Annotated in this window: 52 protein-coding genes and 1 other RNA gene (1 of these 53 running past the window's edge); 20 read left to right on the top strand and 33 right to left on the bottom strand. The window is 59.0% G+C overall.

Annotated elements, in window-relative coordinates:
- On the top strand, positions 1–187 hold the end of the coding sequence (locus ICA15_RS25395) for a YkgJ family cysteine cluster protein (protein ID WP_150604340.1). Its footprint begins 563 nt before the window's first position; the window shows 187 of its 750 coding nt (coding positions 564–750); the start codon falls outside the window, past its left edge; the stop codon is at positions 185–187.
- Positions 188–393: 206 nt separating this feature from the next.
- On the opposite strand, the gene ICA15_RS25390 is transcribed toward ICA15_RS25395, so the two are convergent.
- Together ICA15_RS25390 and ICA15_RS25385 are read right to left on the bottom strand one after the other, a co-directional pair.
- On the bottom strand, positions 394–633 hold the full coding sequence (locus ICA15_RS25390; RefSeq protein WP_047303058.1) for a hypothetical protein: 240 nt from the start codon (positions 631–633) through the stop codon (positions 394–396).
- A 111-nt stretch (positions 634–744) separates the two neighbouring features.
- Positions 745–1050 carry a type 1 fimbrial protein gene (locus tag ICA15_RS25385; protein WP_210554950.1) on the bottom strand — a complete coding sequence of 102 codons (306 nt, stop codon included), beginning with the start codon at positions 1048–1050 and terminating at the stop codon, positions 745–747.
- 1135 nt (positions 1051–2185) lie between these two features.
- Between ICA15_RS25385 and ICA15_RS25380 the strand changes: the two genes are divergently transcribed.
- The 7 genes from ICA15_RS25380 (at position 2186) to ICA15_RS25350 (ending at position 12231) form a co-directional block, all read left to right on the top strand.
- Positions 2186–3346: an efflux RND transporter periplasmic adaptor subunit gene (locus ICA15_RS25380; protein ID WP_210554949.1), complete on the top strand. Its 1161-nt coding sequence runs from the start codon at positions 2186–2188 to the stop codon at positions 3344–3346.
- Entirely contained in the window at positions 3343–6444 is a 3102-nt protein-coding gene (locus ICA15_RS25375; protein ID WP_210554948.1) for a multidrug efflux RND transporter permease subunit, read from the top strand. Before ICA15_RS25380 ends, ICA15_RS25375 begins: the two co-directional genes overlap by 4 nt.
- Before the next feature lie 8 nt (positions 6445–6452).
- Complete coding sequence (locus ICA15_RS25370; RefSeq protein ID WP_090180292.1) at positions 6453–7130, top strand: heavy metal response regulator transcription factor; 678 nt, start codon at positions 6453–6455, stop codon at positions 7128–7130.
- Positions 7120–8484, top strand: coding sequence for a heavy metal sensor histidine kinase (locus ICA15_RS25365; RefSeq protein ID WP_210554947.1), 1365 nt, complete (start codon positions 7120–7122; stop codon positions 8482–8484). The genes ICA15_RS25370 and ICA15_RS25365 overlap by 11 nt, the downstream gene beginning before the upstream one ends.
- A gap of 325 nt (positions 8485–8809) precedes the next feature.
- Entirely contained in the window at positions 8810–9031 is a 222-nt protein-coding gene (locus tag ICA15_RS25360; protein ID WP_115148185.1) for a hypothetical protein, read from the top strand.
- 193 nt (positions 9032–9224) lie between these two features.
- Positions 9225–10541, top strand: coding sequence for an OprD family porin (locus ICA15_RS25355; RefSeq protein ID WP_150604345.1), 1317 nt, complete (start codon positions 9225–9227; stop codon positions 10539–10541).
- Positions 10542–10725: 184 nt separating this feature from the next.
- A complete protein-coding gene (locus tag ICA15_RS25350; RefSeq protein WP_210554946.1) occupies positions 10726–12231 on the top strand; it encodes a sensor domain-containing diguanylate cyclase in 1506 nt (501 codons plus the stop codon).
- 163 nt (positions 12232–12394) lie between these two features.
- Here ICA15_RS25350 and lpxC read toward each other — a convergent pair whose 3' ends face one another.
- The 18 genes from lpxC to rsmI all read right to left on the bottom strand — a co-directional run bounded on the left by lpxC (position 12395) and on the right by rsmI (position 31932).
- Entirely contained in the window at positions 12395–13306 is a 912-nt protein-coding gene (gene lpxC / locus ICA15_RS25345) for a UDP-3-O-acyl-N-acetylglucosamine deacetylase (RefSeq protein ID WP_007939852.1), read from the bottom strand.
- Positions 13307–13418: 112 nt separating this feature from the next.
- Positions 13419–14615, bottom strand: a complete 1197-nt coding sequence (gene ftsZ / locus ICA15_RS25340; protein ID WP_042560977.1) for a cell division protein FtsZ — start codon at positions 14613–14615, stop codon at positions 13419–13421.
- 67 nt (positions 14616–14682) lie between these two features.
- Entirely contained in the window at positions 14683–15942 is a 1260-nt protein-coding gene (gene ftsA, locus ICA15_RS25335) for a cell division protein FtsA (protein WP_047303071.1), read from the bottom strand.
- A 15-nt stretch (positions 15943–15957) separates the two neighbouring features.
- Positions 15958–16824: a cell division protein FtsQ/DivIB gene (locus tag ICA15_RS25330; RefSeq protein ID WP_150604348.1), complete on the bottom strand. Its 867-nt coding sequence runs from the start codon at positions 16822–16824 to the stop codon at positions 15958–15960.
- Positions 16825–16828: 4 nt separating this feature from the next.
- On the bottom strand, positions 16829–17788 hold the full coding sequence (locus ICA15_RS25325; RefSeq protein ID WP_150604349.1) for a D-alanine--D-alanine ligase: 960 nt from the start codon (positions 17786–17788) through the stop codon (positions 16829–16831).
- A complete protein-coding gene (murC, locus tag ICA15_RS25320) occupies positions 17785–19245 on the bottom strand; it encodes a UDP-N-acetylmuramate--L-alanine ligase (RefSeq protein WP_150592674.1) in 1461 nt (486 codons plus the stop codon). Before murC ends, ICA15_RS25325 begins: the two co-directional genes overlap by 4 nt.
- Positions 19238–20308, bottom strand: coding sequence for an undecaprenyldiphospho-muramoylpentapeptide beta-N-acetylglucosaminyltransferase (gene murG / locus ICA15_RS25315; protein ID WP_210554945.1), 1071 nt, complete (start codon positions 20306–20308; stop codon positions 19238–19240). The genes murC and murG overlap by 8 nt, the downstream gene beginning before the upstream one ends.
- Positions 20298–21515, bottom strand: coding sequence for a putative lipid II flippase FtsW (gene ftsW / locus ICA15_RS25310; RefSeq protein WP_047303079.1), 1218 nt, complete (start codon positions 21513–21515; stop codon positions 20298–20300). Before ftsW ends, murG begins: the two co-directional genes overlap by 11 nt.
- Positions 21512–22858 (bottom strand): UDP-N-acetylmuramoyl-L-alanine--D-glutamate ligase, encoded by a 1347-nt coding sequence (murD, locus tag ICA15_RS25305; RefSeq protein WP_210554944.1) that lies wholly within the window; start codon positions 22856–22858, stop codon positions 21512–21514. The genes ftsW and murD overlap by 4 nt, the downstream gene beginning before the upstream one ends.
- Before the next feature lie 5 nt (positions 22859–22863).
- Complete coding sequence (gene mraY, locus ICA15_RS25300) at positions 22864–23946, bottom strand: phospho-N-acetylmuramoyl-pentapeptide-transferase (protein ID WP_047303084.1); 1083 nt, start codon at positions 23944–23946, stop codon at positions 22864–22866.
- On the bottom strand, positions 23946–25313 hold the full coding sequence (locus tag ICA15_RS25295) for a UDP-N-acetylmuramoyl-tripeptide--D-alanyl-D-alanine ligase (protein WP_210554943.1): 1368 nt from the start codon (positions 25311–25313) through the stop codon (positions 23946–23948). The genes mraY and ICA15_RS25295 overlap by 1 nt, the downstream gene beginning before the upstream one ends.
- Positions 25306–26769, bottom strand: a complete 1464-nt coding sequence (locus ICA15_RS25290; protein WP_210554942.1) for a UDP-N-acetylmuramoyl-L-alanyl-D-glutamate--2,6-diaminopimelate ligase — start codon at positions 26767–26769, stop codon at positions 25306–25308. Before ICA15_RS25290 ends, ICA15_RS25295 begins: the two co-directional genes overlap by 8 nt.
- Complete coding sequence (locus ICA15_RS25285) at positions 26769–28508, bottom strand: peptidoglycan D,D-transpeptidase FtsI family protein (protein ID WP_210555058.1); 1740 nt, start codon at positions 28506–28508, stop codon at positions 26769–26771. Before ICA15_RS25285 ends, ICA15_RS25290 begins: the two co-directional genes overlap by 1 nt.
- Entirely contained in the window at positions 28508–28801 is a 294-nt protein-coding gene (ftsL, locus tag ICA15_RS25280) for a cell division protein FtsL (RefSeq protein ID WP_150604354.1), read from the bottom strand. Before ftsL ends, ICA15_RS25285 begins: the two co-directional genes overlap by 1 nt.
- The gene (gene rsmH / locus ICA15_RS25275) at positions 28798–29745 is read right to left on the bottom strand and encodes a 16S rRNA (cytosine(1402)-N(4))-methyltransferase RsmH (RefSeq protein WP_390896372.1); all 948 of its coding nucleotides are present in this window, start codon (positions 29743–29745) and stop codon (positions 28798–28800) included. Before rsmH ends, ftsL begins: the two co-directional genes overlap by 4 nt.
- Positions 29742–30197, bottom strand: coding sequence for a division/cell wall cluster transcriptional repressor MraZ (gene mraZ, locus ICA15_RS25270; RefSeq protein WP_042560992.1), 456 nt, complete (start codon positions 30195–30197; stop codon positions 29742–29744). The genes rsmH and mraZ overlap by 4 nt, the downstream gene beginning before the upstream one ends.
- Positions 30198–30599: 402 nt before the next feature.
- Positions 30600–30953, bottom strand: an RNA gene (rnpB, locus tag ICA15_RS25265) — RNase P RNA component class A.
- A gap of 73 nt (positions 30954–31026) precedes the next feature.
- Positions 31027–31932, bottom strand: coding sequence for a 16S rRNA (cytidine(1402)-2'-O)-methyltransferase (rsmI, locus tag ICA15_RS25260; protein WP_150592668.1), 906 nt, complete (start codon positions 31930–31932; stop codon positions 31027–31029).
- A gap of 178 nt (positions 31933–32110) precedes the next feature.
- Here rsmI and ICA15_RS25255 point away from each other — a divergent pair, with 178 nt between their 5' ends.
- The 4 genes from ICA15_RS25255 (at position 32111) to ICA15_RS25240 (ending at position 35554) form a co-directional block, all read left to right on the top strand.
- On the top strand, positions 32111–33922 hold the full coding sequence (locus ICA15_RS25255) for a penicillin-binding protein activator (RefSeq protein WP_210554941.1): 1812 nt from the start codon (positions 32111–32113) through the stop codon (positions 33920–33922).
- A complete protein-coding gene (locus ICA15_RS25250) occupies positions 33922–34284 on the top strand; it encodes a YraN family protein (protein ID WP_150592666.1) in 363 nt (120 codons plus the stop codon). The genes ICA15_RS25255 and ICA15_RS25250 overlap by 1 nt, the downstream gene beginning before the upstream one ends.
- A gap of 101 nt (positions 34285–34385) precedes the next feature.
- Complete coding sequence (locus tag ICA15_RS25245; protein WP_008082788.1) at positions 34386–34979, top strand: phosphoheptose isomerase; 594 nt, start codon at positions 34386–34388, stop codon at positions 34977–34979.
- The gene (locus tag ICA15_RS25240; protein WP_150604356.1) at positions 34976–35554 is read left to right on the top strand and encodes a BON domain-containing protein; all 579 of its coding nucleotides are present in this window, start codon (positions 34976–34978) and stop codon (positions 35552–35554) included. The genes ICA15_RS25245 and ICA15_RS25240 overlap by 4 nt, the downstream gene beginning before the upstream one ends.
- A gap of 141 nt (positions 35555–35695) precedes the next feature.
- Here ICA15_RS25240 and ICA15_RS25235 read toward each other — a convergent pair whose 3' ends face one another.
- From ICA15_RS25235 to rplM, 7 genes are all read right to left on the bottom strand, one after another.
- A complete protein-coding gene (locus ICA15_RS25235; RefSeq protein ID WP_150592664.1) occupies positions 35696–36109 on the bottom strand; it encodes a ClpXP protease specificity-enhancing factor in 414 nt (137 codons plus the stop codon).
- 16 nt (positions 36110–36125) lie between these two features.
- Entirely contained in the window at positions 36126–36743 is a 618-nt protein-coding gene (locus ICA15_RS25230; protein ID WP_047303097.1) for a glutathione S-transferase N-terminal domain-containing protein, read from the bottom strand.
- 146 nt (positions 36744–36889) lie between these two features.
- Positions 36890–37672 carry a cytochrome c1 gene (locus ICA15_RS25225; RefSeq protein ID WP_150604357.1) on the bottom strand — a complete coding sequence of 261 codons (783 nt, stop codon included), beginning with the start codon at positions 37670–37672 and terminating at the stop codon, positions 36890–36892.
- Positions 37672–38883 carry a cytochrome b gene (locus tag ICA15_RS25220; protein ID WP_150604358.1) on the bottom strand — a complete coding sequence of 404 codons (1212 nt, stop codon included), beginning with the start codon at positions 38881–38883 and terminating at the stop codon, positions 37672–37674. Before ICA15_RS25220 ends, ICA15_RS25225 begins: the two co-directional genes overlap by 1 nt.
- On the bottom strand, positions 38883–39476 hold the full coding sequence (gene petA, locus ICA15_RS25215) for a ubiquinol-cytochrome c reductase iron-sulfur subunit (RefSeq protein ID WP_007917031.1): 594 nt from the start codon (positions 39474–39476) through the stop codon (positions 38883–38885). Before petA ends, ICA15_RS25220 begins: the two co-directional genes overlap by 1 nt.
- 270 nt (positions 39477–39746) lie before the next feature.
- Positions 39747–40139 carry a 30S ribosomal protein S9 gene (gene rpsI, locus ICA15_RS25210; RefSeq protein ID WP_008080273.1) on the bottom strand — a complete coding sequence of 131 codons (393 nt, stop codon included), beginning with the start codon at positions 40137–40139 and terminating at the stop codon, positions 39747–39749.
- 14 nt (positions 40140–40153) lie between these two features.
- Entirely contained in the window at positions 40154–40582 is a 429-nt protein-coding gene (gene rplM, locus ICA15_RS25205) for a 50S ribosomal protein L13 (protein WP_007917032.1), read from the bottom strand.
- A gap of 245 nt (positions 40583–40827) precedes the next feature.
- On the opposite strand from rplM, the gene ICA15_RS25200 reads away from it, so the two are divergent.
- Positions 40828–41868 carry an NADP(H)-dependent aldo-keto reductase gene (locus tag ICA15_RS25200; protein ID WP_150604359.1) on the top strand — a complete coding sequence of 347 codons (1041 nt, stop codon included), beginning with the start codon at positions 40828–40830 and terminating at the stop codon, positions 41866–41868.
- Positions 41869–41954: 86 nt separating this feature from the next.
- Here ICA15_RS25200 and ICA15_RS25195 read toward each other — a convergent pair whose 3' ends face one another.
- Positions 41955–43091, bottom strand: coding sequence for an acyl-CoA dehydrogenase family protein (locus ICA15_RS25195; protein ID WP_042561001.1), 1137 nt, complete (start codon positions 43089–43091; stop codon positions 41955–41957).
- A 250-nt stretch (positions 43092–43341) separates the two neighbouring features.
- Here ICA15_RS25195 and ICA15_RS25190 point away from each other — a divergent pair, with 250 nt between their 5' ends.
- The 5 genes from ICA15_RS25190 to ICA15_RS25170 all read left to right on the top strand — a co-directional run bounded on the left by ICA15_RS25190 (position 43342) and on the right by ICA15_RS25170 (position 49669).
- Positions 43342–44238, top strand: coding sequence for a GlxA family transcriptional regulator (locus ICA15_RS25190; RefSeq protein WP_191627683.1), 897 nt, complete (start codon positions 43342–43344; stop codon positions 44236–44238).
- A gap of 181 nt (positions 44239–44419) precedes the next feature.
- The gene (locus ICA15_RS25185) at positions 44420–46369 is read left to right on the top strand and encodes a flavin monoamine oxidase family protein (RefSeq protein ID WP_210554940.1); all 1950 of its coding nucleotides are present in this window, start codon (positions 44420–44422) and stop codon (positions 46367–46369) included.
- 138 nt (positions 46370–46507) lie between these two features.
- Positions 46508–47395, top strand: coding sequence for a nitrilase family protein (locus ICA15_RS25180; RefSeq protein WP_210554939.1), 888 nt, complete (start codon positions 46508–46510; stop codon positions 47393–47395).
- Between the two features lie 15 nt (positions 47396–47410).
- A complete protein-coding gene (locus ICA15_RS25175) occupies positions 47411–48619 on the top strand; it encodes a hypothetical protein (protein ID WP_210554938.1) in 1209 nt (402 codons plus the stop codon).
- Positions 48620–48685: 66 nt separating this feature from the next.
- Positions 48686–49669: an asparaginase gene (locus ICA15_RS25170; protein ID WP_210554937.1), complete on the top strand. Its 984-nt coding sequence runs from the start codon at positions 48686–48688 to the stop codon at positions 49667–49669.
- A gap of 62 nt (positions 49670–49731) precedes the next feature.
- On the opposite strand, the gene zapE is transcribed toward ICA15_RS25170, so the two are convergent.
- The 3 genes from zapE to ICA15_RS25155 all read right to left on the bottom strand — a co-directional run bounded on the left by zapE (position 49732) and on the right by ICA15_RS25155 (position 52926).
- On the bottom strand, positions 49732–50826 hold the full coding sequence (gene zapE / locus ICA15_RS25165) for a cell division protein ZapE (protein WP_042561007.1): 1095 nt from the start codon (positions 50824–50826) through the stop codon (positions 49732–49734).
- A 90-nt stretch (positions 50827–50916) separates the two neighbouring features.
- Positions 50917–52272 carry a tryptophan--tRNA ligase gene (locus tag ICA15_RS25160; RefSeq protein WP_210554936.1) on the bottom strand — a complete coding sequence of 452 codons (1356 nt, stop codon included), beginning with the start codon at positions 52270–52272 and terminating at the stop codon, positions 50917–50919.
- Positions 52273–52296: 24 nt separating this feature from the next.
- Complete coding sequence (locus ICA15_RS25155; RefSeq protein WP_210555057.1) at positions 52297–52926, bottom strand: alpha/beta hydrolase; 630 nt, start codon at positions 52924–52926, stop codon at positions 52297–52299.
- Positions 52927–53070: 144 nt separating this feature from the next.
- On the opposite strand from ICA15_RS25155, the gene ICA15_RS25150 reads away from it, so the two are divergent.
- A complete protein-coding gene (locus ICA15_RS25150) occupies positions 53071–53505 on the top strand; it encodes a YhcB family protein (protein ID WP_150616352.1) in 435 nt (144 codons plus the stop codon).
- Positions 53506–53759: 254 nt separating this feature from the next.
- Here ICA15_RS25150 and ICA15_RS25145 read toward each other — a convergent pair whose 3' ends face one another.
- Positions 53760–54491 carry an OmpA family protein gene (locus ICA15_RS25145; RefSeq protein WP_150616353.1) on the bottom strand — a complete coding sequence of 244 codons (732 nt, stop codon included), beginning with the start codon at positions 54489–54491 and terminating at the stop codon, positions 53760–53762.
- 116 nt (positions 54492–54607) lie between these two features.
- Complete coding sequence (locus ICA15_RS25140) at positions 54608–55252, bottom strand: MBL fold metallo-hydrolase (RefSeq protein ID WP_210554935.1); 645 nt, start codon at positions 55250–55252, stop codon at positions 54608–54610.
- A gap of 198 nt (positions 55253–55450) precedes the next feature.
- Between ICA15_RS25140 and ICA15_RS25135 the strand changes: the two genes are divergently transcribed.
- On the top strand, positions 55451–57671 hold a 2221-nt coding region (locus ICA15_RS25135; RefSeq protein WP_224450918.1), incomplete at its 3' end, for a M10 family metallopeptidase.

The following is a 57671-nucleotide window of genomic DNA, read 5'->3' as shown; positions in this document are numbered from 1 at the left end:
GCCGAATATGGACGCTTTTGCGAAGGTAATTGATCAGGTCAATGCGCAGCCACTGGATGAAGTGGCCAGTGAATGGCTGTTTCATTTGTCCGGGGATGATGTGGCCGGGCAAGTGCGGGCGGCGGGCGCGCAGGTGGTGACGGAGCCGGCGCTGACGTATGCGTTTATATCGCTGCGGGCGGCTTGATCAAATACTCGAGTGGCTGTTCGGGCCTCATCGCTGGCAAGCCAGCTCCCACAAGGTCTTGTGTCGTACATCAAAATAAGTGAACAACCGGAAAACCTGTGGGAGCTGGCTTGCCAGCGATGGGGCCAGTGAAGGCGATCTCAATCCCAAATCTGTCGCCGCCCTCAAAAACCCGCGCAACCCAACGCAATTCCCCGAAGGAAAACTCAGCGCTTGCCCATCGAACGACGGGTGCCCGGCGGTGCCATGCCTGGGCTCTTGGTATGGCCGTTCTTGGCGCCGTTCTTGTACCAAGGCTGGTTAGAGCCTTTGGCACCCGCCAGTTCGCCCGGTTTGAACGGGAACTTGAATGCCGGGATCTCGGCTTTGGAATCGCTGGCGTCGGCCATATCGGCCGGGACATCGCTCACGGCGTCGTCAACCGGCGGTTGGATCGGGGAAGTCATGAAAGCTCCGCAAAACAAAAAGTCGCGCCCGGTAAGTGGGCCGCGAAGGCGCGCAGTATACCTGCGCGCCGTGGCTCGGCACCTGAAGATTTGCACCGCACGCCGAACGGTTTACAGGTAAGTGATGGTCACGATGCCTGCGTCCGTCGAGGTTTTCAGCGGCTCATAGGTCATGGAAAACGGCAACGCCCCACGGCTGCAAGCGTTGCGGTAAGTGTCGACATCAACCTTAACGCCTGGCGCGGGTTCGATCTGCCGGGATTCGCTGGTCGCCAACGCCCCCACTCGCCCGACTTCACACCCGGAATCGACGATTTGCCCGGTGAAGCGGATCTCGCCGGAAAGGATCTGAGGCGCGGCGCAGACCGTTAGCGGAAGTAAAACAAGCACACTGGAAATGACAGTTTTGAGCTTCATTGCAGGACACTCCCGAAGAGACCCGCAGCGATAATGGCTGGGGTATACAACGTGTATCCGCTGGCGGGAGCGGATCTTTAGAAGCGTAGATGGCGCGAGTAGGCTCGCTCCTGCAATGGGTTCGCATGCAGTCTGCGAGACATTGGTCGGCTGGCAGGCCGCCATCGCTGGCAAGCCAGCTCCCACAGTTTCAACCGAGTACACCTGCCAGAAATTGGGCGACTGTCAGGCCGCCATCGCGAGCAGGCTCACTCCTACAATGGGTTCGCATGCAGTCTGCGAGACATTGGTCGGCTGTCAGGCCGCCATCGCTGGCAAGCCAGCTCCCACAGTTTCAACCGAGTACACCTGCCAGAAATTGGGCAGTTGTCAGGCCGCCATCGCGAGCAGGCTCGCTCCTGCAATGGGTTCGCATGCAGTCTGCGAGACATTGGTCGGCTGGCAGGCCGCCATCGCTGGTAAGCCAGCTCCCACAGTTTCAACCGAGTACACCTGCCAGAAATTGGGCAGTTGTCAGGCCGCCATCGCGAGCAGCCTCGCTCCTACAATGGGTTCGCATGCAGTCTGCAAAACATTGGTCGGCTGTCAGGCCGCCATCGCTGGCAAGCTAGCTCTCACAAAAAGCAAAAGCCAGATCAAAAGATCGCAGCCTGCGGCAGCTCCTACAGAGGAGACAAGTACACCCCGCATGCGGCGAATGCCGCCCCACTCAACAATGAGCGTTAGCTCGAGTAAAGCTCTTGATTTTGATCTCAGAGCCCGTCGGCAGGCTTCGTTCCGGGATTGATCCGGGGGTGGGAGCGCAGCGACCGTTTGGCGAAGCCAAACACATCGAGAGGAGGTGCAGCGAAGCAAACCGGAGACGATGCGCCCGGATCAATCCCGGAACGAAGGGACCCCGAGCCTCAGCGAGGGGCCGAACGCCAGGGCACAGACCTTTTGGTTACTTTTGGGGCGTTTGCCAAAAGTGACCCGCCGTAAGGGCGGAACCCCAAGTGGCCGTTACCACAGCAACGGATATACACCCGAATCCGAAACTGACAGCCAGGACAGCTAGCCGTCACCCTCCTGACCCCCAAACACGTTTATAAATATCCAATCTGCCCAAACTCCACACCCTCGGCGCCCAAAAAGCATGCAAATCCAAAAGCACAAAGCCCTGCTAGCCACCCTGCTCATCGCCCTGGCAGCCATGGGCCTATGGTTTGCAATCAAACCCGCCCCGACCAAACTCGCCACCCCTACCGCCATCCCGGTGCGAGTGATCGCCGTCAGCGAAAAAGACGTCCCCCGCTATACCAGCGGCATCGGCTCGGTGCTGTCCCTGCACAGCGTGGTCATACGCCCCCAGATCGACGGCACCCTGACCAAAATCCTCGTCAAGGAAGGTCAGTTAGTAAAAGCAGGCGACCTGCTCGCCACCATCGACGACCGCTCGATCCGCGCCAGCCTCGACCAGGCCCGTGCCCAACTCGGCGAAAGCCAGGCCCAACTGCAAGTCGCCCAGGTCAATCTCAAACGCTACAAACTGCTCAGCGTTGACGACGGGGTTTCCAAGCAGACCTACGACCAGCAACAAGCCTTGGTCAACCAACTGAAGGCCAGCGCCCAAGGCAATCAAGCGTCGATTGATGCAGCGCAGGTACAACTTTCCTACACACAGATTCGCTCCCCGGTCACTGGCCGCGTCGGTATTCGCACAGTCGATGAGGGCAACTTCCTGCGCATGACCGACACCCAGGGCCTGTTCACTGTTACCCAGATCGACCCGATTGCCGTCGAATTCTCTCTGCCACAACAAATGCTGCCGACCCTGCAAGGCCTGATCAGCGATCCGCAACATGCGCAGGTCAAGGCTTACATCGGTGCCGAAACCGACGGCGAAACCGGCAACCTGCTTGGCGAAGGTCACCTGACCCTCATCGACAACCAGATCAACGCCAACACCGGCACCATCCGCGCCAAAGCCGAATTCGCCAACGCCAGCCAGAAGCTCTGGCCGGGCCTGCTGGTGACGGTAAAAATTCAGACGGCCCTCGACAAAGATGCGCTGGTCGTCCCGCCAACCGTCGTACAACGCGGCCTCGACCAGCACTTTGTTTACCGAGTGAACGGCGACAAGGTTGAAGCCGTGCAAGTGCAGATGGTTTATCAGGGCAGCGGTCAGGACATCATCAAAGGCGTGAAGGCCGGTGACGTGCTGGTGACCGATGGCCAGTCGCGGCTCAAACCGGGTTCGACCGTGCAAGTCCTGAGCGAGCCGCCGCAGGTGGTGCAGGCGGAGCCGAAACCATGAAGGCGCACAAAGGGGTTTCGACGTGGTGCATCGATCACCCGGTGGCGACCATTCTGCTGACCATCGCGCTGGTGCTGGTCGGCATCATTGCCTTCCCGCGTTTGCCGATTGCCCCACTGCCGGAAGCGGAATTTCCTACGATTCAGGTGTCCGCGAAATTGCCCGGCGCCAATCCCGACACCATGGCCTCGTCCGTGGCCACGCCGCTGGAGGTGCAATTCAGCGCCATCCCCGGCATGACCCAGATGACCTCCAGCAGTGCCTTGGGCTCGACCCTGCTGACCCTGCAATTCACCCTCGACAAAAGCATCGACACCGCCGCCCAGGAAGTACAAGCGGCGATCAACACCGCCGCCGGCAAACTGCCCAAAGACATGCCGACGCTGCCGACCTGGAGGAAGGTCAACCCGGCCGACAGTCCTGTGCTGATCCTGAGTGTCAGCTCGACGCAGATGCCCGGTACCGAACTCAGCGATCTGGTGGAAACCCTGCTGGCCCGTCAGATAAGCCAGATCGACGGTGTAGGCCAAATCAACATTACCGGTCAGCAACGTCCGGCGATTCGCGTTCAGGCTTCGGCGGATAAACTCGCGGCCATCGGTCTGACCCTCGCCGACATTCGTCTGGCGATTCAGCAAACCAGCCTCAACCTGGCCAAAGGTGCGCTGTACGGCGAATCAAGTATTTCCACGCTGTCGACCAACGACCAGTTATTCCATCCCGAGGACTACAGCCAACTCATCGTTTCCTACAAGGATGGCGCCCCGGTTCACCTAAGAGATGTCGCCAAAGTCGTCAACGGTTCGGAAGATGATTATGTGCAAGCGTGGGCGGGTGATCGACCGGGGGTAAACCTGGTGATCTCGCGCCAGCCGGGTGCCAACATCGTCGAGACCGTGGACCGAATTCAAGCCGCCCTGCCGGGCCTCGAAGCCATGCTTCCGGCCTCTGTGCAGGTCGACGTACTGATCGACCGCACCCAGACCATCCGCGCCTCGCTGCATGAAGTCGAGATCACCTTGTTGATCGCGATCCTGCTGGTGGTGGCGGTGATGGCGTTGTTCCTGCGTCAGTTGTCGGCGACGCTGATTGTCTCGGCGGTACTGGGTGTGTCGCTGATCGCCAGTTTCGCGCTGATGTACATCCTCGGGTTCAGCCTGAACAACCTGACGCTGGTGGCGATCGTGGTGGCCGTGGGATTTGTGGTCGACGATGCGATTGTGGTGGTGGAGAACATTCACCGGCACCTGGAGGCCGGCGAAAATATGCGCGAGGCCGCGATCAAAGGCGCAGGCGAGATCGGCTTCACCGTGGTTTCGATCAGTTTCTCGCTGGTGGCGGCGTTTATTCCGCTGTTGTTCATGGGCGGCGTGGTCGGGCGACTGTTCAAAGAGTTTGCCTTGACCGCGACCTCGACCATCATGATTTCCGTGGTGGTTTCGCTGACGTTGGCGCCGACCCTCGCGGCGCTGTTCATGCGCAAACCGGTGCATCACGCCCACGCCAAACCGGGCTTCAGCGAACGCTTGCTCGGCGGGTACGAGAAAGGCCTGCGCCGCGCCCTCGCCCACCAGAAATTGATGATCGGCGTGTTCGGTTTGTCCCTCGCGTTGGCCATCGCCGGCTATATCTTTATCCCCAAGGGTTTCTTCCCGGTGCAGGACACTGGCTTCGTGCTCGGTACGACTGAAGCCGCTGCGGACATTTCCTACGGCGATATGGTGAAAAAACACTTGGCCATGGCCGAAATCGTCGGCGCCGATCCGGCCGTTCAAGCGTTTTCCCACTCGGTGGGTGTTTCCGGCAGTAACCAGACCATCGCCAACGGACGCTTCTGGATCGCCCTGAAAAAACGCGGCGACCGCGACGTCAGCGCCAGCCAGTTCATCGACCGGATTCGTCCGCAACTGATGAAAGTCCCCGGCATCGTGCTCTACCTGCGTGCCGGCCAGGACATCAACCTCAGCTCCGGCCCAAGTCGCGCGCAGTACCAATACGTACTCAAGAGCAACGACGGCGCGACCCTCGCCACCTGGACCCAGCGCCTGACCGAAAAACTACGCAGCAACCCGGCGTTTCGCGACATTTCCAACGACCTGCAACTGGGCGGCAGCATCACCCACATCAGCATCGACCGCAGTGCGGCGGCGCGTTTTGGCCTGACTGCCAGCGACGTCGACGAGGCACTCTACGATGCGTTCGGCCAGCGGCAGATCAATGAATTCCAGACTCAGGTCAACCAGTACAACGTGATTCTGGAGCTGGACACCAAACAGCGCGGCAAGGCCGAAAGTCTCAACTATTTCTACCTGCGCTCGCCGCTGAGCGGGGAAATGGTGCCGTTGTCGGCGCTGGCCAGATTCGACGCGCCAACCATTGGCCCCCTGTCGATTGCCCATGACGGTATGTTCCCGGCCGCCAACATGTCGTTCAACCTGGCGCCCGGCGTGGCGTTGGGCGATGCGGTGATTCTGCTCAATCAGGCCAAGGCCGAGATCGGCATGCCGACCGCGATCAGCGGCAACTTCCAGGGTGCGGCGCAGGCGTTCCAGAGTTCGCTGGCCAGTCAGCCATGGCTGATTCTTGCGGCGCTGGTGGCGGTGTACATCATTCTCGGCGTGCTTTATGAAAGCTTCGTGCATCCACTGACGATCATTTCGACCTTGCCGGCGGCGGGTTTGGGCGCGGTGATCATGTTGTGGATCTGCGGCCAGGATTTTTCGATCATGGCGCTGATCGGGCTGGTCTTGCTGATCGGCATTGTGAAGAAGAACGGCATCCTGATGATCGACTTCGCCCTCGAAGCCCAACGCCAGCGCGGCATGTCAGCAGAGGATGCGATTTTCGAAGCGTGCATCACGCGGTTCCGGCCGATCATCATGACCACCCTCGCCGCGCTGCTCGGTGCCTTGCCGCTGATGCTCGGCTACGGCACCGGCGCCGAACTGCGCCAGCCGCTGGGTATCGCGGTAGTGGGCGGCTTGCTGGTCAGCCAGATGCTGACGCTGTTTACCACGCCAGTCATATACTTGTGGCTTGAGCGACTTTTCCATAGACCCAAACCTGCGCCCGTACCGGCGTTGGCGACCACAGACTGAGGCGGGTCATGCGCGTTCTGATTATCGAAGACGAGGAAAAAACCGCGGACTATCTGCACCGCGGTCTGACGGAACAGGGTTACACCGTGGACCTGGCCCGCGACGGCATCGAAGGCTTGCACCTGGCGCTGGAAAGCGACTACGCGGTGATCGTCCTCGATGTCATGTTGCCGGGCCTCGACGGCTTCGGCGTGCTGCGCGCATTGCGTGCGCGCAAGCAAACCCCGGTGATCATGCTCACCGCCCGTGAACGCGTCGAAGACCGAATCAAAGGCTTGCGCGACGGTGCTGATGATTACCTCGGCAAACCATTTTCCTTCCTCGAACTGGTCGCGCGTCTGCAAGCACTGACCCGGCGCAGTGGCGGGCATGAGCCGGTACAGGTGAGCATCGCCGACCTGTGGATAGATCTGATCAGCCGCAAGGCGACTCGCGCCGGCACGCGGCTGGACCTGACCGCCAAGGAGTTCTCGTTGCTCAGCGTCCTCGCCCGCCGCCAGGGTGAAATCCTCTCGAAAACCGCCATCGCCGAAATGGTCTGGGACATCAATTTCGACAGCGATGCCAACGTCGTCGAGGTGGCGATCAAACGCCTGCGCGCCAAGCTCGACGGGCCGTTCGACGAGAAACTGCTGCACACCATTCGTGGCATGGGTTATGTGCTGGAGAGTCGTGGTGTCCAGTAATTCCATTGCCCTGCGCCTGAGCGGAATGTTCACCTTGGTGGCGCTGCTGGTGTTTCTGTTGATCGGCGGTGCGCTGTATCAGCAGGTCGATAAAGGTTTGGGCTTGTTACCGGAAGCCGAACTGGAAGCGCGCTACAGCGTGCTCGAATCGGCACTCAATCGCTTCGGCACCCCGGAGCATTGGGTGAAGATCAACGCCAAGTTGAAACTGCTCGGCGAAGAGGACAAGCGCATTCTTTTCTGGGTGGTGAGTGGTGATCCGGGTTACGAATACGGTGCGCCGGATTCACGGATACGCGCCTTCGCCCAAGGGCCGCTGGGGATGCATGACTTGCAGCTGCCGGAGCGTGCTTATCCACTGAAAGTGCTGTTGACTGAACTGCCGGCCAAGGATCAGCGCCCGCCGCTGCGCTTCATGATCGGTATCGACACCGAGACGTTTCACGAGACCCAGCACAACCTGCTGATCGCCTTGATCAGCCTGGCGATTGTCGGCGTGCTGCTGGCCTCGGCGCTGGGGTATTGGGTGGCACGGATCGGCCTCAAACCGCTGATCAAACTGTCCCACGAAGCGCAGCGTCTGGCCCCGCCGTTACGGGCCGGTCGCTTGCGGCTGTCACCGTTGCCGCCGGAGCTGGAGCAGTTTGTCGACTCGTTCAACTCGACGCTGGAACGGGTCGAAATGGCCTATTCGCGACTGGAGTCGTTCAACGCCGACGTGGCGCACGAACTGCGTTCGCCGCTGACCAATCTCATCGGCCAGACCCAGGTGGCACTGACGCGCGGACGTTCGGCGGAACACTACTTCGAAGTGCTGCAATCCAACCTCGAAGAGCTGGAGCGGCTGCGTTCGATCATCAACGACATGCTGTTTCTGGCCAGTGCCGATCAGGGCAACAAGGCGACCAAACTGACGTCGACGTCGCTGGCCGATGAAGTGGCGACGACGCTGGAGTATCTGGATTTCATCCTGGAAGACGCGCAGGTTCAGGTGCAGGTCAGTGGCGATGCGCAGGTGCAGATCGAGGTCGCGCATTTGCGTCGGGCATTGATCAATTTGCTGAGCAATGCGGTGCAACACACCGGGCCGGGCCAGGTGATCGAGGTGCGGATCGAGGTTGAAGAACAGCTAGTCAGCATCGGCGTGGCCAACCCCGGGTTGCCGATTGCCAGCGAGCATTTGCCGCGGTTGTTCGAGCGCTTTTATCGGGTGGATGCTTCGCGCAGCAACAGTGGCAATAACCATGGGTTGGGGCTGGCGATCGTGAAAGCGATTGCGCTGATGCATGGCGGGGATGTTTTTGTGCGCAGTGATCGGGGGATGAATACCTTTGGGATTCACCTCCCTGTCTGACGCTTAGCCCCCAGTGCAGGCAAATCCCTGCGGCAGTGGTTTGGAGTGAGGAAGCTTTTGTGGTGAGGGGATTTATCCCCGATGGGCTGCGAAGCGGCCCCAAAGCCAGCGATCGCGGTATTCCTGACACAACCTGCACAAAGAATTCAGGGCTGCTTCGCAGCCCATCGGGGATAAATCCCCTCGCCACAAGTTCGCGCCCAGTCTGAAAGATTTTTGCCTCTGCTGTAACAGTCATTTATGAAAATCACGCTGTTTCCAAACCCCCGGCAACCTTATCTTTGCCCGCACCAAACAGCACTTGCCAAGCAAGAAGGTTTTCAAGATGTCCAACAGTATGGGTATTGCCAGCGCTTTCGTTTTGTCCTCATTGATCCTGTCGCCGATGGCGATGGCTGAAGAGTCCCAGGCCTTCGTTGCGCACAACAGCGCTCGGGCCCAGGCGTACGACCAGCATCAGACAGAAATGATGGCCAAGGCCAAAGACGCGACGCAGACACCTCAGGCTGCAGCAGCCCAGACTCAGGCCTCCGAGAAAGACAGCTGAGTCGCACACCGCTCCGTTTCCCTCGACGCGGTTGTTTGGCTCTTCCCGTTCAACCGTCGTCATTCCAGGCCGCTGCCTTTCAGCGGCCTTTTTTCGTTGTGGTCTGAAAGCTGTTTGGTGCGTCTTTTACAACAAGAAACATTTCGCGCCTCGGAATATTGAGGTGCCGTTGACCCAAGGAGCTCTACCGCACGTGCGTTACCCAGTCCGTTTCACTCCACTGTTCATTGCAATTGCCGCAACGATTGCCCCCGCCGTTCACGCTGATGAGCCCGCGCCAGAAGGGTTTATCGAAGGCTCAAGCCTCAACCTCAACGCCCGCAACTACTACATGAATCGCAACCGTCTGCAGAAAGCGGACGACAACATCGAGTGGGGCCAGGGCTTTCTCGGGGTATTTCAGTCGGGTTACACCCAAGGCACAGTCGGTTTCGGCATTGATGCCCACGCCATGCTCGGGCTGAAACTCGACGGCGGTGGCGGTACGGACGGCTCCAGCATCCTGCCGATCAGCGATGGCAACGGCAAGGCACCGGGGTCGTTTTCAACAGCCGGCGGCACTTTGAAAATGCGTGCGTTCGACACCGAATTGAAGGCTGGTGATCTGTTTCTCACCAACCCGGTGATTGCCGGCGGAGACACGCGCATGCTGCCGCAGACGTTCCGTGGCGTCAGCCTGACCAACCATAGCTTCGACGGCTGGTTGATCGAAGGTGGCCAGGCCAGTTTCACCAAACCTTACAATCAGAGCGGCCACACGCGCATCGGCACCTCGTACGGCACCCTGGCAGATGGCGACGATAGTCATCACCTGAACTGGGCCGGCGCGTCCTGGAGCGGTGTCGAAGGCTTGACCAGCAGCCTCTACGCGTCCGAGCTCAAGGACATCTGGAACCAGTATTACTACGACCTGGATTACACCTGGCAGTTGAACGACCTGGTCAGCCTTAACCCGGGCCTGCACTTCTATCACACCCAAGACACCGGCGATGCGCTGCTCGGCGACATCGACAACAACACCTACAGCCTGCATTTCACCGTCGGCATCGGCAGCCATAGCGTCACGGCCGCTTACCAGCGGGTCAACGGCAACACGCCGTTCGACTACATCAGCCAGGGCGACAGCGTTTACCTCGACAACTCCCAGCAGTACTCGGACTTCAACGGCCCGAACGAGCGTTCGTGGAAACTCAAGTACGCCTACGACTTTGCCGGTGTCGGCGTGCCGGGACTGACCTCGGCAGTGTCCTACTCGCGGGGGACGGTTGATTTGACCAAGGCTGACCCGAGCAGCGTGGGGTATTCCAATTGGTACAGCGCCGACGGTAGCAACGCCAAGCACTGGGAACGCGATCTCGACTTGAAGTACGTCGTACAAAGCGGTCAGGCGAAAGACCTGGCGGTGCGCCTGCAATGGGCGACACATCGCGTTGGCAACGGTTATGGCGTGATTGATTCGGACACAGATGAATATCGCGTGATCGTCGACTACCCGTTCAACGTCTTCTAAGATCAGTCAGTTAACACTGGACATGTAGGAGCTGCCGAAGGCTGCGATCTGTTGATCTTTCTCTTGAAAATCAAAAGATCGCAGCCTTCGGCAGCTCCTACAGTGGCAAAACAGCAAGCTCTCCACAGTTAATCCTTTGTTTGTGCAACTACTCTCATAAGATCCCCCAACCGATAACCCCACCATGATCGCGAGCCGTACCCCACCTGTTGCGGGCAAGACCGGACGCCCCGAGCTGCTTTTGATTTTCGGCAGCCTGCTGAGCGTGATCGCTATTGTGTGCATCGTCACTTTCCTGTTGATTCGTGAGCACGCCAGCGCTCAGGAGTCAGCCACCCGCAGCGCTACCACCATCGCCCAACTGATCGACGCCGACGTTCTGCGCACCGTCGAGTTGTACGACCTGACGCTGCAAGGCCTGATTGCTACTTCGCAGCGCGATGACCTGCGTGACCTGACCCCGCAGATCCGCCATCTGGCGCTGTTCGACCGCTCGACCACTGCACGCTTCAAGGGCGATATTCTGTTGCTCGACAAGCTCGGCAATGTGGTTGCCGACTCATCTCAGCTCGTGCCGAAGCCGGGCAACTTTGCTGACCGCGATTACTTCCTCGTCCATGCTTTCAACCGCGATGTCGGCATGTTTATCAGCCGACCTTTCAAGACCCGCTGCGACTGCGACGAGGCCAATCAATGGCGCCTCAGCTTCAGTCGACGTATTTCCTCAGACACCGGCGAGTTCATTGGCGTGGCCGTGGCATCGTTGAAGCTCGATTACTTCGACCAGTTGTTCAACAGCCTCGACATCGGCAATGACAGCACACTGAACATCATCGACAACGATGGCGTGTTGCTTGCGCAGAAGCCGTACCTGCAAAGCGACTCCGTCGGCAAAAGCTTTGGCAACCGTCCCAACGTGGTGCGGATTCTGAACGACAGAAGTGGTAACGGCAGTTTTACCAGCACGTCGAGCATCGATTATCAGCAGCGGCTCTACACCTATTCGCGGGTCGGTAACCTGCCACTGACGGTGATCGTCGCGCTGTCCAGCAACGAGGTATTCGCCGCTTGGCGCCGCACCGCAATACTGATCAGTGGCGCCACCGGTGTGCTGTGCCTTGGCCTGCTTTGGCTGACCTGGCTGCTCGTCCGTGAACTGCGCCTGCGTCAACGGGCCGAACACGAACTGGCGCAATTGGCCGCCACCGATGCGCTGACCGGGGTGGCCAACCGGCGGATGCTCGATCAGTCGCTGCGCCATGAATGGTTCCGCGCCCAGCGCTCGGGCCAACCGCTGACGGTGATGATGATCGATGCCGATCACTTCAAGGCCTTCAACGACCGGCATGGGCATCAGGCCGGGGATCAGGCGTTGCGCGAATTGGCCAAAGTGATCACGGCGAATGTGCGACGACCGGCGGATCTGGTGGCGCGTTACGGCGGCGAGGAGTTTTCGGTGATTCTGGCCGAGACCGACAGCGCGGGCGCGCAGCAGATTGCCGAGCATATTCGTCAAGCAGTGGAGCAGTTGCCGTTGGTCGATGGGGCTGAGTTGCCGATGACGGTGAGTATCGGCATCGCCTCTTGGACGACGGCGAGCGAGATGACGCGGGAGCAGTTGCTGTTCGCGGCGGACAAGGCGTTGTATCAGGCCAAGGAAGGTGGGCGCAATCGGGTGGTTGTCTCGTAAGGTCAAAAGATCGCAGCCTGCGGCAGCTCCTACATTTGGAATGCGCTCCCTGTAGGAGCTGCCGCAGGCTCGGGCCGCGATCGGACGATCTTTTGATCTTTTAAAAAGGCATAAAAAAAGGCCATCCGAGGATGGCCTTCAAAAAACTAGAGAGGTTTTTTACTTACACCGCCGCAACAGGGCGCATGTAAGAGATAGGTGCGGTACTGGCGTCTTCGAACGTCACCACTTCCCACGCATCTGTCTGCTCAATCAATTTGCGCAGCAGCTGGTTGTTCAGTGCATGACCGGACTTGAAGCCTTTGAACTCACCAATCAGGCTATTGCCCAGCAGGTACAGATCGCCAATGGCATCGAGGATTTTGTGCTTCACGAATTCGTCTTCATAGCGAAGACCGTCTTCGTTCAGTACGCCATCGGCATCGACCACGATTGCGTTTTCAACGCTGCCGCCGAGTGCGAGGTTGTGCTTGCGCAGATACTCGATATCACTCATGAAACCGAAAGTACGGGCGCGGCTGACTTCTTTTACAAACGAAGTACTGGAAAAATCCACGCTTGCACTTTGGGTGCGGTCCCGGAAAACCGGGTGATCGAAATCGATCTCGAAGCTCACCTTGAACCCTTCGAAAGGGACGAAAGTGGCGCGCTTGTCGCCGTCTTCCACTGTCACTTCACGCAGGATGCGGATGAATTTCTTGGCGGCGTCCTGTTCTTCCAGGCCAGCCGATTGAATCAGGAATACGAAGGGTCCAGCGCTGCCATCCATGATCGGGACTTCGGACGCGGAGAGCTCGACGTAGGCGTTATCGATGCCCAGGCCAGCCATGGCCGAGAGCAAGTGCTCTACCGTGTCCACTTTGACGTCGCCGTTTACCAGCGTCGTCGACATAGTGGTTTCACCGACGTTTTCCGCGCGGGCAGGAATCTGCACCACAGGGTCGAGGTCAGCGCGACAAAACACAATGCCAGTGTCGACAGGCGCAGGCTTGAGGGTCAGATAGACCTTCTCACCGGAGTGCAGGCCTACACCTGTGGCACGGATAATATTTTTCAGTGTGCGTTGTTTAATCATGGCTTGGGCCGCTTCAGCGCAAATTGCGAACTGGTATCAACAAAGGCTGGCGATAATAGCAGACCGAGCCTTTGCTGAACACCAATCACCTTCATAGCCCTGATACATTCCATCAATCGGCCTGACGACGCAGGAAAGCCGGGATGTCCAGGTAGTCCAGGTCATCTTGCGGATTCATCTTCGCGGCAGCCGCAGCACCGGCCTGAGCCTGGTTGCGCATGACGGTCGGACGATCCAGATCTCGGTAGTTCACCGCTGGCGCTTCCTGACGGGACGGAGCCGGTTGCTGAACCTGAGAAGCAGCCATGGACGTGTGAACGGTGTTGTCGATGACCTTCACAGGCTTCTCGATTTTCGCGCCCAGACCGGTGGCAACTACGGTGACGTGCAGCTCGTCACGCATGTCCGGATCGATAACGGTACCGACCTTGACCATGGCGTGTTCGGATGCGAAGGCTTCGATGATGCTACCCACGTCGGAGTACTCACCCAGGGACAGGTCAGGACCGGCGGTGATGTTCACCAGAATGCCGCGTGCGCCTTGCAGGTTCACGTCTTCCAGCAGCGGGTTGCGAATTGCTGCTTCGGTGGCTTCACGTGCACGGTTCGGACCGCTGGCGCAGCCAGTGCCCATCATCGCCATGCCCATTTCGCTCATCACGGTACGTACGTCGGCGAAGTCGACGTTGATCATGCCCGGACGCTTGATGATGTCGGAGATACCGCGAACGGCACCGGCCAGTACATCGTCAGCCTTGGCGAAAGCCGACAGCAGGCTCGCGTCTTTACCGAGGATGGTCAGCAGCTTCTCGTTGGGAATGGTGATCAACGAGTCAACGCTTTCAGACAGCAGACGGATACCTTCGTCGGCGATCTGCATGCGCTTGCGGCCTTCGAACGGGAACGGACGAGTCACGACCGCGACGGTCAGAATGCCCATTTCCTTGGCCACTTCGGCGATGATCGGCGCAGCACCGGTACCGGTACCGCCGCCCATGCCCGTGGTGATGAACACCATGTTGGTGCCCTGCAGGACTTCGGCAATGCGCTCACGGTCTTCGAGAGCGGCCTGACGACCTACTTCAGGGTTGGCGCCAGCGCCGAGACCTTTGGTCACGCCGGTGCCCAGTTGCAGGATGGTCCGCGCGCCGATGGATTTCAGCGCTTGAGCATCAGTGTTGGCGCAGATGAATTCAACGCCTTCGATGTTGCTCTTGACCATGTGATTGACAGCGTTGCCGCCGCCACCGCCAACACCGATAACTTTGATTACCGGGCTTGCGGGGATGTTGTCTACGAGTTCGAACATTTTCCCTCTCCTTACATTCTCTAGTTTTTTCGCCTACTGCTTTTTGTTGCGGTGTTGCGGTAAATCTTTAGAAATTGCCCTGGACCCACTTTTTCAGTCGGTCGAGCAGCGGCGCCTGAGGCTCTTCGCTGCTGTAGCTGTCGCGGCTGCCGATGCCGGAGAACGAAACTCCGTCGGACTGCTTTTGCAGGCCGTACATCAACAAGCCAACGCCAGTGGAATAAATCGGGTTACGCACCACGTCATCCAGACCTTTCACACCGTGCGGGACACCGAGGCGTACCGGCATGTGGAAGATTTCTTCGGCAAGCTCAGTGGCGCCTTCCATCTTCGACGTACCGCCGGTCAGGACGATGCCGGCCGGGATCAGGTCTTCGTAGCCGCTGCGACGCAGTTCGGCCTGAATCAGGGTGAACAGTTCGTCGTAACGCGGCTCGACCACTTCGGCCAGGGCCTGACGCGACAGTTCACGCGGTGGACGGTCGCCAACGCTTGGCACCTTGATGGTTTCGCCGGCGCCAGCCAGTTTGGCCAGGGCGCAGGCGTAACGGATCTTGATTTCTTCGGCGTACTGGGTCGGGGTGCGCAACGCCATGGCGATGTCGTTGGTCACCTGATCACCGGCAATCGGGATCACGGCCGTGTGGCGGATCGCGCCTTCGGTGAATATTGCGATGTCGGTGGTACCGCCGCCGATGTCGACCAGGCACACGCCCAGCTCTTTCTCGTCATCGGTCAGCACCGAATACGCGGACGCCAGTTGCTCAAGAATGATGTCGTCGATTTCCAGACCGCAGCGGCGCACGCATTTTTCAATGTTCTGTGCGGCGTTGACGGCGCAGGTGACCACGTGAACCTTGGCTTCCAGACGTACGCCAGACATGCCCAGAGGTTCGCGAACGCCTTCCTGGTTATCGATCACGTAATCCTGCGGCAGGGTGTGCAGCACGCGCTGATCAGCCGGGATCGCGACAGCCTGAGCGGCGTCGAGCACGCGCTCAAGGTCGGCCGAGCTGACTTCGCGATCACGAATCGCAACGATGCCGTGGGAGTTCAGGCTGCGGATGTGATTACCCGCCACGCCGACGAACGCCGAGTGAATGCGGCAGCCCGCCATCAATTGGGCTTCTTCGATCGCGCGCTGGATCGATTGCACGGTGGACTCGATATTCACCACCACGCCTTTTTTCAGGCCGCGGGACGGATGTGTACCGATACCGACGATTTCCAGCGTGCCGTCGTCCGAGACCTCGCCTACCAGCGCCACCACCTTGGAGGTGCCGATATCCAGACCGACGATCATTTTGCCGCTTTGCACGTTTGCCATGGGTCCTGCCTCTTCTTAATTCTTTGCGACAGCGGGTTGGGCTGCCGTCGGCGCTACTGGTTCCCGCCAGCCAACAGCAAGGCCGTTGGCGTAGCGCAGATCGATGCGCGCAATGTTCGTAATCTGTTCTTTGAGCGTCTTGTCATAGATGGCGATAAAGCGGCGCATCTTTTCCACGAGGTTGCCGCGTCCCAGCAGCAACTCGATGCCGGGGCCGGAACTGCCGGCACCGGTGGTCAGGAACCAGCTACCTCGCTCACGCAATTCCAGGCGTGCAATCGAGAAGCCCATAGGCCGGAGCATCTGGCTCAGCACCTGGTATTGCTGCATCACTTGCTGCTGAGCCCGTTGTGGGCCGAACAGCTGTGGCAGGTGTTCGTAGTTCGCCAGCTCCCTGGGCGTAAACGCCTGGCCTTGGTTGTTGAGCAATGACTCGTCGCCCCAACGCGCTACCGGCAGTTGCTCTTCGAGGCGGATCACCACTTGATCCGGCCACACCCGACGCACTTCGGCGTGGGCAATCCAGGGCATTTGCTCAAGCTCTTTGCGCATGCTGGCCAGGTCGATGGTGAAGAAGCTCGACGCGACGAACGGGGCGATTCGCTGCTGCACCGCTTGCTGGCTGATGTAGCTCAGGTCGCCCTGCACGGCGATCTTGGTGATCGGCCGGTCGGCGTACGGCAGCAACCGCTGCGCACCTTCATAAGTACCGAACCCGAGCACCACCAGCAGCACTGGCCAGAACAGGCTTTTCACAAAACCGAAGTTGGCTTTTGGCAGGCGCGCGGACATCGGCTCTTTGGCCACCATTCGGCTGGCACCCCGCGGCACCGGCTTGCGGCCGGGTGCGGGTGGCTGATGTCTGAGCTGAGCGCCTTGCATGCTCTTAACCTCTCGACTCTTGAACGCTGGCAGCCAGAATGGCCAGTACCAGTTGCTGGAAATCCAGACCGGCAGCACGGGCCGCCATCGGCACCAGACTGTGATCGGTCATGCCCGGTGCGGTGTTCACTTCCAGGAACCAGAACTGCCCGTCGGCGTCCTGCATCACGTCTGCCCTGCCCCAACCGGCGATACCCAACGCCTCACTGGCCTTGGCCGTGAGTTCCATGAGTTCCTGCTCTTTGGCGGCATCCAGCCCGCACGGAATGCGGTACTGGGTATCGTTGGCGATGTACTTGGCGTCGTAGTCGTAGAACGTGTGCGGTGTACCCAGGGCGATTGGAGGCAACACCTGGTCACGCAGGGTGGCGATGGTGAACTCCGGACCTTGAATCCATTGCTCGACCAACACTTGCGAATCGTAGGTACTGGCCGCTTTCCATGCGTCGATCAACTCGGACGCAGAACTCACTTTGGCCATCCCGATACTTGAACCTTCATGCGCCGGTTTGACGATCAAAGGGAAGCCCAGTTCCGTCGCTGCCGAAATACAATCGGCTTCGCTGCACAGCACGGCGTGACGCGGCGTCGGAATCCCGAGGCTGTGCCAGACCTGCTTGGTGCGCAGTTTGTCCATCGCCAGTGCCGAAGCCAGAATGCCGCTGCCGGTATACGGAATGCCCGCCACTTCGAGCAGGCCCTGCATGGAGCCGTCTTCACCGCCACGACCGTGGAGAATGATGAACGCGCGGTCGATTTTTTCGCTGAGCAGACGCTGCAGAATATCGTCGCCGACATCGATGCCGAACGCGTCCACACCAGCGCTTTGCAGCGCCGCGAGCACGGCGTTACCGGATTTCAACGAAACCTCACGCTCGGCACTCAGGCCACCGAACAGCACGGCGACACGGCCGAAGTCTTTCGGCGCAATGGTGGAGAACAGATTGGCGTAGGCAGCAGTCATTTCAACTTCCCCTCGACCGGCGCAGCCACGGCGCCAGCGAACAATTCACTTTTCAACAGCTTCGGCGCGAGACCGCCGATATCACCAGCGCCCTGGCACAGCAGAATGTCGCCGGCGCGCAGCAGCGGCTTGACCAGCGGCGCCAGATCGACGCCACGCTCGATGTAGATCGGGTCGAGTGCACCGCGCTGCCGAATGCTGTTGCACAGCTTGCGGCTGTCGGCGCCCGGGATCGGTTCTTCACCGGCCGGATAGACTTCCATCAGCAGCAGCACGTTGGCGTCAGCCAGTACATTGACGAAGTCGTCGTACAGATCGCGGGTGCGGCTGTAACGGTGCGGCTGGTAAACCATCACCAGACGGCGCTCCGGCCAGCCACCACGTACGGCTTTGATCACGGCTGCGACTTCGGTCGGATGGTGGCCGTAGTCATCGACCAGCATCACGCTGCCACCGTCCACCGGCAGTTCGCCGTAGACCTGGAAGCGACGACCCACGCCCTGGAAGCCCGACAGGCCCTGAACGATGGCTTCATCGCTGACGCCCTCGTCGGTGGCGATGCAGATGGTTGCCAACGAATTGAGCACGTTGTGGTTGCCCGGCATGTTCACCGACACATCAAGCGGCTCGCGGTCAGGGCGAAGCACGGTGAAGAACGTCTGCATGCCTTGCTGGCGCACGTTGATCGCACGGATGTCAGCGTCTTCACTGAAGCCGTAAGTCACGGTCGGACGTTTGACCAGTGGCAGGATTTCGCGCACCACCGGATCGTCCAGGCACATCACCGCCAAACCGTAGAACGGCAGGTTGTGCAGGAATTCGACGAAGGTTTTCTTCAGTATGTTGAAGTCACCGCCGTAGGTCGCCATATGATCGGCGTCGATGTTGGTGACCACGGCCACCAGCGGCTGCAAGTGCAGGAAGCTCGCATCGCTTTCATCGGCTTCGGCAATCAGGTAACGGCTGGTGCCGAGTTGCGCGTTGGTGCCGGCAGCGTTCAGACGCCCACCGATAACGAACGTCGGATCGAGGCCACCGGCAGCGAACACAGACGCGATCAGGCTGGTCGTGGTGGTTTTGCCGTGGGTACCGGCAACGGCGATGCCGTGGCGATAGCGCATCAGCTCAGCGAGCATTTCGGCGCGCGGTACCACCGGGATGCGGCGTTCCAGTGCGGTCGCGACTTCCGGGTTGGAGGTGTTGACGGCGCTCGACACCACCAGCACATCGGCGGCAGCGGCGTTCTCGGCACGGTGGCCGATGAAGATCTTCGCGCCGAACGATTCCAGACGCTCGGTGACCGGCGAGGCTTTCAGGTCGGAACCGGACACTTCATAGCCCAGGTTCAACAACACTTCAGCGATGCCGCACATGCCCACGCCGCCGATACCGACGAAGTGGATGCGACGGATGCGGCGCATTTCCGGTTGCGGCATGGCTTTCTGATTCTCAACCATGGACCACCTCCAGACAGGTATCGACCACGCTACGGGTGGCATCGGGTTTCGCCAGACGGCGGGCCGCTTGGGCCATTTCTTCGAGTCGTTGCGGTTGCATCAAGACCTCTGTCAGGCGCGCGGCAAGGTCCGCGGCACCAGTCGTTCTTTGCGGCATCAGGAAGGCAGCGCCTTCACGGGCCAAATAATCGGCGTTGCGGGTCTGGTGATCGTCGATTGCGTGGGGCAAAGGCACCAGCATCGAGGGCAGACCGGCGGCAGCCAGCTCACTGATGGTCAACGCGCCTGCACGGCACACCACCAGGTCAGCCCAGCCATAGGCCTGGGCCATGTCTTTGATGAACGGCTGCACCTGCGCTTCCACGCCGGCGGCGCGGTAGCGCTCTGCAGTCACTTCATCGTGGTTTTTGCCGGCCTGATGGAACACTTCCGGACGCAAATCGGCAGCGACTTGCGCCAGCGCTTCAGGCAGCAACTTGTTCAACGGTTCTGCGCCAAGGCTTCCGCCCAGGATCAGCAAACGCGCTTTGCGACCGGCCAGGGCAGGTCGCGGTGTTTCGAGGAACAGCTCGCTGCGCACCGGGTTGCCGGTGGTACGGCGGCTGTCCGACAGAGTAAAGGTGTCGGGGAACGCTTCACACACTCGGGCGGCGAACGGCACCAGCAACCGATTGGCGGTGCCGGCGACGGCGTTCTGCTCGTGAACGATCACCGGCACACCGGCCAGTTTCGCCGCGAGACCGCTGGGGCCGGTCACGTAGCCACCGAAGCCGACCACACACACCGGACGCAGCCGACGAATGATCGCCCGCGCCTGCCAGACCGATTTGAGCAGCATGAACGGTGCCTTGAGCAGCGACAGCTTGCCCTTGCCGCGCAGACCACTGGCGTTGATGCGGTGCAGTTCCAGCCCAGCGGCCGGCACCAGTTCGTTCTCGATCCCGCGTGGCGTGCCGAGCCAGTGCACGGTGTAGCCGCGCGCCTGAAACTCGCGGGCACAGGCCAGCGCCGGGAATACGTGGCCGCCGGTTCCGCCGGCCATGATCAATACGTTAGCGCCCATGATTCGGCTCCTCGGCGAAGTCGCTCTCATGGAATTCCATCTCTTCACTGCCCAAATGAGTTCGACTCTCCCACTCGATCCTCAGCAACAAGCCGAGACAGGCACAGCAGATCACCAACGAGCTGCCGCCGTAACTGAGGAACGGCAGGGTCAGACCCTTGGTTGGCAGCAGGCCGACGTTCACACCGATGTTGATCAGGAACTGACCAATCCACAGGAACGACAAGCCGTATGCCACATAAGCGGCGAAGAACTGCTTGGCTTTCTCGGCCCACAGACCGATGTACATGCCGCGGATACACACGAACACGAACAGCGCCACGGTGCACAGCGAACCCACCGCGCCGAGCTCTTCGGCGAGTACCGAGAACACGAAGTCGGTGTGGGCTTCCGGCAGGTAGAACTGCTTTTGCACGCTGTTGCCCAGGCCCACGCCCAGCCATTCACCACGACCGAACGCGATCAGCGCTTGCGACAACTGATAACCGGCGCCGAACTGGTCGGCCCACGGGTCGGCGAAGTTGGTCAGACGCGCCATCCGGTACGGCTGCATCTGAATCAACAGGACCACGGCCCCGACCGCCAACACCACCATCAGCGAGAAGCGGAACAGGCCGACCCCGCCAAGGAACAGCATCGCCGCCGCAGCGCCCATCATCACTACGGTGGCGCCGAAGTCCGGCTCCATCAGCAACAGGCCGGCCATTGGCAGCAGCACGATGAACGGCTTGAAGAAACCCATCCAGCTCTCGCGCACTTCTTTCTGGCGACGCACCAGATAGCCGGCGAGGTAAATCACCACGAATACCTTGGCGATCTCCGACGGCTGCACGTTGAAGAAGCTGAAACCGATCCAGCGCATCGAACCGTTAACCTCACGGCCGATCCCCGGGATGATCACCATGATCAGCAGGCCAAATGCGCCGAGCAGCATCAACCAGCCGAGACGTTGCCAGGTGGCGATCGGAATCATCATGGTGATGATGCACGCGCCCAATCCCAGCACCACATAGATAAGGTGGCGGATCATGTAATACAGCGGACTGCCCGACTGCGCGGCCGCCACTTCGGTGGAGGCCGAAGCGATCATGATCAGACCCAGGCCGAGCAGCGCCAGGCAACCGGCGAGCATCGGGAAATCGAGATCGATGCCGCGTCCGGTAATCAGCGGCGACGGGTACGGCTTGATGATATTTCTCAGGTTCATGCCAATTCCTCCACGGCGCGGACGAACTGGTGACCACGGTCTTCGTAATTCTTGAACATGTCGAAACTGGCACAGGCCGGCGACAGCAGCACCACATCACCCGGTTGGGCGGCAGCGCGGCATTGCGCGACAGCATCGACCAGGGAAGTTGCGCGAATCAGCGGCACGCCATCGCCGATGGCCGCGCCGATCTTGTCGGAGTCACGGCCCATCAGGATCACGGCGCGGCAGTTGGCTGCCACCGGATCACGCAGGTCGTTGAACTCGGCACCTTTGCCATCACCACCGGCGATCAGAATGACCTTGCCGTCGATGTCCGCACCCAGGCCTTCGATGGCCGCCAGTGCGGCGCCAACGTTGGTGGCTTTGGAATCGTTGTAGTAAGCGACGCCGTCCAGATCACGCACCCACTGGCAGCGATGTTCGAGGCCGGCGAAGGTGCGCAGGGCCGCCAGCATCGCGTCGAATGGCAGGCCGACCGCATGGCCGAGCGCCAGCGCCGCCAGTGCGTTGGACTGGTTGTGCGCACCACGAATTTTCAGCTCGCGTACCGGCATCAGGTTCTGGAATTCGAAGGCCAGATACTTCTCGCCATCTTCTTCGCGGATACCGAATGCCTTGAAATCAGGTTTGGTCAGGCCGAACGTCCAGCATGGCTGGCCCTCGCCTATCAGCGGACGGGTCAGTGCATCCTGACGATTGACCACGAACTGCTTGGCACCACGGAAAATCCGGTGCTTTGCCAGGTGGTACGCCGGCAGACCGCTGTAGCGATCCATGTGGTCTTCGCTGATGTTCAGCACGGTCGCCACTTCAGCGTTGAGCTGATCGGTGGTTTCCAGCTGAAAGCTCGACAACTCCATCACGTACAACTCGACGTCGTCGCTGAGCAGATCCAGCGCCGGGGTACCGAGATTGCCGCCCACCGCCACACGCTTGCCGGCCGCAGCCGCCATCTCGCCGACCAGGGTGGTGACCGTGCTTTTCGCGTTGGAACCACTGATGGCCACAATCGGCGCCTTCGCGTTACGCGCGAACAGCTCGATGTCACCGGACAGTTTCACGCCACGGGCCGCAGCGGCTTGCAGGGCCGGGGTCGCCAGCGCCAGGCCGGGGCTCACGTAGAGCTCGTCGGCACGGCAGAGGAATTCGACGTCCAGCTCGCCACAACGCACTTCCACGTGCGGATAGTCACGCTTGAGCGTGGCCAGTTCCGGTGGATTCTCCCGCGTATCGGCCACGGCAAACGACGTGCCCCGGTTCGCCAGGAAGCGAACCAGGGACATGCCGCTCTTGCCGAGGCCGACAACGATGCGGAAGTGGTCAGAAGCGATCAGAGACACTCGTTCTACCTCAGCTTCAGGGTGGCAAGGCCAACCAGCACGAGAATCACGGTGATGATCCAGAAACGGACGATCACGCGCGGCTCGGGCCAGCCCTTGAGTTCAAAGTGGTGGTGGATCGGTGCCATGCGGAATACGCGGCGACCGGTCAGCTTGAAGGACGCCACCTGGATGACCACCGACAGGGTTTCCATCACGAACACGCCGCCCATGATGAACAGGACGATTTCCTGACGGACGATCACCGCGATAGTGCCCAGTGCAGCACCCAGCGCCAGTGCGCCGACGTCGCCCATGAAGACCTGGGCCGGATAGGTGTTGAACCAGAGGAAACCCAGACCGGCACCGATCAGCGCACCGCAGAACACGATCAGTTCGCCTGCGCCCGGCACATACGGGATCAACAGGTATTCAGCGAATTTAACGTTACCCGACAGGTAGCAGAAGATGCCGAGACCGCCGCCAACCATCACGGTCGGCATGATCGCGAGACCGTCGAGGCCGTCGGTGAGGTTGACCGCGTTGCTCGAACCGACAATCACGAAGTAGGTCAGCACGATGAAACCGAAGCCCAGCGGAATGCTGTAGTCCTTGAGCATCGGCAGGATCAGCGTGGTTTCCACCGGCGTCGAAGCGGTCATATAAAGGAAGATCGCCGCGCCCAGACCAAACACCGACTGCCAGAAATACTTCCAGCGGCTCGGCAAGCCTCGCGAGTTCTTCTCGATGACTTTGCGGTAATCGTCGACCCAGCCGATGGCACCGAACAGCAGGGTAACCAGCAACACAGTCCAGACATAGCGGTTGCTCAGGTCAGCCCAGAGCAAAGTACTGACGCCGATGGACGACAGGATCAGCGCGCCACCCATGGTCGGTGTACCCGACTTCGACAGGTGCGATTGCGGACCGTCGTTACGAACGGACTGGCCGATCTGACGGTTCTGCAGAGTGCGGATCATCCACGGGCCATAGCACAGCGACAAAACCAGCGCGGTCAGCACACCGAGGATCCCGCGCAGGGTCAGGTACTGAAAGACCGCGAAGCCTTTGTGGAACTGTTGCAGATACTCCGCTAGCAGCAGCAGCATTAATGTTTCTCCAGACTGGACCCGCACAGAGCCGCAACGATGTTTTCCATCGCTGCACTGCGCGAACCCTTGATCAAAATAGTGGTGTTTGTGTCCTGCTCGGCGTCCAGGGCCTGGATCAGTTCGGCTTGTGTGCCGAAGTGATGCGCCTGCTCACCGAATGCGTTGACGGCGTGAACCATGTTCGGTCCAACTGCGTAAAGCGCGGATACCTTGCCCCGGGCGTACTCGCCCACGTCGCGGTGCCCCTGCTCCGCCCAATCGCCCAACTCGCCGATATCTCCGAGCACCAGGACGGTGCGGCCGGAAAAGCCGGCGAGTATATCAACGGCCACGCACATCGAGGTGGGGTTTGCGTTGTAAGTGTCATCAATCACGCGCATGCCGTTTTTCGCCAATTGCGCGACGGTGCGGCCCTTGACCGGTTGCACCGCGCCAAGGCCAGTGGCGATGCCGAACAGCGACACACCCAAGGCGTGGGCAGCAGCGGCGGCAGCCATGGAGTTGGCAACGTTATGGGTGCCGAGCAGGTTCAGTTGAACCCGCTCCATACCTTCTGGCGTGTGCAGATTGAAGGCCGGGCAACCGCGTGCATCAGTGCTCAGGTCGCTGGCGTAGAAGTCCGCTTGAGCGTTGCTCAGGGCGAAGGTCAGCACCTTGCGACCGGCAGCGCGGGTCTTCCAGATACCAAAGGCCTTATCGTCGAGGTTGAGCACGGCGATGCCATCGGCCGCCAGCCCTTCGATGATTTCGCCTTTGGCTTCGACGATTTTTTCCGGGCCACCGAACTCACCAACGTGAGCGGTACCGGCGTTGTTGAGGATCGCTACGTGCGGCTTGGTCAGCCCGACGGTGTAGGCGATTTCGCCCAGACGCGAGGCACCCAGTTCGATCACGGCGGAGGTGTGTTCCGGCGCGAGCTCGATCAGGGTCAGCGGAACGCCGAGGTCGTTGTTCAGGTTGCCGCGTGTTGCCAGCACCGGACCGCGCGTGCGCAGGATGCTGGCGAGCATTTCCTTGACCGTGGTCTTGCCGCTGGAACCGGTCACGGCAGCCACTGGCTGAGTGAACGCCGCACGGTTCAAGGCACCCAACTGGCCCAGGGCCTGACGGGTGTCCTTGACCAACAATTGCGGCAGGGTGCTGTCGGCGACTTCGCGCTCGACCAGTGCAGCCACGGCGCCTTTGCCGGCGACGTCGTTCAGATAGTCGTGACCGTCGAAACGCGGGCCAGTCAGGGCAATAAACAATTGGCCGGGTTTGATCCCACGGCTGTCGATGCTCACGCCGTCGAAACTGGCATCGGCGCTGATCAGGCGTGCGTCGAGCGCGTTGCTCAGCTCGCTGAGTGTCAGGGCCTTAAGCATGGGCCACCTCCCAAGCGGTCAGCGCGTGATCTGCTTCGACCAGGTCAGAGAAGGCATGACGCTCGCCGTTGATTTCCTGATAGTCCTCGTGACCTTTACCGGCCAGAACGATCACGTCATCGGCCGAAGCGTCGGCAATCAATTGCGCAATCGCCTGACCACGGCCGGCGACGAAGGTGACTTTATCCACAGCCGTGAAACCGGCGCGGATGTCTTCGAAAATCACTGCCGGGTCTTCGGTGCGCGGATTGTCATCGGTGACAACCACTTGATCGGCCAGACGCTCGACCACTTCGGCCATCAACGGACGCTTGCCGCGATCGCGGTCACCGCCACAGCCGAACAGGCACAGCAACTGGCCTTTGACGTGTGGGCGCAAAGCCGTCAGGACTTTTTCCAGCGCATCCGGGGTGTGGGCGTAATCGACCACCACCAACGGCTGAGTGCCGCCGCCCAGACGCTGCATGCGTCCGGCCGGGCCTTCGAGTTTCGGCAGTACCTTGAGAATTTCGTCGAGCGCGTAATCCAGGCCGAGCAAGGCACCGACGGCTGCCAGTACGTTGCTCAGGTTGAAACGGCCGAGCAGCGTGCTGCGCAGATGATGCTCGCCCTGCGGCGTGACCAATGTGGCGCGCACGCCGTGATCGTCAAACTGCGCTTCGCGGCAGTACAGATAAGCACTGCTGTCGAGCAGGCTATAGGTGATCAAACGCGACTCACGTTTTTCGGCGGCCAGTTGCCGGCCGAAATCGTCGTCGAGGTTGACCACTCGGCATTTCAGATCATTCCAGGCGAACAGCTTGGCCTTGGCCTGCGCGTAAGCCTCCATCGTGCCGTGATAATCCAGATGATCGCGGGACAGGTTGGTCATCACGGCGACGTCGAACGCCAGCGCGGTGACGCGGCCCTGATCCAGACCGTGGGACGACACTTCCATGGCCACAGCTTTGGCGCCGGCCTTTTTCAAGTCGCCCAAAGTCGCTTGCACGGCGATCGGATTCGGCGTGGTGTGCAGACCGCTTTGCAATGCGCCATAGAAGCCGGAACCAAGGGTGCCCACAATGCCGCAATGCTGGCCGAGCAGATCCAGCGCCTGGGCGACCAGTTGGGTCACGCTGGTTTTACCGTTGGTGCCCGTTACGCCCACCAGATTCAGGTGATGGCTTGGCTCACCGTAAAAACGCCCGGCAATGTCCGACAACTGCACTGCCAGACCCTTGACCGGAATCAGCGGCACGTCCGTGATCGGCAGCACGGTGGCGCCTTCGACTTCATAAGCAACAGCCGCGGCGCCACGGGCAAGCGCGTCAGCAATGTGCGCACGGCCATCGAATTTGCCGCCCGGCACCGCGAGAAACAGGTCGCCCGCGCGTACGTTACGGCTATCCAGTGCCAATTCACGGATCAACAGATCGTGGCCGGCGTGGGGGAATATCTTGTTCAGACTTAATGACATCAGCCGCGCCCTCCATTGGCTTTCAGCGGAACGACCGGGGTGGCGTTGGCCTGTTGAGTGGTCGGCAGGTTATCCGGGGTCACGTTCATCAAGCGCAGGGTGCCGGACATCACGCGGCTGAACACCGGCGCGGAAACCAGACCACCGAAGTAACCGGCCTTGCTTGGCTCATCGATCACCACAACGATGGCGTAACGCGGATCGCTCATCGGGCCGAAGCCGGCGAACAGCGAACGGTAGGAGTTTTCGGCGTAGCCCTTGGTGCCCACCGAAGTCTTGCGCGCAGTACCCGACTTGCCCGCCACGTGATACGCCGGCACCTGCGCACGGAACACACCGCGCGGGGCTTCGATCACCTGGGTCAACATGCCCTGCATGGTTTTCGCGACAGCTTCCGGCAGCACTTGCGTGGTCTGCGGCATCTTGTCGGTTTTGATCAGCGTCAACGGTGCGAGGCGACCGTTGTTGGCCAGCGCCGAGAAGGCGTGAACCAGTTGAATCGCGGTTACGGAAATACCGTAGCCGTAGGACAGTGTCGCGGTTTCGGCCTTGCGCCAATCGCGGTAGTTCGGCAGGTTGCCGACACGTTCGCCCGGGAAGCCGAGGCCGGTGTCCTGGCCGAGACCGACTTTTTGCGCAAGGCGGAAAATCGTTTCGCCGCCGATATCGAACGCGACCTTACTCATGCCGACGTTACTGGAATTGATCAGGATGCCGGTCAGGTCGAGCACCGGACCTTCGGACCTGGAAACGTCCTTGATGGTGTATTTGCCGATCTGCAGCGTGCCTGGATAAACCTCGACGGTATCGCTCGGTTTCCAGCGACCGGTTTCGATCGCGGCGGCCATCGAGATGGCTTTCATGGTCGAACCCGGTTCGAACACGTCGATCATCGCGCGGTTACGCATCATCGCCGGTTGCAGGTTGCGACGGTTGTTCGGGTTATAGGTCGGCTGGTTGACCATGGCGAGGATCTCGCCAGTCTTCACGTCCATGATCACCAGGCTGCCAGCCTTGGCGCCGTTCTCGATGATCGCGTTACGCAGCTCGCGGTTGGCCAGATATTGCAGGCGCAGGTCAATGGACAACGCCAAGGGCTTGCCGGCCTTGGCGTTTTTGGTGACCTGGACATCCTTGATCAGCCGACCGCGCCGATCCTTGATGACTTGTCGTTTGCCCGGCACTCCGGCCAGCCATTCGTCGTAGGCCAGTTCGACGCCTTCGCGACCGTGATCATCGATGTCGGTAAAGCCGACCATGTGCGCGGTGACTTCACCGGCCGGGTAAAACCGGCGGAATTCTTCGATGCCGTAGACGCCCGGCACTTTCAGGTCGAGCACAGACTGGCCTTGCTCGGGGGTCAGCCCACGCACCAGATAAATGAATTCTTTGTTGGCCTGCGCCTCAAGGCGTTCGGTCAGGGCTTTCGGGTCCTGACCCAACGCGGCGGCCAGTGCTGGCCACTTTTCCTTGGCTGTCTGCATTTCCTTGGCGTTGGCCCACAGGGTGGTCACCGGGGTACTGACGGCCAAAGGCTCGCCGTTACGGTCGGTGATCAGACCACGGTGAGCAGGAATCGGGATGTGACGAAGACTGCGCGCATCGCCCTGACCTTTGAGGAAGTCACGGTCAACCACTTGCAGGTCAATGATGCGCCAGCAGATCGCAGCCACCATCAAACCGAGCAGGGCCACCATCAGGCGGAAGCGCCACGGGAACAGTGCGCCTTCAAGTTTCATCATGGCGCCACCATCTTCACGTCAGCCGCGCCAGGGATATGCATTTTCAGTTGTTCGGTGGCCAGCACTTCGATGCGGCTGTGCGCGGTCCAGGTGCTTTGCTCGAGAATCAAGCGGCCCCACTCGGCCTGCGCCTTGTCGCGCACGCTGAGTTCGTTATAAAGATTGTTCAGCAACTGGCGGTTCCAGTGCGCGCTGTACGACACAGCGATGGCCGAGACGAGCACGCCTACAAACAGCAGCAGCATGAAAAAGCTGCCGCCGGGCAGTGGCTTGGCGAAAAGCTTGCTCAACGCAATTTCTCCGCGACGCGCATGACGGCGCTACGGGAACGTGGGTTGGCTTTGAGTTCGGCGTCGGAGGCCGTCTGCGCTTTGCCATGGACTTTGATTTTCGGCTCGAACGCCACATGGCGAACCGGCAGGTTGCGCGGCAGGTTATCGGCTTCGCCCTTCACCAGCTTGCGCATGAACAGCTTGACGATGCGGTCTTCCAGCGAATGGAAGCTGATCACGACCAGACGACCGCCCACTTCCAGAGCTTCCAGCGCGGCTTCGAGGCCGGCTTCCAGATCGCCCAATTCGTTATTGACGTGAATGCGCAGCCCCTGGAACGCACGGGTGGCCGGGTTCTTGCCCTTTTCCCATGCCGGGTTGGCGACCTTGAGCACTTCGGCCAGATCGGCGGTGCGCTCGAAAGGTTTGATATCGCGACGTTCGGCGACGGCACGCGCCATGCGACCGGAGAAACGTTCTTCACCGTATTCCTTGAACACCCGGGCGATTTCTTCAGCCGGCGCGGTGTTGACGAATTCAGCGGCGCTGATGCCACGGGACGGATCCATGCGCATGTCCAGCGGGCCGTCGTTGAGGAAACTGAAACCGCGCTCAGCGTCATCGAGCTGCGGCGAGGACACGCCCAGATCGAGCAGAATGCCGCTGACCTTGCCGGCCAGACCGCGTTCGGCGATTTCCGAACCGAGCTCGGCAAAGCTGCGCTGCACAACGACAAAGCGGCCGTCTTCGGCCGCTAGCGTTTGCCCGGTGGCAATCGCTTGTGGATCTTTGTCGAACCCGATGAGTCGACCATCCGGCCCGAGCTGGCTGAGGATCAATCGACTGTGTCCGCCGCGCCCGAACGTACCGTCCAGATAGCAGCCATCAGGACGTACGGCGAGAGCCTCGACGGCTTCGTCAAGCAGTACGGTGATGTGGTTAAAGCCGCTATCAATAGTCACAGGATCAAATCACGCAGTTCATCAGGCATCGCGCCCGGTTGTTGAATGGCAGCAAGGTCAGCGGCAGATACCGCATTCCATGCATCCTCGTCCCACAATTGGAACTTGTTCAGTTGGCCCACCAGCATCGCTTTCTTATCAAGCTTTGCGTATTCGCGCAGACGCGGTGGAACCAGAAAACGACCACTGCCATCGAGCTCGAGGTCGACGGCATTACCAATCAATAAACGCTGCAAGCGGCGGTTCTCTTCACGAAGCGAAGGGAGCGCGCGCAACTTGGTTTCAATAATTTCCCACTCGTCGAGCGGGTAGACACAAAGACACGGATCAACGGCATCAATGGTGACGATCAATTGGCCGGAACTACGCGAATCGAGCTCGTCACGGTACCGGCTCGGCATAGCGAGACGGCCCTTTGCATCGAGACTGATAGCGTTAGCTCCGCGAAACACGTCTGCGTTTCTCCAATTTTTATCGTTTTGAGCTCAAAAAACCCACTTCATGCCACTTTCCGCCACTTGTGCACACTATAGGAATGCGGCCACCACACCGTCAAGGCGCGGATTAAAGGAAAAGCCTTACAGAACGGAGATTTAGGAGCATAAAAGGAGGAGTAACGAGAATCTGGCGGAGACTTTTGACCCATAACTTGATGCAGCACTGAAAGCTGCGCTCGAAAGTTAAAGTAATTTGTTAAGAGTAAGATTTTTTCGGTATTACAAAAGCGCTTCTGCTGTTGATTGAAGCAAGGTGGGAAAAGGCTATTACTGCAATTGCCGCTGCCGAACTTTCAGAGCAGGCCTGCTGATATTACACAGCCCCGATGCCATTGATTCAAGCAGGGAAAGAAAAAGGTGGAGAGTCGATCTGTAAGCCGGGTTCTGTCTTGAACAGTCATTCGTCTACGATGACCATCACTGGACATCTTTAGCAACCTACCCGGTCCCAGCGCGGGCCACGCCTTGGGACCCTATTTGGTCTTGCTCCAAGTGGGGTTTACCTAGCCACGAACTGTTGCCAGACGTGCGGTGCGCTCTTACCGCACCTTTTCACCCTTACCGGCGCCGAAGCGCTTAGGCGGTTATTTTCTGTGGCACTTTCCGTAGGCTCACGCCTCCCAGGCATTACCTGGCACTTCGCCCTATGGAGCCCGGACTTTCCTCCCCCCCCTAATTTTCATAGAGGGCAGCGACTGTCCGATCGACTCTCCGCCGCGAAGGTTAACGGCAGAGCGGCCGAAGAACAAGCGCTAAAAGCCTCAAGACCGCTATGGGCGACGGCTTACACGTCTTTCTGCTTATCCAGCGCGACCTGATACAGGACGTTCTTGCGCTCACCGGTAATCTGCGCTGCCAGCGCGGCGGCACGCTTGAGCGGCATCTCTTCGAGCAACAGATTGAGGATGCGCATGGCTTCGCTGCTGACCGCGTCCTCGCTCTCAGGGGCAGTCCAGCCGGCGACCAACACCACGCATTCGCCGCGCTGCTGGTTGCTGTCGGACTCGACGAATGCGCGCAACTCAGCCAGCGGCAGCCCCTTGAGCGTTTCAAAGGTCTTGGTGATTTCTCGGGCCAGCAGTGCCTGCCGTTCGCCACCGAACACTGCTTCCATATCCTGTAGACATTCCAGAATGCGGTGCGGGGCTTCGTAGAAAATCAGCGTACGTGGTTCTTCCTTGACCGCTTCGAGTCGCGCCTTGCGCCCTACCGACTTGGCCGGCAGAAAACCTTCGAAGATGAATCGATCAGACGGCAAGCCCGCTGCCGACAATGCTGCGATCAAAGCGCAGGCACCCGGCACCGGCACCACATTGATCCCGGCAGCACGGGCCTGACGCACCAGGTGATAACCCGGATCGGAAATCAGCGGCGTGCCCGCGTCGGAAATCAGCGCGACACTATCACCAGCCAGCAGACGGGTGATAAAGCGGCTACCTTCATCTCGTTCGTTATGTTCGTGGCAGGCAGCCAACGGCGTCGAAATGCCGAAGTGCTGCATCAGTCGCTGCGAGTGACGCGTATCTTCGGCAGCAATCAATGCCACTTCACGGAGGATTTTCAGTGCCCGGGCGCTGATGTCGTCCAGGTTGCCGATGGGCGTCGCCACCACATAAAGCGAGCCGGCAGCGGAATTCAGGGAACCTGGAGCAGTCAAAGCGCACACCTCATGATCGGTAAAAACCGGCATTGTAGCGCGTCACGAGGCTTGCGACGTCCTCTGCTAACGTGCGGTTTTTGCGCGCAGTTGTGCGACGCCGCAACATTTACTTCAGCTAAATTGACCGATTAACGCCAGCAACATCGCGCCCCGGCCAGTGCTTGGGTACAATTCCACGCTAATTTGATCGAGTATCAGGAACACTTACATGATCGCTTGCCTGCGGCTGTTCACTGCCCTCTGCCTCGCTGCCCTTTTGGCGGCTTGCGCCAGCTCCCCTTCCTCCAGCCTTGGCGAACTTCCACGGACTCCGGATGCCAGCATCGAGCAACTGCTCGAACAGGCTTCCCAGGCTAAAACCCCGGAAAAAGCTGCCCTGTTGCGCCTGAGCGCAGCAGACCTGGCTTATCGCCAAGGCAATGCCGGGCAGTCTGCGCAAATCCTGCAACAAGTGCCGGTGGAGCAACTCAAGCCGGGCCAGCAGATTTTTGCCAACACGCTCTCCGCTGAACTGGCGATGACGCGCAATCAGCCGAAAGCGGCACTGACCGCCCTGAGCCATCCAAGCCTGCAAAAGCTGGGCGAAATGCCGGAAGAGCAACAGGTCCGCACTGGCACCGTTCACGCCCGCGCCCTTGAAGCCGATGGCCAGACGCTGCCTGCCGCCCGCGAGCGCATCTTCATTGCGCCGATGCTCAAAGACGAAGCGGCGAGCAAGAACCATGAAGCGATCTGGACACTGATCGCCTCGCTGCCCACCGATCAACTGCAACCCAACACCACCGACGACCTTGGCGGCTGGATGAGTCTGGCGCTGGCCGTGAAAACCGCCGGCACGCTCGAACAGCAACAAGCCGCAATCGACACCTGGCGCACCCAGAATCCAAAGCACCCGGCTGCAATCAACCTGCCGCTGCCGTTGACCAAGCTCAAGGAACTGGCCAGCCAGCCGCTGAGCAAAATCGCCCTGCTGCTGCCACAGGATGGCCAACTGGCGTCGGTCGGCAAAGCACTGCGCGAAGGTTTCATGGCGGCGCACTATCAGGCTCAACAGGCCGGGCAGAATCCGCCAGCGATCGAGTTCTATGACAGCTCGAAACTGACCTCCATGGACGAGTTCTACCGCAAGGCTCAGGCTGACGGCGTGCAACTGGTCGTCGGCCCTCTGGAAAAGCCCCTGGTCAAACAACTGAGCACCCGCCCGCAACTGCCGATCGCCACCCTCGCGCTGAACTACAGCGAAGGCGATCAAGGTCCGGCGCAGCTGTTCCAGTTTGGTCTGGCCGCTGAAGACGAAGCCCGTGAAGTATCCCGCCGCGCCCGCGCCGACGGTCTGCACCGCGCCGCGATCATGGTGCCGAAAGGCGAATGGGGTGACCGCGTCCTGCGTGCGTTCAGCCAGGATTGGCAAGCCAATGGCGGCAGCATCGTTGCCACCGAGCGTGTCGACCAGCCAGTGCAACTGGCCCAGCAAATTGCCGACATGTTCCAGCTGCGCCAGAGCGAAGCCCGCGCCAAGAGCCTGCAAAACGCTGCAGGCACCAACGTCGCCGCTCAGCCATCGCGCCGTCAGGACATCGAATTCATCTTCCTCGCCGCGACCCCGCAACAGGCGCAGCAGATCAAGCCGACCCTGAACTTCCAGTACGCCGGCGACGTTCCTGTCTACGCGACCTCGCACGTCTATAGCGCCAGTGGCGATGTGAACCAGTACAACGACATGAACGGCATTCGCTTCTGCGAAACGCCATGGTTGCTGGAAACCAGCGATCCGCTGCGCCAGCAAGTCACCGCGCAGTGGCCACAAGCCGCCGGCAGCCTTGGCCGCCTGTACGCCATGGGCGTCGATGCTTATCGTCTGGCACCGCGCCTGGGCCAACTCAAAGCCCTGCCGGACAGCCGCATCGAAGGTCAGTCGGGCAGCCTCAGCATGACCCAGACCCAGCGTATTGTGCGCCAGTTGCCTTGGGCTCAGTTCGTCAGCGGCCAGGTTCAGCGCCTGCCGGACACCCAGCGCTAATGCCTGACAGGTCACGCTCGCAAAGCGGTAAGGATGCCGAGCGCCAAGCGCTCGAGCATCTACAAAATCAGGGCCTGCGCCTCTTGGCGCAGAACTGGTTGTGTAAACGCGGCGAGCTTGATCTGGTCATGCTTGATGGCGATACAGTAGTATTCGTTGAAGTTCGCTACAGAAAAAACACTCAATGGGGTGGCGCGCTCGCTAGCATCGATGGGCGCAAGCAGCAGAAACTGATTTTCGCTGCGCAGTATTTTCTTCAGCGCGAGTCGCGTTGGGCCAATTCCCCCTGCCGCTTCGACGTGGTGGCCATCGACAGCCATCCGAGTCAGCTGAACTGGTTGCAGAATGCTTTCGACAGTTGACCTGCACCCAACCCGGACTTTTTCATCCGACAACTTTTGCTCTTTGCTTTGCGGGCTGCACATTCATGTGCCGAACAGCCGCGCTACTTAAGGTCACACAGATGGACATGCAATCGCGAATTCGCCAGCTTTTTCAGGCCAGTATCGACACCAAGCAACAGGCGATGGACGTACTTGCACCGCACATCGAGCAAGCCAGCCAGATCATGGTCAACGCCCTGCTCAACGAGGGCAAGATGCTTTCGTGCGGCAATGGCGGCTCTGCCGGCGACGCCCAGCACTTCTCCTCGGAGCTGCTCAACCGCTTCGAGCGCGAGCGCCCGAGCCTGCCGGCCATCGCCCTGACCACCGATACCTCGACGATCACCTCGATCGCCAACGACTACAGCTACAACGAAGTGTTCTCCAAGCAGATCCGTGCACTCGGTCAGCCAGGCGATGTTTTGCTGGCGATTTCGACCAGCGGTAACTCGGCGAACATTATTCAAGCGATCCAGGCCGCACATGATCGCGAAATGATTGTCGTAGCTTTGACCGGACGCGACGGCGGCGGCATGGCGTCATTGCTGTTGCCCGAGGACGTCGAGATTCGCGTACCGGCCAACGTCACTGCACGTATTCAAGAAGTCCACTTGCTGGCGATCCATTGCCTCTGCGATCTGATCGACAGCCAACTGTTCGGGAGTGAAGAATGACCCCTAATCGCCTTGGCCTTCTGGCCTTGACTCTGTGCCTCGGCATCAGCGGCTGCACCTCGGTGGTGAATGCCAGCCGTGAAGCGCCGATTGATGACGACCGCGGCACTCGCACCTTCGGCAGCAAGATCGATGACTCGCTGATCGAAACCAAAGTGGGCGTTAACGTAGCCAAGGCCGACCCGGCGCTGGACAACGATTCGCATGTTGTCGTTACCAGCTTCAACGGCGTCGTGCTGCTGGCTGGCCAGACACCGCGTGAAGACCTCAAGGCCAAGGCCGAACAGGCCGCTGCCAACGTTCAGCGCGTGAAGAAGGTGCACAACGAACTGCAAGTGCTGCCACCCTCCTCCCTGCTGGCGCGTCAGAACGACACGTGGCTGACCACCAAGATCAAGACCCAGATGCTCACCGACGCCAGCATTCCCGGCTCGCGCATCAAGGTCGTGACCGAGAATGGCATCGTCTATCTGCTGGGCCTGCTGACCAAGCAGGAAGCCGCTCAGGCGACCAATCTGGTGCAGGGCGTATCGGGCGTGCAGAAGATTGTGAAGCTGTTCGAGTACATCGACTGACTTACCCTCCCTCTGTAGGAGCTGCCGAAGGCTGCGATCTTTTGATTCTCAAAACAAGATCAAAAGATCGCAGCCTTCGGCAGCTCCTACAGGGGAAAAACAGGTCATAAAAAAGGCGATCCATCTGGATCGCCTTTTTTATTACTTCACAACCTTCAGACTTGGCCGGCCGCTTGGACGCGGTGGCTCGCTGTCCGGGGGCGGCAGGTCATCGTCCTGCTCGATATCGTCTTCGTCACCCATCGGCGACTCGATATCGAACACCATGCCCTGACCGTTCTCCCGGGCATAAATACCCAGGATGGCGCTGATCGGCACGTAGAGACTGTGCGGAACACCACCGAAGCGACCCTCAAAGGTCACCACGTCGTTGTCCATGTGCAGATGACGCACAGCGCTCGGCGAAATGTTCAGGACAATCTGCCCGTCACTGGCAAAACCCTGCGGCACCTGCACGGCTGGGTACTCGGAATTAACCAGCATGTGCGGGGTGCAATCGTTATCCACAATCCACTCGTAGAGCGCGCGGACCAGATAAGGTCGACTGGAGTTCATAGCGGCTCCTTAAGCCTTAGCGCATGTCGCGTTCGACACCAGACAGACTCGCCTGGAAAGCCTCACGCGCAAAAGAGCGCTCCATGTAATCAAGCAACGGCTTGGCAGGCCGCGGCAGTTCAATACCCAGAATCGGCAAACGCCAGAGTATTGGCAATAGGCAGCAATCCACCAGACTTTGTTCCTCACTGAGGAAAAACGGCTTGTCGGCAAACAGCGGCGACACGCCAGTCAGGCTTTCGCGCAATTCCTTGCGCGCCACGACGCGCGCGGCCTCCTTGCTTTTAGGATCCAGAATCAGATCCACCAGACCACACCAGTCGCGCTGAATACGATGAATCAGCAGTCGGCTGTTGGCACGTGCCACCGGGTAAACCGGCAGCAACGGCGGGTGCGGGTAACGCTCATCCAGATACTCCATCACCACGGTCGACTCCCACAACGCCAGGTCACGATCGACCAGCGTCGGCAGACTTCCGTAAGGGTTCACCTCAATCAGTTTAGGCGGCTGGCGACCAGCTTCCACATAAATGATCTCGGCGCTGACACCCTTCTCTGCAAGCACAATGCGCACTCGGTGGGAATAGTGGTCGGCGGGGTCGGAGTAACAGGCCAACCGATTGGTCACGCCCATGGCGATCCTCCTCGCTTGTTGAAATTATCGGAACCGGAAAAACGCGCGCGCCCAGAGGGCGCCTCCCGTAACACCTGGCTTACCAGGCGCTACGCTGTCGGAGGCGCCCTTGGGCGCGCGCGATTAACAGCAATGCTTGAAGCGTATCAGTGCACGTCTTTCCAGTATTCACGCTTGAGCAAATAGGCGAACACAAAGAAGAACGCCAGGTACAGCAAAACGTAAGTACCGATGCGCTGATGTTGCAGCTTAACCGGGTTAGCCGAGTAAGCCAGGAAGGTTACCAGATTCTTGACCTTCTCATCGAACTGCTCTTCATTCAGAGCACCGGACTTCGGCACGATGGTCAGTTGATCGCACGCTTCATGAGTCAGAGGCGTACCGGTCAGCGGATCATATTGCTTCTTGCCGTCCTCGACGATCTGCACCTGTTTGCAGCCTACGACCTGACGACCTTGCAGGCCGACCAGCACGTTAGGCATGCCGACGTTCGGGAAGACCTTGTTGTTCACGCCCCATGGACGCGCAGGGTCTTCGTAGAACGACTTCAGGTAACCGTAGAGCCAGTCAGTGCCACGAACGCGAGCCACCAGCGTCAGATCCGGCGGCGCTGCGCCGAACCAGGTCTTGGCGTCGGCCGGCTGCATGCCGATGTTCATGTGGTCGCCGATCTTGGCGCCAGTGAACACCAGCTTCTCCAGCATCAGTTCGTGGGGTACGCCAAGATCATCGGCAACCCGCTCGTAACGCTGGAACTTGGCACTGTGGCAACCCATGCAATAGTTGGCAAAGGTACGCGCACCATCTTGCAGGGCGGCCTTGTCGCCGACGTCAATGTCGACTTTTTCCAGCTCCGGACCACCGTGTTCAGCGGCGAAAGACAGGACAGGCAACGCAGCAAAAATCAGAGCAAAAAATAACTTTTTCATCAGCCAGTCACCCTATCCGGAACCGGTTTGGTCTTCTCGAGCCTGGTGTAGAACGGCATCAGAATGAAGTAGGCGAAGTACAGGAAGGTGCAGACCTGCGACAGCAGCGTGCGACCCGGGGTTGGCGCCAGAACGCCTAAAACGCCGAGGATCACGAACGAAATGCAGAACACCACCAGCCAGATTTTGCTCAGCCAGCCTTTATAACGCATCGACTTGACCGGACTGCGATCAAGCCACGGCAGGACGAACAGCACTGCAATGGCCGCGCCCATGGCGATAACGCCCATGAGTTTGTCCGGGATTGCCCGCAGGATCGCGTAGAACGGCGTGAAGTACCAAACCGGTGCAATGTGCTCTGGCGTCTTGAATGGGTTGGCCGGTTCAAAGTTCGGCTTTTCGAGGAAATAGCCGCCCATTTCCGGGAAGAAGAACACGATAAAGCAGAAGATGAACAGGAACACCACTACGCCGACAATGTCTTTCACGGTGTAGTACGGATGGAAAGGAATGCCATCCAGCGGGATGCCGTTTTCGTCTTTGTGCTTCTTGATATCAACGCCGTCAGGGTTGTTCGAACCCACTTCATGCAGCGCCAGAATGTGCAGCACCACCAGACCGAGGATCACGATCGGCAAGGCCACAACGTGCAAGGCGAAGAAGCGGTTCAGGGTGATCCCGGAGATCAGGTAGTCACCACGAATCCACTGGGTCAGGTCGTCGCCGATCAGCGGAATCGCACCGAACAGCGAGATGATCACCTGCGCCCCCCAGTAGGACATCTGCCCCCACGGCAGCAGATAACCCATGAAGGCTTCGGCCATCAGCGCCAGGTAGATCAGCATGCCGAACACCCAGACCAGCTCACGCGGTTTCTGATACGAACCGTAGAGCAAGCCACGGAACATGTGCAGATAGACCACGATGAAGAACGCCGAAGCGCCAGTCGAGTGCAGCAGACGCAGGATCGAGCCGTACTCGACGTCGCGCATGATGTATTCGACGGAAGCAAACGCCTCTTCTGCCGACGGGGTATAGCTCATCGTCAGCCAGACACCGGTGACGATCTGGTTGACCAGAACCAGCAGCGCCAGCGAGCCGAAAAAGTAGAAGAAGTTGAAGTTCTTTGGAGCGTAATACTTGCTGAGATGGTCTTCCCACATTTTTGTGGCGGGGAAGCGCGCATCAACCCAATCCATGAACTTGCTCATCACGCTTTCTCCGTATCGACGCCAATGACAATCAGGTCATCGGTCTCATAGGAATGCGGGGGAACTGGCAGGTTCAAAGGCGCAGGTTGCGACTTGTAGACGCGGCCAGCCAGATCGTAGTGGGAACCGTGGCAAGGGCAGAAATAACCGCCTACCCAGTCTTTACCCAGATCCGCAGGTGCCACTTCGGGACGGAAGGTCGGTGAGCAACCCAAGTGTGTGCAGATCCCGATCAGCAGGAGAATTTCCGGCTTGATCGAACGCACTTCAGGATCGACATAGGTGGGTTGCGTGGAGTTTTTGGAGGTCGGATCGGAGAGCTGGCCCTCGATCTTCTTAAGATTCCCCAGGATTTCCTCGGTACGGCGGACAATGAACACCGGCTGGCCGCGCCATTCAGCAATCATCTGCTGTCCTGGCTCGATTTTGCTGACATTCACTTTCACCGGTGCACCAGCGGCTTTCGCCTTGGCACTGGGAAACCATGACCCCACGAACGGGACCGCAGCCCCCACCGCTCCTGCAGCACCCACCACGGATGTGGCTGCTACCAAGAAGCGACGCCGGCCTGCATTCACGCCGTCATTGCTCATTCAGTCCTCTCCCATCAGCTTTTGTGGCCTGTTAAATCAGGCGTCTACTAAATAAATCAATGTTACTTATAAAAATTTTGCCGAGATGGTAATGAAAAGCCCCAGTTCTGACAAGGGAATTACCCGGAGCTCTCCCCCTCAAGCCTTGCAGTATAGGGGTTCTACGAATGAGGCAAGTTGTCACAGCGCAATTCTTTTGATAAATCGCAGGCATAAAAAAACGCCCGCTTCCGTGAGGAGGCGGGCGTTCTTTTGAACGCGGAAGCGGAATTAACGCTTCGAGTACTGCGGACGCTTACGCGCTTTACGCAGACCAACTTTCTTACGTTCAACTTCACGGGCGTCGCGAGTAACGAAGCCGGCTTTGCGCAGAGCGCCACGCAGGGTTTCGTCGTAGTCCATCAGAGCGCGAGTGATGCCGTGGCGGATTGCGCCAGCCTGACCACTTACACCACCACCGATCACGGTGACGTAGATGTCGAACTTCTCGACAGTCTCAGTCAGCTCCAGCGGCTGGCGAACTACCATGCGGGCAGTTTCGCGGCCGAAGAAGTTTTCCAGCGAACGATTGTTGATGGAGATATTACCAGTACCCGGACGCAGGAAAACGCGTGCGGTTGCGGTCTTGCGACGGCCAGTGCCGTAATTTTGAGTCGCCGACATAATGTACTATTCCGTTAAAACTTCAGTTCTTGGGGCTGCTGAGCAGTATGTGGGTGTGCAGCGCCCGCATAGACTTTCAGCTTACGGTACATGTCGCGACCCAGTGGGTTTTTAGGCAGCATGCCTTTAACCGCGGTCTCGATCACGCGCTCAGGGGCTTTAGCGATCAGCTTTTCAAAGTTGATCGACTTGATGCCGCCCGGGAAACCGGAGTGGGAGTAGTACATTTTGTCAGTGGTTTTAGCACCGGTAACACGAATCTGCTCAGCATTGATTACGACGATGTAGTCGCCGGTGTCAACGTGAGGAGTGTACTCAGGCTTGTGCTTGCCACGCAGACGGCTCGCGATTTCGGTGGCCAGACGACCCAGGGTCTGACCAGCAGCGTCGACGACAAACCAGTCGCGCTTTACTGTTTCTGGTTTAGCAGTAAAAGTTTTCATTCTTTATAGCCTCAGGGGCCGCCCTGTAAATTAGACGGCGGATCTTACTGAATAGTGCGTACTTTGACAAGTCAAAGGCAGCCGGATACAGACGCTTTCGGGGGCTCGGGTCGGCGCGTCCGTTCAACGGCAAGATTCTTCGGCGGCGGCGCATCACTTCCACTGCAGAAAGAGGTCGGCAATTATGCAGATTGCGAAAAATATTTCAACCTGCTTTTATGATTGTTTTGCCCAAGGAGCACCCGATGGACTATCGCCAGCTAGGCCGTACCGACCTGAACGTGAGTGCAATCTGCCTCGGCACCATGACCTGGGGCGAGCAAAACACTGAAGCTGAAGCCTTCGCCCAGATCGAACGGGCCAAAGAGGCCGGGATCAATTTCATCGACACCGCCGAGATGTATCCGGTACCGCCGAAAGCCGAAACCTATGCCACCACCGAGCGTTATATCGGCAATTACTTCAAAAGCCGTGGCGATCGTGCCGACTGGATACTGGCCAGCAAGATCGCCGGTCCCGGCAACACCATCGACTATATCCGCGACAAAAACCTGCGCCACAACCGCCAGCACATCACCGCAGCGGTGGATGCCAGCCTCAAGCGCCTGCAGACCGATTACATCGATCTTTACCAACTGCACTGGCCGGAGCGCAGCACCAACTTTTTCGGACAACTGGGCTACAAACACAAGATCGAAGCCAACCTGACGCCACTTGAAGACACCCTCGAAGCACTCGACGAGCAAGTAAAGGCCGGCAAAATCCGCCACATCGGCCTGTCCAACGAAACGCCGTGGGGCACCATGCGCTTCCTCGCCCTGGCCGAAGCAAGGGGCTGGCCGCGTGCCGTGTCGATCCAGAACCCGTACAACCTGCTCAACCGCAGCTTTGAAGTGGGCCTGGCAGAAATCGCCATCCGCGAACAATGCGGCTTGCTCGCCTATTCGCCGCTGGCGTTCGGCTTCCTGTCCGGCAAGTACGAAGGTGGCGCGCGCCCACCAAAAGGTCGTCTGAGCCTCTACAGCCGCTTCAGCCGCTATTTCAATGCGCAATCGGAAGCAGCGTGCAGCCGTTATGTTGCGCTGGCCCGTGAACACGGACTGGATCCGGCGCAAATGGCTTTGGCGTTCGTGACTCAGCAGCCGTTCGTCACCAGCAACATCATTGGCGCGACGACGCTCGAGCAACTGGACAGCAACATTGCCAGTTTTGATCTGAAGCTTTCCGACGAAGTGCTGGAAGGGATCGAGGCGATTCACAAGGATCATCCGAATCCTGCGCCGTAAATAAAAGATCGCAGCCTTCGGCAACTCCTACACAGGGTAGGTGAACACCCGTATGAGCTGCCGCAGGCTGCGATCTTTTCAGCCCTTCAAAGCGACCGCGCAATGATCTCCTTCATGATTTCATTGGTGCCGGCATAAATCCGCTGCACGCGCGCATCCGCCCACGCCCGGGCTACCGGGTATTCCCACATGAACCCGTAACCGCCGTGCAACTGCACGCATTCGTCGAGCACCTTGCATTGCAGGTCGGTGCCCCAGTACTTGGCCATCGCCGCCGTCGGCACGTCGAGCTTGCCTTGCAGATGCAGCTCAAGACAGCGGTCAACGAAGACCCGGCCAATCTGAATCTCCGTGGCCATTTCCGCCAGTTTGAAGCGGGTGTTCTGGAAGTCCGCGATCGCCTTGCCGAATGCCTTGCGATCACGGGTGTAATCGATTGTCCATTGCAACGCTGCTTCTGCCGAAGCCAGGCCACCAATCGCCACGGTCAGACGCTCTTGCGGCAATTCCTGCATCAGGTAAGCGAACCCCGCCCCGGCCTGCCCCAGTAAATTTTCCTTCGGCACGCGTACGTCCTGGAAGAACAATTCCGACGTATCCTGGGCCTTCATTCCGACCTTCTCCAGGCGTTTGCCCTTCTCGAAGCCCGGCGTATTCGCCTCTACCAGAAACAGGCTGGTGCCCTTGGCGCCGGCCTTTGGATCGGTCTTGGCGACGACAATCACCAGATCAGCGAGAAAGCCGTTGGTAATGAAGGTTTTCGAACCATTGATCACGTACTCGTCACCGTCCAGCACGGCGGTGGTCTTGACGCCCTGCAGATCGGAACCCGCGCCGGGCTCAGTCATGGCAATGGCCGTGACCATCTCGCCGGACACCAGTTTCGGCAAGTATTTGTGCTTCAGCGCTTCGCTGCCGTAATGCAGGATGTACGGTGCAACAATGTCCGAATGTAACGAGAAACCGATGCCGGTCAGGCCCAATCGCCCAACCTCTTCGATCACCACCGCGCTGTAAAGAAAGTCCGCCCCCAAGCCACCGTACTCTTCCGGCAGATGCGAGCAGAGCATCCCCGCCTCCCCTGCCTTGTTCCAGAGTTTGCGGTCAATATGGCCTTGTTTCTCCCATTGCCCGTGAAACGGCACGGCCTCTTTTTCGAGGAAGGTTCGTACGCTGTCGCGGAACAATTCGTGCTCGGAGCTGAACAAGGTTCTGGGGATCATGCGGCACCTTTCTTTCTTGTTGGAGGGCTGTGTCCTTCAGAGACTAAGCCTCCCCTCCGATAGAGGACACTGGACACATCCGACAAAAAATAAGACGATCCAGCCGTCTGGTGACCACTTTCCCTTATAAAAACAAAACAAAAGTTGAATTATGTCCAAGCACGTCTCCACGCCCTTGCGGCGCGTCAGCATCCTGGCGATCGACCAGGTTTTCGCCTACACACTTATGCAAGCCAAGGACTTCTTCCATGTGGCGAGCCTGCGTTACGGCAAGCAACTGGGCCAAGGCCTGACTCCGGCGTTCGAAACCCGTCTGGTCAGCCCCGATGGCAAGCCGGTCAAAAGCTTCAGTAATGTGGTCATGCCAGTGGACGGCGGCCTGGAAAATACCGATATCATCATCCTCCCGGCGTTCTGGGACGATTTCGACACGTTGTGCAGCCGCTACCCGCAAGTCCTGCCGTGGCTGCGTGAGCAACATGCTCGCGGCGCCGTCCTGTGCGGCGAAGCCACCGGGGTGTTCTGGCTGGCCGAGGCCGGCCTGCTCGATGGCAAGGAAGCAACGACCTATTGGCGCTTTTTCAACGCTTTCACCGAGCGTTTCCCGAAGGTCTACCTCAATCAGGACAAACACCTGACCGATGCAGACAATCTCTACTGTGCCGGCGGCACCACCTCGGCCTGCGACCTCTACATCTACTTGATCGAGCGCTTCTGCGGCGCCAACGTCGCGCAGGCTGTAGCCCGCGACATCCTCTACGAAGTGCAGCGCAGCTACTCGCCGGGCCGCATCGGTTTTGGCGGGCAGAAGCTGCATCAGGACGTGATCATCCTGCAGATCCAGCACTGGCTCGAAGAGCACTTCGCTGACAAGTTCCGCTTCGAGGACGTCGCGCGCGAGCACGGCATGAGCATCCGCAACTTCATGCGCCGCTTCCAGACCGCCACCGGCGACAAACCCCTGCACTATTTGCAACGGCTGCGCATCGAAACCGCCAAGGGCTTGTTGTCCGCCAGCCGCAAGAGCATCAAGACCATCAGTTATGAAGTCGGCTATGACGACGCGAGCTTCTTCGCGCGGCTGTTCCGTCAGCACACTGAACTGTCACCGAACCAGTATCGGCAGCAGTTTCAGCAGGCTGCATAGACACATCAGACAGACGTCCATGTGCGAGTAGTCCTCTCACATGGACTGCTCTGACTGGCATGTTTTTTCCCACAAAAATCAGCGAAAACAGATCAGCTTCTCGACCTGTTTTACGACTGTCCATGCATTGATTCGCCGTACAGACTCCTTCACATGCACATCGCATCAAGGAAGATGAACAGTGACCATCGGATCCAGCTACAACTATCCATCACAGGCCACCGGCGCTGAGGCAAGAACAAAACGCTCTACGCCATCGAGATGGAAGGCCCGCTTTCCCAATCCTCCTGACTTGTGCTTTGACTATCGCGCACTGGTCGAGCAAAAAGGCGGCATCGCTTGCGCCACTGACCCACACCACCGAATCTGCATCATTGGCGCTGGCATCACCGGTCTCACAGCCGCCAGAGAGTTACTGCGCTGCGGCTTCAGGCATATCACGCTCATCGAGCAATCCTCCCGAATAGGCGGCAGACACCTGACCGTTCCGGGAAGCCCGCAATCCAGCGCGAGCCATACCCCTTTTGAAATGGGCGCGATGCGCATGCCTCTGTTCAACCTCGAAGGCGAGTTGCCGACTGAAGGCCGGTCGCTCATGGCCTATTACGCAAAGACCTTTGACTTGGCGCTTTCGGACTTCGCCAACCCTGGCAGCCAATGGGTCAAATCAACCGGCATTTACCTGCGCGAGGGTAGCCTGTCGGGCGAGTCCACACCGCAAATGCTGATCTGGAAAAATGTCGACGGTCAGACGCCTCCACCCAGTGGCGAACTGCAAGCGGTGTATACCAAGTGGCGAGCTTTCGCCGACCGCATGACCCGGCATATTGCCGAAATGTACGCGGGTGAGGACTGGGAGGACGCGTGGGCCGCAATCGTCGAAAAATACCACGCCGTTTCCTTCCGCGAACTGGTTGGCATGCCTGCCTTGCAGAGCTGGAATCGCGACAGTCCCGGCGACTTTGGCGGGATGGGCATGTCAGCAAAGGAGTCGGCCATTTTCTATGCCATCGGGATTGGTGACGGTAGTTGGGGCGCCTTCTACGACGTATGCGCTTTATACCCACTGCGCACTGCAATATTTGGCTTCAGCAGCCAGCTGCAATTGGTGCATGGCCGAGTCGATGAAAAAGGTGACCCGTTAGCTGACTCGCCCCTTTTGAACAGCAATGCTGTTTTCGATTCGACTGGTCTGCAGTTTGATAAACCACGCTATCTGGGGCTCGCGGCACTGAGTGAATGCCTGATGTTCATGAAGCCCGAGGAGTCCACTCAATCTTTTTATGAGCACTGCCAGCAAAGCAGCGAAGGCCTGCTGACCGACTGCTCCGTCAACAGATTGAAAAAACTCGGCAGCGGAAGAACCCGCGTCTACTTCAATTGGAAACAGAGCAAGCCCGAGTTAACCCAGGAACACTTCAACGACTTTGATTCAGTGATCATGACGCTGCCCTCATGGTTGATCGAGACAAGAATCAAGCTGGAAAACTTCACGCCACAGATGCTGCCGTTTGAAACGATTAACGCCTACAAAACTGCGCACTGGGAAACCAGCTGTAAAGTCTTCGCGCCGCTGAAGAAATCCTTTTTATCCGGCAATACCACCATCCCCCAGGCGATCGTCACGGACAGCTTTATCCACGACGTTTATACCTACCGCTACAACGAGAACTACAGCTACGACTGCATTCTTTTGAGTTACACCTGGGAGGACGACGCAACCAAACTTTCCTGCTTCAGCGACAAAGAACTGGTCGCAAAGTGCGCAGAGGAACTAGATCGAATCCTCATGAACTCCAGCAATATCCAACAACGGATATCCCCGTACATTGGCCTCGAACAAGCCATCGTGCAGCGCTGGATGACTGATAAGAATTCATTGGGCTGCGCCAAGCTCTATCGTCCCGGTGCTTACCACGATGCCGTCCGCTTGTTGAAATACAACCGAGACTACTCAAGGGGTTCTGGACTGTATTTGTCTGGAGAGTCTTTTTCGGTTGATGCAGGCTGGACAGAACCCTGCTTTCGCGGTGCCGTGGATGCAATCATTCATATTTGCGACAAGACCGGTGCCAGTTTCAACGGCGGCTTCACCATGAATGACTACCCGCATTATCAACACGATGCCTGATTGTCCGGGCGCAGCATCCTCGTCCTAGGAGACGGACTACAACTTAACCGGAAAGCGCCGACTTACGCTTTGCTCTCGACTCGACTCTTATGACCCCGCCATTCAACGGCGTGAAAACAATAATAAGAGGTCATGAAAATGAGTGAGTCCACAAGCCCCGTTCGTGTCGCGGTTGTGCAATGTGATCCACAGGTCGGTACACAGAACCGCGCGGCAAATTTGGGTACCAGCCTGGAGTTGGCGCTGGAAGCGGTTAATAACGGTGCAAATCTGATCGTTTTGCCCGAGCTGACCAGTACCGGTTATTACTTCCAGAACCGGCAGGATGCGTTTGATCATGCCGAAGCGGTTCCCGACGGGCCGTGTGTCAGCAGCTGGGAAGATTTTGCCCGTCATCATCAGGTTTATCTGGTAGCCGGGCTGACCGAGCGCGAGGGATCGCAGCTTTACAACACTGGCGTCCTGGTGGGGCCTGACGGGTTTATCGGCAAGTATCGCAAGGCTCATCTCTGGAACCTGGAAAAGCTCTGGTTTACTGCCGGCGACTCGGGATTCCCGGTCTTCGACACACCTATCGGTCGCATTGGATTGCTGATCTGCTGGGACATCTGGTTTCCCGAAGTCCCGAGGATTCTGAGTCAGCAAGGCGCAGACATCATTTGCAGCCTTAACAACTGGGTCTGGACTCCACCACCGTTGTTCGATGACGCCGGCAAATGCATGGCCTCCTATCTGACCATGACCGCCGCACACGTCAACAATGTGTTTATCGCGGCGGCGAGCCGAATCGGCGAGGAGCGCGGTGCCCGATATCTTGGATGTTCATTGATCGCTGGGACCAACGGCTGGCCGATCGGCCGCGTGGCATCTGCCGACCAACAGGAAATCCTCTATGCCGATATTGACCTGACCAGCGCTCGCAGTGCGCCTATCTGGAATGACTTGAACGACCTGCATCGGGATCGTCGCTGCGATGTCTACGACCGAATGCTCGGTTATACCCAGCATCCGTGCCTTCCGCGCTAACCGGGGGGACATGCAATGGGAACTATCCACGCAAAACCACGGAAACAAATCGCCGCCAGAACAATGCTGGACAGCATGATCATTGGATTGCTGCTGGGTGCTACCGCGCTGATTGTCTGGCTCTCAATGACCAATCACTCACTGTGGTCAGCACGCTGGCCGGATTACGGCCACATGGTCTCGAATCTTCCCGAGCCGACCGCCTGGCTGCGCTGGGTGTTGGGAGATATCAGCGAGGTGGCATTTTATAAACACGAGTTCGCATCCATTGGCCTTCTGGCGGGTGCGTATCTGGGTTACTGGGCGAATCGAACGGGAAAATCCTGGCAAGGCTTTACCATTTGTTACGGCAGCGGACTATGGCCGTGGCTCGTCACCAGTTCGCTACTGGGCCTGGTATTGAGCAATCTCGTGTGGGGCTGGACGGTCACCGCCACTAGCTGGCAGCCAACGTTTGCGGCGTTCGTGTCGTTGCCTGCGGCCATGGTTCTGATGTTTGGGGGTGGCTGGAAGGTCGCGATCAATGGCGCAATCATGGGAGCCCTTTTCGTGACGCCCATGTGCATGTTGATAGTGAATTACGTCTGCAATCCCCTCGGACTGCCCGTCGTGATCGGCAATGTATCGGGCATGGCAATCGCCAGCATCGGCGCCTTCGTACTCTGCCGCTGCGTGCCGAGTCTGGTGACATCCGCGGCGCCCGAACAAGTCGCCGAGGAAGCCCGCATCCCTGTGACCTCCAAGGCTCCGGATTATGGTGTGGTCTGGAGCATTCGCCGGGTATTGGCGGACTTCTCCGAAGCTCCTTTTTTCGGAAACGAATGGGCCAGTCTTGGGCTGATTGTCGGCGCATTGCTGGCGTTCACCTTGAACCCGATGAGCCCTGTCTACGGCACGGGTTTGCTACCGCAACTGCTGGCGGGCCAGGCTTTGACCTCGGCACTGGGCGTGCTGATCTGGCGCAAACAATGGATGGTCCGGGGCTGGTACCCGACCTATGTGCCGCTGGTATCAGTCGTTCCGGCAGCTATTTTGACCTACGGCGGCGAGTGGCAAGTGATTGTCTCAAGCGCATTGCTCGGTGCCCTGATCGCGCCACCGCTGGCTTGCGCCCTAGCGCAACGAGTGCCGGGGCACATGCACGGTTTCATCGGGAATGTGTTGTCGATGGCCATCAGCACGCTGCTGATCCTTCCGCTCGTCGGCTGGCTGGCAACCCACTGACGCCCCTTCCCCGGCGGGCTCTTGAATCCGATTCAGGAGCCGCCGGTTTCCTTTGCGAGGTATCACATGGACTTGCCCAAACTGGCCATTGCCGCACTCGGCGGCACTGTCAGCATGCAATCGCTAAAAAGCGGCGAAGGTGTCGTTCCATCGGTGTCCGGCGAGACGCTACTGAACACGGTGCCGGAACTGAAAACGCTCGCGCAGTTGACCGTCGAGACACTCGGCCTATTGCCTGGCGCCTCACTTGATTTCGAATACCTGCTGAGCGTGTTGTGCTGGGCGAACTTTCAGATCAATCAAGGTGCGGCAGGAGTAATCATTGTTCAAGGCACGGACACGCTGGAGGAATCCGCTACTTTTTTCGATCATCTGTGGGATCACGACGAGCCACTGGTGCTGACTGGTGCGATGCGCTCGGCAGCCCAGGCCGGTGCCGATGGTCCGGCAAACCTGTTGGACGCCGGCCGCGTCGCACTGGCGCAATGCAGTCGGGGGCGCGGCGCCCAAGTGGTGATCAACGGGCAGATTCACCGGGCGAGCGCTGTGCGCAAAGTCGACTCCATGGCGCTGCACGCGTTCGCATCGCCAGTGACCGGGCCTGCCGGCGTTTTAATGGAAGGTGTTGTGCACTATTTGCAGCCGCCTGTTGCACGTCAAATCTTGCCCCTGCCGCAAAACACCCACCAGACGATCGCCTTGCTGGAAGCGTCGCTCTCTGCGGACAGCCTGCTGCTGGAAAATGTCATCGAGCTGGGCTACGAAGGGCTGGTGATTGCCGGATTCGGCGCTGGTCATGTTTCCGCACACTGGGCCAAAGTCATCGAAAACATCGCCCGACACATCCCGGTAATCATCGCGACACGCACCGGCTGCGGCTCCACGGCACGGTCAACCTACGGTTTTGAGGGCAGCGAAATCGATTTGCAGCGTAAGGGGGCCTTGATGGCGGGGTTTGTCTGCCCCCGCAAAGCTAGGATTTTGCTCTGGCTGCTGGTCGGGTGCCACCAGCAAAAGGATCTGGCGTCTTACCTCGATCAAATCAACTGACCAAAACGCGCAAAAAAAAGGGCCTGCAATTGCAGGCCCTTTTTCTGTATTGGCGATTCTGTTTAAGGCTTATGCGCCCGCGACAGGAATTCGTGCGACTGCATCTCCAGCAGGCGACTCAGCGTGCGCTGGAACTCGAAGTTCAGGCGACCGCCGGTGTAAAGATCCTTCAACTCGACTTCAGCAGAAATGATCAGCTTCACGTTTCGGTCGTAGAACTCGTCGACCATGTTGATGAAGCGCCGAGCGATGTCGTCGGTGGTGACGCTCATCTGCTCGACACCGCTGAGCAGCACGGCGTGGAAGATTTTGCCCAGTTCGATGTAGTCGTTCTGGCTGCGCGGGCCGTCGCACAGTTCGCGGAAGTCGAACCAGGCAACGTCATCACAAGTGCGCAGGGCGCGGATCTCGCGATTTTCGATGATCAGCACGTCGTTTTCCACCGCCGCCGTGCATTCCGGTGTCAGTGCCTTGAAGCTCTTGCGCAGGCTTTCGTGAGCGGCTTCGTCGAGCGGATAGTGGAACAGTTCCGCCTGCTCGAGGTGACGCAAACGATAGTCGACGCCGCTGTCGACGTTGACGATTTCGGTATGCTGCTTGATCAGCGCGATGGCCGGCAGGAAGCGCGCGCGTTGCAGGCCGTCCTTGTACAGACCATCGGGAACGATGTTCGAGGTCGCGACCAGGGTCACGCCGTTCTTGAACAACTCTTCCATCAGCGTGCCGAGGATCATTGCGTCGGTGATGTCAGAGACAAAGAACTCATCGAAGCAGATGACCCGCGATTCAGTCGCGAAACGCTTGGCGATGATGGTCAGCGGATTTTTCTCGCCGCCGAGGGTTTTCATCTCTTCGTGCACACGCTTCATGAAGCGGTGGAAGTGCGTGCGGGTCTTTTCCTTGAACGGCAGCGCTTCGAAGAAGGTGTCGACCAGGTAAGTCTTGCCGCGACCCACGCCGCCCCAGAAATACAGACCCTTGACCGGCGTCTGATCCTTTTTGCCAAACAGTTTGCTCAACAGGCCCGGCTTGTTCTGATCGGCGGCGATCAGATCTTCGTACAGGCGCTGCAAATGACGCACAGCAGTTTCCTGCGCGGCGTCATGGAAGAAGTCCGGGCGTTTCAGATCAGCTTGGTATCGTTCTAGGGGCGTCATAATTCGTTAGCAAGGCAACAAAAACGGGCCGTCACTGTAGCGACGGCCCATGGGAATGGCAATCAGCCCTTGGTCGGGCCGAGCCGCTGATTATTCCTGTACCGGGGTCAACGCGATGCGCAGGGCCTCGATGGCCGCGTCCCGCGCCGTGCTGTCAGCGAATGCCGGGCTGTCGCCGATGCACTCGCCTTCCAGCCACACGCTGAAGCTCAGGTCTTCGTTGCGCACGTCCAGAGGCTGACCGGATTGCAGTTGCTTGGTCACCTGGCCGGCGGTTTTGCCATCGGCGAAGTTGCGCGACAACAGCAATTGCTCGCCATCGGCCGCCAGCAGACGGAAGCGGAAACTGCCGTCGTCCTCGCGGAAACTTACGAAGCGCGCGGCTTTCACGGCTTTCTTCTTGGTGGTGGCAGCCACCTGCACCTGATTGACGAACGAACGCAGGCCAACGGCTTCGCGCAGTTCGTTGAGGAACGGCGTTGCCACGGCACGGGCCTTTTTGGCACCGATCTGCAGGATGTCTTCGAGATCCGCCGGACGCTCGATCAACTGGTGATACTTGTCGCGCGCTTCGCCCAGTTCGTTGTCGAGCAACTGGAACAGGCGGTTCTTCGCCTCGCCCCAACCCAGGCCACCGAGCAGTTCACTGCGGAATTCGTCAGCCTGTGCTGGCGTAGCGAAGGCCTGAAACAGAGTGAACAGGTGCGAGTTGTCCGGGTCCTTGGCTTCGCCTGGCGCTTTGGAGTCGGTGACGATCCGCGAGATCGCGTCCTTCATCTCTTTGGCGCTGGAGAACAACGGAATGGTGTTGTCGTAGCTCTTCGACATCTTGCGACCGTCGAGGCCTGGCAACGTTGCCACGCTTTCCTCGATCAGCGCTTCAGGCATGGTGAAGAATTCTTTGCCTTGGCCAAACAGGTGGTTGAAGCGCTGGCCGATGTCGCGGGCCATTTCCACGTGCTGGATCTGGTCACGACCGACCGGCACCTTGTGCGCGTTGAACATCAGGATGTCCGCGGCCATCAGCACCGGGTAGCTGTAGAGGCCCATGGTGATGCCGGCATCCGGGTCTTCACCGGTATCGACGTTCTTGTCCACCGAGGCCTTGTAGGCATGCGCACGGTTGAGCAAGCCCTTGGCGGCGACACAGGTCAGCAACCAGGTCAGCTCGGGGATTTCCGGGATGTCCGACTGACGGTAGAAGGTCACGCGGTCGACATCCAGGCCACCGGCCAGCCAGGTCGCAGCGATTTCCAGACGCGAGCGCTGGATGCGCAGCGGGTCATCGCATTTGATCAGGGCGTGATAGTCGGCCAGGAAGTAGAACGAATCGGCATTGCTGTCACGACTGGCGAGGATCGCCGGACGGATGGCGCCGGCGTAGTTGCCAAGGTGTGGCGTGCCGGTGGTGGTGATGCCGGTGAGGATGCGGGTACGGTTCGTCATGGGTAATCGCTTGTCAGACTGCAATCAATTCGAGAGACGCGGCAGGATCAGATCCTTGAGATCGGTCAACTTGCCATGAAAAAAGTGTCCGCATTCTGCCACTTTCAGCAGCTCATGGGGGCGCTGGAGTTTTTCAGACCATTGGTAAACCAGTTGCGGATCGATGACTTCGTCGGTTTCCGGCTGGATCACGGTCAGCTCGCCGTGCTGCGGCAGTTGATCCTGCTCGCCCAGACGCATCACCGCCGGCGCAACCATGAACAGGTGCTTGAGCTGCACGCCCTGGGCTTCGAGACGACCGCCGAGACTTGCTGCAACAAATCCGCCGAAGGAGAAACCGAACAGGGTCAGCGGCAGATTCGGGTGTTTTTCCCGTAGCCATGCGGCGGCGGCTTGAGCGTCGTCGACTTCACCGGTGCCCATGTCGTGGCTACCATCGCTGGCGCCGACGCCGCGATAGTTGAAGCGCAGGGTGATCAGACCGGCGTCGCGGGCCGTGCGCTGCAGGGTCGAGACGACCTTGTTGAGCATGGTGCCGCCCTGCACCGGGTTCGGATGGCAGATCAGCGCGATGCCGCGCGGCTGCTCGTTATCCAGGTGAAGAGCTTCAATTTGGCCGACGGGGCCATCAATCACTACAGGGGTTTCACGCATCAGCAAGGAAGGAACTCCGTGACCTCGAATCGGGTCGACTCGTCTAGCAAATTGTCTGTGCCAATCTATTGCGAGTGAATCGCGGTATACAGCGCAGGTTCGAGCCGTTAACGTAAAGCAAAGCCGTTTATAGAGGAAGGACTCGTGGAACACTCGCTCTTAGTTTGGTTGTTACCGACTCTTGCCCTGGTTGTGGGTGTCGCCATTGGATTCCTGATCGCGCGCGTTGCGCCGAACGCTGCGCCGAGCCGTACGCAGCGTCAACTGGATGATATCCAGGAGCGTTTCGACAGTTATCAAAACGAAGTGGTCACCCACTTCAACAGCACCGCGATGCTGGTCAAGAAACTGACCCAAAGCTATCAGGAAGTGCAGGATCATCTCGCCGAGGGCGCCAATCGTCTGGCCCTGGACGAGCAGACTCGCCAGCGCTTGCTCGCCTCGTTGCACTCTGAAGCGGTGCAGGCTCCACGCGAGCGTCTGACGCCACCACGCGATCAGGAGCCGCCACGCGATTACGCGCCGAAGACTCCAAACGCACCAGGCATGCTCGATGAGCATTATGGTTTGAAGAAGTAATCAGTCGTCGCGACAAGCAAAAAGCCCCCGGACAGTGAAGTGTCCGGGGGCTTTTTTGTATCTGATGATTTTACGGTGAATGCACCGGCCCCATCGCGGGCAAGCCCGCTCCCACAGGTTTATTTGGTGTACACAAAATCAGTGTTCCACACATAACCCTGTGGGAGCGGGCTTGCCCGCGATGGAGTCAGCACCGGCCACACAAAAAAAATGCCCGATCACAGGATCGGGCATTTTTTCATTCAGGCAATCAGTTACGGATACTGCTGAACCGTGCCCGGCTGTTGCTGACCACCATACTGCTGACCCGGAATCGCCTTCAGGTTGACCTCAACCCGACGGTTCTGAGCGCGGCCATTGACGTCACCGTTGCTGGCAATCGGATTATCCGGACCGGCGCCACGGGCCGACAGGTTGGCGCCGCTGACACCTTGCGACGTCAGGTAGGTCGCCACGCTCTGCGCACGACGCTGGGACAGGTCCATGTTGTGCTGGCGGCTGCCGGTGCTGTCGGTGTAGCCGACGATTTCGATCTGGTTCTGGCTGAACTCTTTCAGCGAACCAGCGAGGTTGTTCAGCGGCTGGTAGAAGCTCGAAGCGATGTTCGCCGAATCGGTAGCGAAAGTGATGTTGCCCGGCATGATCAGCTTGATCTGATCGCCCTGACGCTGCACTTCAACCCCGGTATTGGCCATGCTCGCGCGCAGTTTCTTCTCTTGCTGGTCGGCGTAGTAACCGTAACCGGCAGCGGAAGCACCGACCACAGCAGCGCCGATCAGCGCGCCCTTGCCACGGTTATCGTGACCGATGGCAGCACCAGCCAGTGCACCGGCCAGAGCGCCGAGGCCGCCGTACTTGGCGGTTTTGCTCATGCCTTGGGAGCCACCGTCGGCCTGGCCCTGATTGTCATAAGGGTTAGGCGAGGCGCAGCCGGACAACAAAGCCACGGCAGTAGCGACAATAATCAAACGACGCTTGGTGAACATGAAGAGCTCCTACTTTTCTGCATTCTGAGGTGCAGCGGCCGGTTGGCAATAAACCTCTGCGGGCGTTGGATCATGACAATGGAGAAAAATTCCGCCGCACACCCATGACAAAATATTTACGCCCGCACAAAAGGGTTTTCGCGCATTTCGTCACCCAGACGCGTGTCCGGACCATGCCCGGTAACCACCGTTGCGTCTTCGTCGAGGGTGTACAGCCGCTGCTTGATCGATCGCACGATGGTAGCCTGATCGCCACCCCATAAATCCGTGCGCCCTACCCCGCGACGAAAAAGCGTGTCGCCGGCAATCAACAGCTTAGCCTCGGAAAACCAAAAGCTCATGGAACCGGGCGTATGACCCGGCGTATGCAGTGCCACCCCGCAACCGCAGGCAAGTTCCTCATCGTCGGACAGCCAGCGATCCGGTGATGGCACCGGCACGTAGGGCACACCGAACATCTGGCATTGCATCTCGAGGTTGTCCCACAGGAACTGATCTTCCTTGTGCAAATGCAGCGTCGCGCCGGTCTTTTCTTTCATCTGCCCGGAGGCAAGGAAGTGATCGAGGTGCGCATGGGTGTGGATGATGCTGACCACTTTCAGGCCCAGCGCATCGAGGCGGGACATGATCAGATCAGGATTGCCGCCCGGGTCGACAACGATGGCTTTTTTGGAGATCGGGTCGCCAATGATCGTGCAGTTGCACTGCAATGGGCCGACGGGGAAGGTTTCGCGGATAAGCGCTGGGCTTGGAACGGTCATGAGTAATCCTGGACAGACGGCGATTGTTTTGCTTCAGGATTCTACTGCACTCGCCGATACAGAACGCCAGGTCAGTAATTTGACGCCACCAATAAAAAATAGTGGCCAAATGATGTCAAATATTTATGTTCTGTTGCAAAATCTCACTTTTGTAGCGGTCGCACCAGGAAGGGCCGCAGCGTACTCAGGATACTTCGCATGCCGATGCCCCAGACTTACTCGTTTAGCCTCCCAGCCACACTGACCGGCAACGCCGTGGTCGACAGTCTTATTTCCGGAACCTACTGGCTGGGAGCAAACTGGGACTCGTCTGGGCCGACCAGCCTGAGTTACAGCTTCATGGCGCCGGTGACGTCTTACTTCATCACTAATTACAGTCCCGACAACGAGTACAACGCACTTTACGAGCTGACTGCCGGACAGAAGCTTGCCATCACCAGCTCTCTAGCCTCATGGAGCGCCATCGCCAATCTGACTTTCACGCTGACCACAGATAACCTCGCCAACGTGGGTGATCTACGTTTCGGCGGCTACCGGTTGATGGACGACAAAACCGCTGCCTGGGCGTATTTCCCTGCCAACACGCCGACCGCCGGAGATGTGTGGGTCGGCCCGCAAACCAATGATCCGAACCCAGCCAAAGGCACTTACGACTACATGACGTTCGTGCATGAAATCGGGCATGCGCTAGGTCTCAAGCACCCGTTCGATACTAGTGCGACCAACAAAACCCTGCTCACACCGGCTTTGGACGATGTTCATTTCACGGTGATGAGTTACAACAGCAACTACTCCTATCAGCCGACCACGCCGATGGTACTGGACATCATCGCAATCCAGAGTCTGTATGGCGCCAATATGGCGTGGCAGGCAGGCGACACCGTCTACAACTGGGGAGCTAATCAGTCAGTTTTCGAGACCATCTGGGACGCCGGTGGCAACGACACGATTGATGGCAGCAATCAACTGGCGCCCGTCAGTATCAACCTCAACGAAGGCGCGTACAGCCAGATCGGCAAAGCCTTTATTGATTACAACAACCAGACAGCTATCAATGACGGGCTGGCGATTGCCTATGGCGCCAAGATCGAGAATGCGGTCGGCTCTGCCTTCAACGACATCCTGACCGGTAACGCACTGGACAATACGCTGAATGGGAGCCTCGGCGCTGACACCATGATCGGCGGCGGCGGTATCGACACCTACTACGTCGACAACATCGGCGATGTCGTCATCGAGACCGATACGTCGCTGACCGCAATCGATCAGGTGTTCTCCTCCATCGACTACACCCTCGGGGCCAACGTCGAGCAACTGATCCTGATCGGCAACGCCATCAACGGCACCGGCAACTGGACAAACAACACCCTCATCGGTAACGGCGGCGATAACGTGCTAGACGGCCGTCTTGGTGGCGACACCATGATTGGCGGTCTCGGCAACGACACCTATATCGTCGATAACGTCTACGACAGCACGATTGAAACCAGCACACTGGCGGGCGAAATCGACACCGTACGCGCCTCGATTGACTGGACCCTGGGCGCCAACCTGGAAAACCTCATACTGACCGGCAATGCCAACCTCAACGGCACAGGCAACTCGGTGAACAACGGCATCATCGGCAACGATGGCGATAACGTCCTCGACGGTGGCCTGGGTGCCGATAGTTTGGTCGGCGGTCTGGGCAACGACACCTACATCGTCGACAACATCTACGACAACGTGAGTGAAAACAGCACCCTGATCAGTGAAATCGACACCGTGCGTTCTTCGGTGGACTGGACCCTGGGCGCCAATCTGGAAAACCTGGTGCTGACCGGCACGGCCATCAACGGTAACGGCAACACACTGAACAACACGCTGACTGGCAACGCCGCAGCCAACACGCTCAACGGCGGCCTCGGCGCTGACACCATGATCGGCGGCGACGGCGTCGACACCTACTACGTCGACAACATCGGCGATGTCGTCATCGAGACCGACACATCGCTGACCGCACTCGATCAGGTGTTCTCCTCCATCGACTACACCCTCGGGGCCAACGTCGAGCAACTGATCCTGATCGGCAACGCCATCAACGCGACCGGCAACTGGACAAACAACACCCTCATCGGTAACGGCGCCGATAACGTGCTGGACGGCCGCCTTGGTGGCGACACCATGATTGGCGGTCTGGGCAACGACACCTACATCGTCGATAACGTCTACGACAGCACGATTGAAACCAGCACACTGGCGGGCGAAATCGACACCGTGCGCTCTTCGGTCAACTGGACCCTGGGCGCCAATCTGGAAAACCTCGTACTGACCGGCAATGCCAATCTCAATGGCTCGGGCAACTCGATGAACAACAGCATCATCGGCAACGATGGCGATAACGTCCTCGACGGTGGCCTGGGTGCCGACGTCCTGACCG

Source organism: Pseudomonas sp. P116, assembly GCF_020149425.1.
In the GTDB taxonomy this organism is placed as follows: Bacteria; Pseudomonadota; Gammaproteobacteria; order Pseudomonadales; family Pseudomonadaceae; genus Aquipseudomonas; species Aquipseudomonas anatoliensis.
This window is presented reverse-complemented; position numbering and strand designations above follow the sequence as displayed.

Bases quoted from the DNA above. Each gene is read 5' to 3' on its own strand.
- ICA15_RS25390 (WP_047303058.1), bottom strand. From the start codon at position 633: ATGACTTCCCCGATCCAACCGCCGGTTGACGACGCCGTGAGCGATGTC.
- ICA15_RS25145 (WP_150616353.1), bottom strand. From the start codon at position 54,491: ATGTTCACCAAGCGTCGTTTGATTATTGTCGCTACTGCCGTGGCTTTG.
- ICA15_RS25225 (WP_150604357.1), bottom strand. From the start codon at position 37,672: ATGAAAAAGTTATTTTTTGCTCTGATTTTTGCTGCGTTGCCTGTCCTG.
- ICA15_RS25325 (WP_150604349.1), bottom strand. From the start codon at position 17,788: ATGACTGCTGCCTACGCCAATCTGTTCTCCACCATTGCGCCGAAAGAC.
- ICA15_RS25240 (WP_150604356.1), top strand. From the start codon at position 34,976: ATGACCCCTAATCGCCTTGGCCTTCTGGCCTTGACTCTGTGCCTCGGC.
- murG (WP_210554945.1), bottom strand. From the start codon at position 20,308: ATGGGCGCTAACGTATTGATCATGGCCGGCGGAACCGGCGGCCACGTA.
- ICA15_RS25160 (WP_210554936.1), bottom strand. From the start codon at position 52,272: ATGACGAACCGTACCCGCATCCTCACCGGCATCACCACCACCGGCACG.
- ftsZ (WP_042560977.1), bottom strand. From the start codon at position 14,615: ATGTTCGAACTCGTAGACAACATCCCCGCAAGCCCGGTAATCAAAGTT.
- ICA15_RS25230 (WP_047303097.1), bottom strand. From the start codon at position 36,743: ATGGGCGTGACCAATCGGTTGGCCTGTTACTCCGACCCCGCCGACCAC.
- ICA15_RS25285 (WP_210555058.1), bottom strand. From the start codon at position 28,508: ATGAAACTTGAAGGCGCACTGTTCCCGTGGCGCTTCCGCCTGATGGTG.
- ICA15_RS25330 (WP_150604348.1), bottom strand. From the start codon at position 16,824: ATGCAAGGCGCTCAGCTCAGACATCAGCCACCCGCACCCGGCCGCAAG.
- petA (WP_007917031.1), bottom strand. From the start codon at position 39,476: ATGAGCAATGACGGCGTGAATGCAGGCCGGCGTCGCTTCTTGGTAGCA.
- ftsA (WP_047303071.1), bottom strand. From the start codon at position 15,942: ATGGCAAACGTGCAAAGCGGCAAAATGATCGTCGGTCTGGATATCGGC.
- ICA15_RS25180 (WP_210554939.1), top strand. From the start codon at position 46,508: ATGAGTGAGTCCACAAGCCCCGTTCGTGTCGCGGTTGTGCAATGTGAT.
- ICA15_RS25155 (WP_210555057.1), bottom strand. From the start codon at position 52,926: ATGCGTGAAACCCCTGTAGTGATTGATGGCCCCGTCGGCCAAATTGAA.
- murC (WP_150592674.1), bottom strand. From the start codon at position 19,245: ATGGTTGAGAATCAGAAAGCCATGCCGCAACCGGAAATGCGCCGCATC.
- ICA15_RS25245 (WP_008082788.1), top strand. From the start codon at position 34,386: ATGGACATGCAATCGCGAATTCGCCAGCTTTTTCAGGCCAGTATCGAC.
- ICA15_RS25360 (WP_115148185.1), top strand. From the start codon at position 8,810: ATGTCCAACAGTATGGGTATTGCCAGCGCTTTCGTTTTGTCCTCATTG.
- ICA15_RS25235 (WP_150592664.1), bottom strand. From the start codon at position 36,109: ATGAACTCCAGTCGACCTTATCTGGTCCGCGCGCTCTACGAGTGGATT.
- ICA15_RS25220 (WP_150604358.1), bottom strand. From the start codon at position 38,883: ATGAGCAAGTTCATGGATTGGGTTGATGCGCGCTTCCCCGCCACAAAA.
- ICA15_RS25175 (WP_210554938.1), top strand. From the start codon at position 47,411: ATGGGAACTATCCACGCAAAACCACGGAAACAAATCGCCGCCAGAACA.
- ICA15_RS25195 (WP_042561001.1), bottom strand. From the start codon at position 43,091: ATGATCCCCAGAACCTTGTTCAGCTCCGAGCACGAATTGTTCCGCGAC.
- ICA15_RS25250 (WP_150592666.1), top strand. From the start codon at position 33,922: ATGCCTGACAGGTCACGCTCGCAAAGCGGTAAGGATGCCGAGCGCCAA.
- ICA15_RS25385 (WP_210554950.1), bottom strand. From the start codon at position 1,050: ATGAAGCTCAAAACTGTCATTTCCAGTGTGCTTGTTTTACTTCCGCTA.
- rplM (WP_007917032.1), bottom strand. From the start codon at position 40,582: ATGAAAACTTTTACTGCTAAACCAGAAACAGTAAAGCGCGACTGGTTT.
- ICA15_RS25375 (WP_210554948.1), top strand. From the start codon at position 3,343: ATGAAGGCGCACAAAGGGGTTTCGACGTGGTGCATCGATCACCCGGTG.
- ftsW (WP_047303079.1), bottom strand. From the start codon at position 21,515: ATGAACCTGAGAAATATCATCAAGCCGTACCCGTCGCCGCTGATTACC.
- ICA15_RS25140 (WP_210554935.1), bottom strand. From the start codon at position 55,252: ATGACCGTTCCAAGCCCAGCGCTTATCCGCGAAACCTTCCCCGTCGGC.
- rpsI (WP_008080273.1), bottom strand. From the start codon at position 40,139: ATGTCGGCGACTCAAAATTACGGCACTGGCCGTCGCAAGACCGCAACC.
- ICA15_RS25170 (WP_210554937.1), top strand. From the start codon at position 48,686: ATGGACTTGCCCAAACTGGCCATTGCCGCACTCGGCGGCACTGTCAGC.
- ICA15_RS25200 (WP_150604359.1), top strand. From the start codon at position 40,828: ATGGACTATCGCCAGCTAGGCCGTACCGACCTGAACGTGAGTGCAATC.
- lpxC (WP_007939852.1), bottom strand. From the start codon at position 13,306: ATGATTAAACAACGCACACTGAAAAATATTATCCGTGCCACAGGTGTA.
- ICA15_RS25380 (WP_210554949.1), top strand. From the start codon at position 2,186: ATGCAAATCCAAAAGCACAAAGCCCTGCTAGCCACCCTGCTCATCGCC.
- ICA15_RS25290 (WP_210554942.1), bottom strand. From the start codon at position 26,769: ATGTCATTAAGTCTGAACAAGATATTCCCCCACGCCGGCCACGATCTG.
- zapE (WP_042561007.1), bottom strand. From the start codon at position 50,826: ATGACGCCCCTAGAACGATACCAAGCTGATCTGAAACGCCCGGACTTC.
- mraY (WP_047303084.1), bottom strand. From the start codon at position 23,946: ATGCTGCTGCTGCTAGCGGAGTATCTGCAACAGTTCCACAAAGGCTTC.
- ICA15_RS25255 (WP_210554941.1), top strand. From the start codon at position 32,111: ATGATCGCTTGCCTGCGGCTGTTCACTGCCCTCTGCCTCGCTGCCCTT.
- ICA15_RS25370 (WP_090180292.1), top strand. From the start codon at position 6,453: ATGCGCGTTCTGATTATCGAAGACGAGGAAAAAACCGCGGACTATCTG.
- ICA15_RS25295 (WP_210554943.1), bottom strand. From the start codon at position 25,313: ATGCTTAAGGCCCTGACACTCAGCGAGCTGAGCAACGCGCTCGACGCA.
- ICA15_RS25350 (WP_210554946.1), top strand. From the start codon at position 10,726: ATGATCGCGAGCCGTACCCCACCTGTTGCGGGCAAGACCGGACGCCCC.
- rsmI (WP_150592668.1), bottom strand. From the start codon at position 31,932: ATGCCGGTTTTTACCGATCATGAGGTGTGCGCTTTGACTGCTCCAGGT.